The 57,671-nt window shown below is 70.6% G+C and carries 50 protein-coding genes (2 of these 50 cut by a window edge); 24 read left to right on the plus strand and 26 right to left on the minus strand.

All coding sequences use genetic code 11. From position 1 onward, the window contains the following. A protein-coding gene (locus CHC09_RS35935) for an NACHT domain-containing protein (RefSeq protein WP_143232782.1) crosses the window boundary here: on the minus strand, positions 1–3,281 show its 5' portion. It extends 16 nt beyond the left edge of the window; only the first 3,281 of its 3,297 coding nucleotides appear in the window; it begins with the start codon at positions 3,279–3,281; its stop codon lies off the left edge, out of view. A gap of 124 nt (positions 3,282–3,405) precedes the next feature. Between CHC09_RS35935 and CHC09_RS35940 the strand changes: the two genes are divergently transcribed. The 3 genes from CHC09_RS35940 (at position 3,406) to CHC09_RS35950 (ending at position 7,545) form a co-directional block, all read left to right on the plus strand. Then, the gene (locus CHC09_RS35940; RefSeq protein WP_089297742.1) at positions 3,406–4,077 is read left to right on the plus strand and encodes an enoyl-CoA hydratase-related protein; all 672 of its coding nucleotides are present in this window, start codon (positions 3,406–3,408) and stop codon (positions 4,075–4,077) included. Between the two features lie 481 nt (positions 4,078–4,558). Then, the gene (locus tag CHC09_RS35945; RefSeq protein ID WP_089297803.1) at positions 4,559–6,982 is read left to right on the plus strand and encodes a phosphoketolase family protein; all 2,424 of its coding nucleotides are present in this window, start codon (positions 4,559–4,561) and stop codon (positions 6,980–6,982) included. Between the two features lie 188 nt (positions 6,983–7,170). Next, on the plus strand, positions 7,171–7,545 hold the full coding sequence (locus tag CHC09_RS35950; RefSeq protein WP_239138739.1) for a peptidoglycan-binding domain-containing protein: 375 nt from the start codon (positions 7,171–7,173) through the stop codon (positions 7,543–7,545). 53 nt (positions 7,546–7,598) lie between these two features. Here the strand turns inward: CHC09_RS35950 and CHC09_RS35955 are convergent, their stop codons facing one another. The 6 genes from CHC09_RS35955 to CHC09_RS35980 form a co-directional block, all read right to left on the minus strand. Beyond that, a complete protein-coding gene (locus CHC09_RS35955) occupies positions 7,599–8,381 on the minus strand; it encodes an energy-coupling factor ABC transporter ATP-binding protein (RefSeq protein WP_239138740.1) in 783 nt (260 codons plus the stop codon). Between the two features lie 64 nt (positions 8,382–8,445). Beyond that, complete coding sequence (gene cbiQ / locus CHC09_RS35960) at positions 8,446–9,210, minus strand: cobalt ECF transporter T component CbiQ (protein WP_089297745.1); 765 nt, start codon at positions 9,208–9,210, stop codon at positions 8,446–8,448. Position 9,211: 1 nt separating this feature from the next. After that, positions 9,212–9,556, minus strand: a complete 345-nt coding sequence (locus tag CHC09_RS35965; RefSeq protein WP_089297746.1) for a PDGLE domain-containing protein — start codon at positions 9,554–9,556, stop codon at positions 9,212–9,214. Beyond that, positions 9,553–10,248 carry an energy-coupling factor ABC transporter permease gene (locus CHC09_RS35970; RefSeq protein WP_089297747.1) on the minus strand — a complete coding sequence of 232 codons (696 nt, stop codon included), beginning with the start codon at positions 10,246–10,248 and terminating at the stop codon, positions 9,553–9,555. Before CHC09_RS35970 ends, CHC09_RS35965 begins: the two co-directional genes overlap by 4 nt. Positions 10,249–10,390: 142 nt before the next feature. Beyond that, the gene (locus CHC09_RS35975; protein WP_089297748.1) at positions 10,391–11,344 is read right to left on the minus strand and encodes an Acg family FMN-binding oxidoreductase; all 954 of its coding nucleotides are present in this window, start codon (positions 11,342–11,344) and stop codon (positions 10,391–10,393) included. Between the two features lie 51 nt (positions 11,345–11,395). Continuing rightward, positions 11,396–13,012 carry a sensor histidine kinase gene (locus CHC09_RS35980; protein WP_089297804.1) on the minus strand — a complete coding sequence of 539 codons (1,617 nt, stop codon included), beginning with the start codon at positions 13,010–13,012 and terminating at the stop codon, positions 11,396–11,398. 159 nt (positions 13,013–13,171) lie between these two features. Between CHC09_RS35980 and CHC09_RS35985 the strand changes: the two genes are divergently transcribed. Beyond that, the gene (locus CHC09_RS35985) at positions 13,172–13,807 is read left to right on the plus strand and encodes a response regulator (RefSeq protein ID WP_089297749.1); all 636 of its coding nucleotides are present in this window, start codon (positions 13,172–13,174) and stop codon (positions 13,805–13,807) included. A 322-nt stretch (positions 13,808–14,129) separates the two neighbouring features. Then, positions 14,130–14,564: an ATP-binding protein gene (locus CHC09_RS35990; RefSeq protein WP_089297750.1), complete on the plus strand. Its 435-nt coding sequence runs from the start codon at positions 14,130–14,132 to the stop codon at positions 14,562–14,564. 151 nt (positions 14,565–14,715) lie between these two features. Here the strand turns inward: CHC09_RS35990 and CHC09_RS48590 are convergent, their stop codons facing one another. From CHC09_RS48590 to CHC09_RS36020, 6 genes are all read right to left on the minus strand, one after another. Continuing rightward, a complete protein-coding gene (locus CHC09_RS48590; RefSeq protein ID WP_089297751.1) occupies positions 14,716–15,093 on the minus strand; it encodes an Hpt domain-containing protein in 378 nt (125 codons plus the stop codon). A gap of 84 nt (positions 15,094–15,177) precedes the next feature. Further along, positions 15,178–16,329 (minus strand): L-rhamnose isomerase, encoded by a 1,152-nt coding sequence (gene rhaI / locus CHC09_RS36000; protein ID WP_089297752.1) that lies wholly within the window; start codon positions 16,327–16,329, stop codon positions 15,178–15,180. Next, positions 16,326–17,399 carry an ABC transporter permease gene (locus tag CHC09_RS36005; RefSeq protein ID WP_089297753.1) on the minus strand — a complete coding sequence of 358 codons (1,074 nt, stop codon included), beginning with the start codon at positions 17,397–17,399 and terminating at the stop codon, positions 16,326–16,328. The genes rhaI and CHC09_RS36005 overlap by 4 nt, the downstream gene beginning before the upstream one ends. After that, on the minus strand, positions 17,396–18,391 hold the full coding sequence (locus CHC09_RS36010; protein ID WP_089297754.1) for an ABC transporter permease: 996 nt from the start codon (positions 18,389–18,391) through the stop codon (positions 17,396–17,398). Before CHC09_RS36010 ends, CHC09_RS36005 begins: the two co-directional genes overlap by 4 nt. A gap of 73 nt (positions 18,392–18,464) precedes the next feature. After that, positions 18,465–19,970 carry a sugar ABC transporter ATP-binding protein gene (locus CHC09_RS36015; protein ID WP_089297755.1) on the minus strand — a complete coding sequence of 502 codons (1,506 nt, stop codon included), beginning with the start codon at positions 19,968–19,970 and terminating at the stop codon, positions 18,465–18,467. After that, the gene (locus CHC09_RS36020) at positions 19,970–20,992 is read right to left on the minus strand and encodes an autoinducer 2 ABC transporter substrate-binding protein (protein WP_089297756.1); all 1,023 of its coding nucleotides are present in this window, start codon (positions 20,990–20,992) and stop codon (positions 19,970–19,972) included. The genes CHC09_RS36015 and CHC09_RS36020 overlap by 1 nt, the downstream gene beginning before the upstream one ends. Before the next feature lie 214 nt (positions 20,993–21,206). On the opposite strand from CHC09_RS36020, the gene CHC09_RS36025 reads away from it, so the two are divergent. From CHC09_RS36025 to CHC09_RS36035, 3 genes are all read left to right on the plus strand, one after another. After that, positions 21,207–21,623 carry a phage holin family protein gene (locus tag CHC09_RS36025; protein ID WP_089297757.1) on the plus strand — a complete coding sequence of 139 codons (417 nt, stop codon included), beginning with the start codon at positions 21,207–21,209 and terminating at the stop codon, positions 21,621–21,623. Continuing rightward, a complete protein-coding gene (locus CHC09_RS36030) occupies positions 21,620–22,015 on the plus strand; it encodes a hypothetical protein (protein ID WP_089297758.1) in 396 nt (131 codons plus the stop codon). The genes CHC09_RS36025 and CHC09_RS36030 overlap by 4 nt, the downstream gene beginning before the upstream one ends. A 227-nt stretch (positions 22,016–22,242) precedes the next feature. Next, positions 22,243–23,814, plus strand: a complete 1,572-nt coding sequence (locus CHC09_RS36035) for a serine/threonine-protein kinase (RefSeq protein ID WP_089297759.1) — start codon at positions 22,243–22,245, stop codon at positions 23,812–23,814. Here CHC09_RS36035 and CHC09_RS36040 read toward each other — a convergent pair whose 3' ends face one another. Beyond that, positions 23,815–24,378: a Uma2 family endonuclease gene (locus CHC09_RS36040; RefSeq protein ID WP_239138741.1), complete on the minus strand. Its 564-nt coding sequence runs from the start codon at positions 24,376–24,378 to the stop codon at positions 23,815–23,817. A gap of 225 nt (positions 24,379–24,603) precedes the next feature. Between CHC09_RS36040 and CHC09_RS36045 the strand changes: the two genes are divergently transcribed. Continuing rightward, the gene (locus CHC09_RS36045) at positions 24,604–27,117 is read left to right on the plus strand and encodes a sensor histidine kinase (RefSeq protein ID WP_143232783.1); all 2,514 of its coding nucleotides are present in this window, start codon (positions 24,604–24,606) and stop codon (positions 27,115–27,117) included. 51 nt (positions 27,118–27,168) lie between these two features. On the opposite strand, the gene CHC09_RS36050 is transcribed toward CHC09_RS36045, so the two are convergent. Continuing rightward, positions 27,169–28,497: an aminotransferase class I/II-fold pyridoxal phosphate-dependent enzyme gene (locus CHC09_RS36050; protein ID WP_089297762.1), complete on the minus strand. Its 1,329-nt coding sequence runs from the start codon at positions 28,495–28,497 to the stop codon at positions 27,169–27,171. Positions 28,498–28,557: 60 nt separating this feature from the next. On the opposite strand from CHC09_RS36050, the gene CHC09_RS36055 reads away from it, so the two are divergent. From CHC09_RS36055 to CHC09_RS36090, 8 genes are all read left to right on the plus strand, one after another. Beyond that, positions 28,558–30,048 carry a CoA-acylating methylmalonate-semialdehyde dehydrogenase gene (locus tag CHC09_RS36055; protein ID WP_089297763.1) on the plus strand — a complete coding sequence of 497 codons (1,491 nt, stop codon included), beginning with the start codon at positions 28,558–28,560 and terminating at the stop codon, positions 30,046–30,048. Positions 30,049–30,059: 11 nt separating this feature from the next. Next, positions 30,060–31,397 (plus strand): aspartate aminotransferase family protein, encoded by a 1,338-nt coding sequence (locus CHC09_RS36060; RefSeq protein ID WP_089297805.1) that lies wholly within the window; start codon positions 30,060–30,062, stop codon positions 31,395–31,397. Between the two features lie 155 nt (positions 31,398–31,552). Next, positions 31,553–32,989 carry an aminobutyraldehyde dehydrogenase gene (locus CHC09_RS36065; protein ID WP_089297764.1) on the plus strand — a complete coding sequence of 479 codons (1,437 nt, stop codon included), beginning with the start codon at positions 31,553–31,555 and terminating at the stop codon, positions 32,987–32,989. A gap of 45 nt (positions 32,990–33,034) precedes the next feature. Beyond that, on the plus strand, positions 33,035–34,189 hold the full coding sequence (locus tag CHC09_RS36070; protein WP_089297765.1) for an ABC transporter ATP-binding protein: 1,155 nt from the start codon (positions 33,035–33,037) through the stop codon (positions 34,187–34,189). Positions 34,190–34,230: 41 nt separating this feature from the next. After that, complete coding sequence (locus tag CHC09_RS36075; protein WP_239138742.1) at positions 34,231–35,442, plus strand: polyamine ABC transporter substrate-binding protein; 1,212 nt, start codon at positions 34,231–34,233, stop codon at positions 35,440–35,442. Positions 35,443–35,446: 4 nt separating this feature from the next. Continuing rightward, positions 35,447–36,310, plus strand: coding sequence for an ABC transporter permease (locus CHC09_RS36080; RefSeq protein ID WP_089297767.1), 864 nt, complete (start codon positions 35,447–35,449; stop codon positions 36,308–36,310). Continuing rightward, complete coding sequence (locus CHC09_RS36085) at positions 36,307–37,161, plus strand: ABC transporter permease (protein ID WP_089297768.1); 855 nt, start codon at positions 36,307–36,309, stop codon at positions 37,159–37,161. The genes CHC09_RS36080 and CHC09_RS36085 overlap by 4 nt, the downstream gene beginning before the upstream one ends. A gap of 171 nt (positions 37,162–37,332) precedes the next feature. Continuing rightward, on the plus strand, positions 37,333–38,715 hold the full coding sequence (locus CHC09_RS36090) for an aspartate aminotransferase family protein (protein WP_089297769.1): 1,383 nt from the start codon (positions 37,333–37,335) through the stop codon (positions 38,713–38,715). A gap of 573 nt (positions 38,716–39,288) precedes the next feature. Here CHC09_RS36090 and CHC09_RS36095 read toward each other — a convergent pair. After that, positions 39,289–40,020, minus strand: coding sequence for an alpha/beta fold hydrolase (locus tag CHC09_RS36095; RefSeq protein WP_239138743.1), 732 nt, complete (start codon positions 40,018–40,020; stop codon positions 39,289–39,291). A 245-nt stretch (positions 40,021–40,265) separates the two neighbouring features. Between CHC09_RS36095 and CHC09_RS36100 the strand changes: the two genes are divergently transcribed. Further along, entirely contained in the window at positions 40,266–40,664 is a 399-nt protein-coding gene (locus CHC09_RS36100) for a response regulator (RefSeq protein WP_089297771.1), read from the plus strand. Between the two features lie 64 nt (positions 40,665–40,728). Beyond that, positions 40,729–42,342: a sensor histidine kinase gene (locus CHC09_RS36105; protein WP_089297772.1), complete on the plus strand. Its 1,614-nt coding sequence runs from the start codon at positions 40,729–40,731 to the stop codon at positions 42,340–42,342. 317 nt (positions 42,343–42,659) lie between these two features. Here the strand turns inward: CHC09_RS36105 and CHC09_RS36110 are convergent, their stop codons facing one another. From CHC09_RS36110 to CHC09_RS36135, 6 genes are all read right to left on the minus strand, one after another. Next, positions 42,660–43,910 (minus strand): NAD(P)/FAD-dependent oxidoreductase, encoded by a 1,251-nt coding sequence (locus CHC09_RS36110; protein ID WP_089297773.1) that lies wholly within the window; start codon positions 43,908–43,910, stop codon positions 42,660–42,662. Continuing rightward, complete coding sequence (locus CHC09_RS36115) at positions 43,911–44,402, minus strand: Lrp/AsnC family transcriptional regulator (RefSeq protein ID WP_089297774.1); 492 nt, start codon at positions 44,400–44,402, stop codon at positions 43,911–43,913. Between the two features lie 8 nt (positions 44,403–44,410). Beyond that, on the minus strand, positions 44,411–45,682 hold the full coding sequence (gene gabT / locus CHC09_RS36120) for a 4-aminobutyrate--2-oxoglutarate transaminase (protein WP_089297775.1): 1,272 nt from the start codon (positions 45,680–45,682) through the stop codon (positions 44,411–44,413). 3 nt (positions 45,683–45,685) lie between these two features. Next, positions 45,686–47,122, minus strand: a complete 1,437-nt coding sequence (locus tag CHC09_RS36125; RefSeq protein WP_089297776.1) for a gamma-aminobutyraldehyde dehydrogenase — start codon at positions 47,120–47,122, stop codon at positions 45,686–45,688. Positions 47,123–47,201: 79 nt separating this feature from the next. Next, positions 47,202–48,419 (minus strand): PP2C family protein-serine/threonine phosphatase, encoded by a 1,218-nt coding sequence (locus CHC09_RS36130; RefSeq protein ID WP_089297777.1) that lies wholly within the window; start codon positions 48,417–48,419, stop codon positions 47,202–47,204. Between the two features lie 49 nt (positions 48,420–48,468). Further along, positions 48,469–50,853, minus strand: coding sequence for a glycoside hydrolase family 3 N-terminal domain-containing protein (locus CHC09_RS36135; protein WP_089297778.1), 2,385 nt, complete (start codon positions 50,851–50,853; stop codon positions 48,469–48,471). Between the two features lie 269 nt (positions 50,854–51,122). On the opposite strand from CHC09_RS36135, the gene CHC09_RS36140 reads away from it, so the two are divergent. From CHC09_RS36140 to CHC09_RS36150, 3 genes are read left to right on the plus strand one after another with little or no spacing between them, the layout of a single operon-like run. Further along, a complete protein-coding gene (locus tag CHC09_RS36140; RefSeq protein WP_179277423.1) occupies positions 51,123–52,445 on the plus strand; it encodes an extracellular solute-binding protein in 1,323 nt (440 codons plus the stop codon). Further along, positions 52,442–53,368 carry a carbohydrate ABC transporter permease gene (locus CHC09_RS36145; RefSeq protein ID WP_089297779.1) on the plus strand — a complete coding sequence of 309 codons (927 nt, stop codon included), beginning with the start codon at positions 52,442–52,444 and terminating at the stop codon, positions 53,366–53,368. The genes CHC09_RS36140 and CHC09_RS36145 overlap by 4 nt, the downstream gene beginning before the upstream one ends. A gap of 1 nt (position 53,369) precedes the next feature. Continuing rightward, a complete protein-coding gene (locus CHC09_RS36150) occupies positions 53,370–54,266 on the plus strand; it encodes a carbohydrate ABC transporter permease (protein WP_089297780.1) in 897 nt (298 codons plus the stop codon). A 13-nt stretch (positions 54,267–54,279) separates the two neighbouring features. Here the strand turns inward: CHC09_RS36150 and CHC09_RS36155 are convergent, their stop codons facing one another. Continuing rightward, positions 54,280–55,332, minus strand: coding sequence for a LacI family DNA-binding transcriptional regulator (locus tag CHC09_RS36155; RefSeq protein WP_089297781.1), 1,053 nt, complete (start codon positions 55,330–55,332; stop codon positions 54,280–54,282). A gap of 651 nt (positions 55,333–55,983) precedes the next feature. Between CHC09_RS36155 and CHC09_RS36160 the strand changes: the two genes are divergently transcribed. After that, positions 55,984–56,370 (plus strand): contact-dependent growth inhibition system immunity protein, encoded by a 387-nt coding sequence (locus CHC09_RS36160; RefSeq protein WP_089297782.1) that lies wholly within the window; start codon positions 55,984–55,986, stop codon positions 56,368–56,370. Positions 56,371–56,402: 32 nt separating this feature from the next. Here the strand turns inward: CHC09_RS36160 and CHC09_RS46780 are convergent, their stop codons facing one another. From CHC09_RS46780 to CHC09_RS36170, 3 genes are all read right to left on the minus strand, one after another. Next, positions 56,403–56,552 carry a hypothetical protein gene (locus CHC09_RS46780; protein ID WP_179277424.1) on the minus strand — a complete coding sequence of 50 codons (150 nt, stop codon included), beginning with the start codon at positions 56,550–56,552 and terminating at the stop codon, positions 56,403–56,405. Between the two features lie 68 nt (positions 56,553–56,620). After that, positions 56,621–56,911: a hypothetical protein gene (locus tag CHC09_RS36165; RefSeq protein ID WP_089297783.1), complete on the minus strand. Its 291-nt coding sequence runs from the start codon at positions 56,909–56,911 to the stop codon at positions 56,621–56,623. A gap of 41 nt (positions 56,912–56,952) precedes the next feature. Further along, positions 56,953–57,195, minus strand: coding sequence for a hypothetical protein (locus tag CHC09_RS36170; RefSeq protein ID WP_239138745.1), 243 nt, complete (start codon positions 57,193–57,195; stop codon positions 56,953–56,955). 167 nt (positions 57,196–57,362) lie between these two features. Here CHC09_RS36170 and CHC09_RS36175 point away from each other — a divergent pair, with 167 nt between their 5' ends. Then, a protein-coding gene (locus tag CHC09_RS36175; protein WP_089297785.1) for an LLM class F420-dependent oxidoreductase crosses the window boundary here: on the plus strand, positions 57,363–57,671 show its beginning. The gene runs 573 nt beyond the window's last position; the window shows 309 of its 882 coding nt (coding positions 1–309); it begins with the start codon at positions 57,363–57,365; its stop codon lies off the right edge, out of view.

The raw sequence follows: 57,671 nt of genomic DNA on the forward strand, positions 1-57,671 counted from the left end.
GCGAGTTCTGCCAGACGCTTTGCCAGCCGGGGACGGTCGGACACGCGGTTCAGGAGGGCTGCGAACGCGTCAGGCTCCGAAAGCTCGGGAATCTCGGGCAGGGTCAGGTTCAGCTCGGCGAGCCGGACCAGAGCCTCCGCGGTAACGACCGCATCCAGCCCCGTAAGGCGTGGGAACAGAAAATACGCCAGCGTCGTGGCGAGATGCGGATCGGCTTCGTCATCGTGGCCGAGATGGTTCAGTGCGCACTTCACCACCGCATCCATGGTGGTCGTGGCGAGGCCGGCGCGCGCCTCGTATTCGCAGAATTGGTCCAGGATCTCCGCCACCAGGGCGGGGGTGGCGGCCCGCCCGGCGGCGAGCTGGTTCAGCACGAGAGCCTGGTACCGGTCCTGTTCCTCGTCGCGCCAGGGTGGGAAGTCGTGGGTCGCGATGTCGGCGGCCAGGCGGTAGGCGTCGGGCGAGGGGTTCATCATCAGCTCGAGCAGGGCGCGGGCGGCGGACGTCGAATGCTCCGGCCACCAGGCGACGATGGTGTTCACGCTGGAGCTGAGCGAGGTGACGACCGGCTCCAGAGCGAGTTGGCTGACGTCGTCGAGCAGGCCGCACTGCAGGTAGGCCTTGCGCCGGAGTTTGTCGCCGTGCAGGTTGCTGTACGCGAAGCCGGTGCTGCCTCGCGTGCTGGAACCCGGCGCGATGTCGAAGGTCCAGTAGGGGTCGATCTCCGGCGATGCGAAGGTGCCGTCGTCCAGCCAGACCCGGACGTCCCGGCGGCGGTCGACCCAGATGCGCTCCAGCGCCAGCGCATCGGTCAGGCTGTCCCAGCCGTCCATCGTCAGCTGGGATCTCCAGAGCAGGACCTGACGGTGCCAGGCACCGGCGACGCCGTCCGTGAGCCCGAACAGCTTGCCGGCCGTGGTCTCGGGCACCGCACAGAGAACCAGGAGCAGCAGGTTCGCGCTGTAGGCGGCGTAGCGTGGCGGCTCGCCGGGGGACTGTGGCCGGTAGTCGAGGTAGCGCACCGCCGGTGGAGCGTGGTTGACCCGGCGGAACAGCCGGGTCAGTAGGTCCTCCAGCACTGGACGGTGCGCCGGGTCGATCATGTCGGTGAGGAAGGCGATGATCGGGCCGCGCAGGGTCAGCGGCTCGAAGGACAGCAGGGCTCGCAGCAGGTCGTCCTCGACCGGCTCGGCGCCGAAGGAGAGCGTCGACGCGGCCTCGCGGGCCGCCATGTCACGCAGGATGTGCCAGGTCAGCCGTGCGACCAGGAACTCGCCGAACGTCGCGTGCAGGAACTCGTAGGTCTCCAGGCGGGTCTCGTCCTGGGCGGCGGCGCGAGCCCGGTGGATGAAGAAGAAGCGGCCGAGGGTCAGCTCGGCCGTCCGCAGCGGCGTGCGCAGGTCGGCCCCGGCCGGCGGGCGCGCGGGCCCGAGCAGGGCGACGAGGTCCTGCTCCAGATCGTTCTCGGTCACCCAGAGGGCGGCCCGGTTGAACATCGCGAACGCGACCACCGAGAGCCGGCGCAGCTCGTTCTCAATCGCCGTGTGCAGCTCGTGCTCGGGCAGGCCGGGCCGGTGGCGGGTGATCTCGCGGACCGCGAAGCTGCGGAGCAGTCGCTCGTAGAGCTCGTGCGCCCGCAGGTCGGCGCCGACGCGTTGCAGCGCGTTCCCGTCCGCGTCGTAGAGCGCCAGCATCAGCAGCAGCAGGGGCTGCTCGGCGAGGCTGCGGTGGGCGAGCACGATCTCCGCGTCGAGCGGCTGCAGTCCGTGCGCCGCGAAGTCCTGCGCGTTGGTGCTGTTCCAGATGTCCAGCCAGGCGGTGACGCGCTCGTCGTCGAACGGCTCGAGCCGCAGGGCGACGGTCTGCTCCGGCGCGCGGGCCCGGTCCGCCACGGCTGTCCGGCTCGTGACGATCACGGCGACCGGCCGGCCCTGCTCGGCCTCGCGGCGCTGGAACCGGGCGACCTTGACGAGGTAGTCGGTCTGGCTCACCCCGACCGCCTGGAGCAGCTCGTCGAAGCCGTCCAGCATGATGACGGGCATCGCGTCGCCGGCGGCACGGGCCAGCGCCGGCCACTCGACGCGCTCGCCGGTGGCCTGGCGGATCGCGTGTTCGATCTGGTCCTGCACGTCGTCGGCGGCTGGAGCATCCCGGAGGATGACCCGGATCGGCAGGAAGTCGGCGGCCGGCAGGCGGGCGGCGAGCACCCGGGTCAGCACCGACTTGCCGGAGCCGGGCTGGCCGAGCACCAGCAGCGGGGCGCGCGTCGCCTGCGGTGAGGTCAGGTGCCCGATCAGGAACTCGGGCAGATCGTTGCGGACGGGAACGTCGTGCCACCAGGACTCCTCGCTCACCTTCGCGGCCGAGGGCACGTCGGCGGCCCGGAAACGCGGCGGGAGGTAGGCCTCGCCCAGCTTCGGCACCCGGATTCCGTCCGGCACGTCACCGGACTCCACGATGAGCCGGTCCAGCTCGGCGCGGTAGGCCCGGGCCAGGCTCGCGCGGCGGTCGTCGGGCGCCCGGCCGGTGGAGATGTCGCGCAGGAGCTCCTCGAGCCCGGCCAGCGCGGCCCGGGTGGCCCGGTGCTCCCGCTGCGCTGCCCAGCAGGCCATCTCGGGGAAGTCCGCCGCGAGCCGCCGGAAGTCGTCCTCATACCGGATGCGGGCCAGCGCCGGCAGTTTGCGCAGCTCGGTGTCGAACTCCCGGCGCGCGGTCTCCGGGAGCGCCTCCCACACGGCCAGGCCCGCGAGGAAGCCGCTGAAGGCGCCGGCGAGGTCGGCGTAGTAGGTCTGCAGCGTGGTGAGGAACAGTTCGGGGGACTGCTGTGGGTGTGGCAGGGCCTGTCCGGCCGACATGATCAGGGCCAGGAGGCTGTTGGTCCCCGCTTCGGCGACGGAGTGCCGCGCGTCGCTGCCGGCGCGTGCGGCGACAGCGAGCTGTTCCGCCGCCGCCAGCTCGTTCGCGTCGAGGCCCTTCGGCAGGTCGACCCTGGTCAGGCTGTCGAAGAAGGCCGCGATCACCAGCACGGCGTGCGCGGCCTCGAGGCGCTCGGTGCGGGTGTGCCGGGAGAGGCCGCTGCGCCGTTCGCTGAAGCCGCGGACCAGTTCGTGACTGAGCCGGACGAACTCGGCCTTGGCGTCGAACCAGCCGAGCAGCGTCGGCACGGCCGGGGTGCCGAGGAGCAGCAGCCCGCCGGTGATCTTCTCGAGAGCGGCGACGACTTTGCTGTCCTGACCGCCGAGCAGGCGGACCGCGTCCGAATAACCGAGGGGGCGAGGCATGCCGTCCATCTTGGCCCGGCGACGCGAGGTTGTCGGTAACGCCAGGGCTACCTTGACCGGTCGTGTCCGGGTGAGTGAGGATGACTAAGTTACCTGCGGGTAACTTTCGCGACAAGGAGGCCGCATGCCAACGCTCGAACGGCACGACGACGTGTTCGTCCTGGACCTCGGGGACACCGAGAACCGGTTTCATCCCGACTGGCTGATCGCCGTCAACACCGCCCTCGACGAGGTCGAGAAGGCCGGCGGGGCGAGGGCCCTGGTCACCACGGCCGGCGGGAAGTTCTTCTCGAACGGCCTGGACCTCGACTGGCTCGGCGCCAACGGCGGCGCGTTCCAGGAGTACGCGGTGTCCGTGCACGAGTTGTTCGCCCGTTTCCTCGCCCTCCCGCTGCCGACCGTCGCCGCCCTGCAGGGGCACGCCTTCGCGGCCGGGGCGATGCTGTCCCTCGCGCACGATTTCCGGGTGATGCGCTCCGACCGCGGGTACTGGTGCCTGCCCGAGGTCAACATCAACATTCCGTTCACGCCGGCGATGTCCGCGCTGATCCAGAGCCGGCTGACGCCGAAGGCCGCGCACGAGGCGATGACCACCGGCCGCCGCTACGGGGGCGAGGAGGCGCTGGCCGCGCAGATCGTCGACCAGGCGGTCGCCGAGGCCGCGGTGCGGCCGACCGCCGTCAAGATCGCTGAGACGCTCGCGGCGAACGCCGGGGAGACGCTGGGCACGATCAAGGCGCGGATGTACGGTCCAGCCCTCGAGCTTCTTCGCGACCGCTCGAACCCGCTGGGCTGAGCACGCGAACCCCGCCTGGCCGGCCGTGCGAATCCGCTCGGCCGGTCGCGGAGATCTGATCCGCGCGGCGGTGCCCGGGAGCCGGGATGCCGGGCCGCGACGCGCGGCACGGCCCCGGCCGGGCGGGGGCATCGCGCGAGACCGGCACGGGGCTCGGCTCGTAGCCCGCGCACGGGGCTCCACAGCTCGTACCGTCGCAAGGGTTGAACGTCGGAGAAGGCGGCCCGGCGCCCGGCGTGGGTTTTTCGGGTGCCGGTTGACCAGGGCGTTCGTGGGTCCGGAGCGTGCTTTGATCGTCCACTGTGTCCATTGAGAGGAGGGGAGGACCGGCAGGGAGACGTGGGAAAACAATTGCACGCTGTTCACGCGAATGGCTGGGCATGAGCACCCTCCGTGAGGGTAACGTCCCCGATCGGGAGGGCCCGTGGGCTCTGCCCGCGCGGGCCCCCGGTGGAGAAACGTGAAGATCGACGAAGCCTTCATGGAAGGAAAGATCGTGACCGCTGTGCTCGACCACGAGGACCTGGTTCGTACCCTCGCCCATCCCGACGAGTCCGAGGTGGCGGGCCTCGACGCGTGGTGGCGGGCGAACAACTACCTGACCGTGGGACAGATCTACCTGCAGGCCAACCCGCTGCTGCGCGAGCCGCTGGCGCCCGATCACGTCAAGCCGCGGCTGCTCGGGCACTGGGGCACCAGCCCGGGTCTGTCGCTGATCTACGCGCACGTCTCGCGGCTCATCAAGACTACCGGCCAGCAGGCCATCTACCTGGCCGGACCGGGGCACGGCGGGCCGGCCCTGGTCGCCGCGGGCTACCTGGAGGGCACCTACTCCGAGGTCTACCCGAGGATCAGCCAGGACGAGGGCGGCATGCTGCGGCTCTTCCGGCAGTTCTCCAGCCCGGGCGGCATCCCCAGCCACGTCTCGGTGACCACCCCCGGCTCGATCCACGAGGGCGGCGAGCTGGGCTATGTGCTGGTCCACGCGTTCGGCGCGGTGATGGACAATCCGGACCTGCTCTCCATCGCGGTGGTCGGCGACGGCGAGGCGGAGACCGGCCCGCTGGAGGGCTCCTGGAAGGGGATCTCGTTCATCAACCCGGAGCACGACGGGGCGGTCCTGCCGATCCTGCACCTCAACGGCGCCAAGATCGCCGGCCCGACGGTGCTCGCCCGCAAGGACCCGGCCGAGGTCCGCAAGATCTTCGAAGGCCACGGGTACGACGTCATCGAGGTGAGCGGGGACGACCTGCCCGGCATGCACCACCGGTTCGCGGCGGCGCTGGCCGAGTCCTGGGGCAAGATCCGAAGGATCCAGATCGAGGCCCGTCGCGGCGGCTGGGACGGCCGGCGTCCGGAGTGGCCGCTGATCATCCTGCGTTCGCCGAAGGGCTGGACGGGCCCGCAGGTCGTGGACGGGGTCACCGTCGGCGGCACCTGGCGGTCGCACCAGGTCCCGCTCTCCGGGGTCAAGGACAACCCCGACCACCTGCGAATGCTCGAGGAGTGGATGCGGTCGTACCGGCCGCAGGAGCTGTTCGACGCGACCGGCGCCCCGACCGACCTGGTCAGCGGGCTGGCGCCGGCCGGAGACCTGCGGATGAGCGCCAGTCCGCACGCCAACGGCGGGCTGCTCACCCGCGACCTCGACCTGCCCGACTTCCGGGACTACGCGATCGACGTGAAGAGGCCCGCGATCGGGCGCGCCGAGTCGACCCGCAAACTGGGCGAACTGATGCGTGACATCTACACGCGCAACCCCGACCGGTTCCGGCTGTTCTGCCCGGACGAGACGAACTCCAACCGGCTCGGCGCGGTCTTCGAGGTCTCCGACCGCGGTTTCATGGAGTCGGTCACATCGGAGGACGTCAAGATCAGCCGTAACGGCCGGGTGATGGAGGTGCTCTCCGAGCACAGCTGTCACGGCTGGCTGGAGGGGTACAACCTGACCGGGCGGCACGGCATGTTCGCCACCTACGAGGCGTTCGCCATGGTCAGCGCGTCGCAGACGATCCAGCACGGCAAGTGGCTGCAGGAGGCGTCACACCTGCCCTGGCGGGCCAAGGTCCCGAGCCTGAACATCCTGCTCACCTCGACCGCCTGGCGCAACGACCACAACGGCTTCTCGCACCAGGGCCCCGGTCTGATCCAGAACGTGCTGACCCAGCGCGGCGACGTGGCCCGGGTCTACCTGCCGCCGGACGCGAACACCCTGCTCTCGGTCGCAAACCACTGCTTCCGGTCCCGGTCGTACATCAACCTGATCGTCATCGACAAGCAGCCGCAGCTGCAGTGGCTCAACATGGACCAGGCGATCGAGCACTGCACCAGGGGCGCCGGCATCTGGGAATGGGCCGGCACCGACGACGGCACCAGCGACCCGGACATCGTGCTGGCCTGCGCCGGTGACGTGGTGACCATGGAGACGGTGGCCGCGGCTCGCATCCTGAAGGAGAAGTTGCCCCGGCTCAAGGTGCGCGTGGTCAACGTGGTCGACCTGATGATCCTGCCGCGGCCCAAGGACCACCCGCACGGCACCAGCGAGACGATGTTCCGCGAGCTGTTCACCGACCATGTGGACGTGGTGTTCGCCTTCCACGGCTACCCGGGCGCCATCCACCAGCTGGTGCACGGCCGGCCGGACGCCGACCGGTTCCGGGTGCGCGGCTTCATCGAACAGGGCACCACCACCACGCCGTTCGACATGACGGTGCTGAACAAGGCGTCGCGGTACGACCTGGTGATCGACGCGATCAACAACGCCCACCGCCTGCCGAGCGGCGCCAGCGCCGTCAAAGCCTGGTGCGAGGCCCAGCTCGAGAAGCATGCGGCGTACGTCGTGGAGCACCTCGAGGACATGCCTGAGGTGCGGGATTGGTCACTCCAGGACTGGGCCGAGAGTTGATCTATCCAGGTTTCGGTGTCTCTCCGCCTAACAAAGTGTGGGCGGAGAGATACTTCACCCTTTCTTTCAACGCCGAGTGAAGAGAAAGTGAAGGGCATACGCCTACTCGACGTTGAGGAAGGGGACCCCGGATGGCCGGTACGCACATACTTTGGCCGACGACCCGGCAGGGTTCGACGCAACATCCCGTGCCCACGCTGCAATACCTGCTGCGGGCCCACGGTCACACGGTCACGGTGGACGGCGTCTTCGGCGCCCAGACCGGCGACGCGGTCCGCGCTTACCAGCGCACCCGCGGCATCCCCGACAACGGCGTGGTCTGCGCGGAAACCTGGCAGGCCCTGATCGTGAAGGTCGGCCCCGGTGCCCAGGGGAACGCGGTCCGGGGCGTGCAGCACCGGTCCGGTGTGGCCCTGGACGGGGTCTACGGGCCGGCGACCGAGTCGGTGGTGCGGGCCTTCCAGTCCTCGGCGGGTCTGCTCGCGGACGGGGTGGTCGGCGAGCGGACCTGGCAGGCGCTGATCAGCTCCTCTGAGGCTGGAGAGCTTCGGCTGGCCGCCTGAGGTGTGCATGCGAGAAAGGCGCCGGGTTCATCGACGAACCGGCGCCTTTCTGGTCAGGGGTGGCGGGATGCGGCGGCGGCGATCGGGTCGAAGCCGAACGGGAGTTCCAGGCGGTGGCCGCGCATCAGGTCGCGGTCGGCCAGCAGCGATGTGGTCTCGCCGTCGGCGGCGATGCGGCCCGCGTCCAGGATCACCGAGCGGGGGCAGAGCTCCAGGGCGTACGGCAGATCGTGGGTGACCATCAGGAGCGTCACCGGCAGGGTCTCGAGGATCTCGGCCAGTTCCCTCCGGCTCGCCGGGTCCAGGTTGGAGGACGGCTCGTCGAGGACCAGGATCTCCGGGCGCATCGCCAGGACGGTCGCCACCGCGACCCGTCGCCGCTGCCCGAACGACAGGTGGTGCGGCACCTGATCACGGTGTTCGGACATGCCGACCGCCGCCAGGGCCTCGTCGACCCGGGCGTCCAACTCGGCGCCGCGAAGGCCGAGGTTGGCCGGGCCGAACGCGACGTCCTCGGCGACCGTCGGCATGAAGAGTTGATCGTCCGGGTCCTGGAAGACGATTCCGACGCGGCGGCGGATCTCGGCGATCGCGGCCCGGTCGCGGGGGATGACCGGGAGGCCGGAGATCTCGACCCGGCCACCGCCGCCGTGCAGGATGCCGTTGAGGTGCAGGACCAGGGTGGTCTTGCCGGCGCCGTTCGGGCCGAGCAGGGCGACCCGCTCGCCGGGGGCGAGGGTGAGGTCGACGCCGCGCAGAGCCTCCCGGCCGTCCGGGTACGCGAACCGCAGGCCCGCGACGTGCAGGGCGGGCGGCTGCCCAGCGGAGTCAGTCACGTTGATCATGGTAGGTCGCACCAGGCAGACGGGTCGGCGGCGGGCAGAGTGCGGACTGGGCTGGTCATGCCAGCACCGCCGCGGCCACGGCGATCCCCGCGGACGCGACCGGCAGCATCGCCGACACCGCCCACTGGCGGGCGGGCGCCCGGCCCTCCGCCGACCGGGGGAGACGCCCGGTGTAGCCACGCGACACCATCGCCAGGTAAACGCGCTCGCCCCGTTCGTACGATCGCAGGAAGAGCGACCCGACCCCCACCGCGAACGCCTTCACCTGCCAGAGGAACCGTGGGTCGTACCCCCGGGACAGTCGCGCGATCCGCATCCGCCGCGCGTCGCCGGCGAGGACGTCGATGTAGCGCAGCATGAACGTGGCGATCTGGGTGAACACCGTCGGGACGCGCAGCCGGTCCAGCCCGAGGATCAGGTCGCGCATCGTCGTGGTCGCCGCGAGCAGCAGTGAGGCGAGCACGCCGAGGGTGCCCTTGGCGAAGATGTTCCACGCGCCGTGCAGCCCGTCGACCGAGAGCGACAGGCCCAGCCACTCGATCCGCGTACCGTGGCCGAGGAACGGCAGGGCGACCGCGAGCAGGACGAACGGCAGCTCGATGGTGGCCCGCTTGAGCAGCCAGAGCAGCGGCACCCGCGCGGCGATCCCGACCGGGACGAGCAGCAGGGCGTAGCCACCGAACGCGGCGAACTCGGTGGGCGGCGTCAGCACCACCACGATGGTGAAGAGCAGCACCGCCACGATCTTGACCTCGGCCGCCAGCCGGTGCACGGGGCTGAGGCGGTCCAGGTGGAGCGGGTGAGCGTGTCCCGCCCCCATCTCAGGCGGCTCCCTGCTCGCGCCGGCGGACCAGCCAGAAGCCGCCCGCGCCGAGGCCGAAGGTGATCAGCACGCCGGCGACGCCGGCCAGACCCGTCGAGAGGTACGTGTTGTGGATGCCCTTGATGCCGTAGTCGGCCAAGGGACTGTCCTTGAGCTGGTGTTCCCGCTCCTGCTGGAGCATGCAGGTGCCGCCGGTGATCTCGTCGTCGGCGTTGAACACGCAGCCCTCGCGGGCGGTCGCGTCGAGGCCGTCGGGGCTGCTGGAGGCGAAGTTGCTGACCACCCCGGCCAGCAGCAGGGCGACGAGCAGCCCACCGGCCAGGAACCAACCGAGCTTCCTCATGCCGGAACCTCCTCGAGCGCCACCGGCTTGCGGAACCGGCGGAGGGCGTAGACCAGGTCGGGCCGGACCCGGGCGACGGTCATGACCGTGGTCGCGGCGATCACGCCCTCACCGATGCCGATCAGCGCGTGGGTGCCGGCCAGGGTGCCGGAGACCCAGGGCAGGGACAGCGCGGTGGTGCCGCCGAGCGCGTACTCCAGGACGAAGCCCTGCGAGGCGACGACGACCGAGACGACCGAGGCGATGAAGGCGGTCGCGCCGAGCCCGCCCGGGTTCTTCGGCAGCACCCGCAGCAGGCCCGCGACCAGCAGATAGCCGGCGGCGGTGCCGAGCAGCGCCATGTTGGTGATGTTCAGGCCGATCGCGGTCAGGCCGCCGTCGGCGAAGAGCAGGCACTGGACGATCAAGACGGTGGAGACGCAGAGCGCGCCGACCCACGGGCCGACCAGGATGACCGCGAGGGTGCCGCCGAGCAGGTGGCCGGAGACGCCCGGCAGCACCTGGAAATTGAGCATCTGCACGGCGAAGATGAACGCCGCGACCAGGCCGGCCATCGGGGCCAGCCGGTCGTCGAGATCGGCTCGCGCCCGCGAGACGCAGACGGCCAGCACGCCCACCGCGAAGACCACGAAGATCGCGGAGACCGGACCGTCGACGATTCCGTTCGCGATGTGCATCGCTTGCGCGTCCATGGCGCCTCCCCTCGCGGGGCCGGATTCCCCACGGGCGCCAGCCTATAAGCCGGACCCAGCTATTGCACATCCTTGGCAACTAGACGAGTGACGATCTTCACCGTGCAGCGGCCCGAGCGCCCGTGGAACGCCGGGCGGGACCTCAGCCGAGCACCTCCTCGACCGGCCGCCGCGGCGCCCGCAGACCCGGGTGTCCGTACCCGATCCGGAGCGCGATCTGCGGGAACCCGGTCCGCCCCAGCGCCCGCCGCAACTGATCCCGCGCGGCCGGCACCTCGATCGGCTGGGAGATCATCGAACAGGCCAGCCCGGCGTCGGTGACGGTCAGCAGCACCCGCTGGAGCGCCTGCCCGGCCTGCACCTGATCGAGCCGCCGGTCGCCGACCGTGCCCAGGATGCCGACCAGCGGCTCCGGTTCGTAGTCCCGGCCCCGTGGGCGGGGGTGGTCGGTGAACGCGCGCTGCGGGAGCAGGTCCTGGTGCGCGGCGGCGCCGGCGCCGGCGTAGGCCGGAATCCCGTCCGGCGCCTCCTCGGTGTCGCTCCAGGTGATCATCTCGGCCTGGTACCGCTCGTCGCGGCGAAGCACCCGGTCGGCGCTGTGCGCGATCTCCGAGAATCCGGTCAGCGCGGTCATCCCGACCAGCAGTTCCAGCCAGGCGTGCTCGGCGCCCGCCGCCTCGATCAGCCGGATCCGGGCGTCGGCCGGCACCGGGTCGGGCAGGAACGGCTGCCGGTTGCTGTGCCGGCGCTCGATCGCGGCGTACAGGTCACGCTCCGTGTACGTCGGTGGTCGCGTGTGCCCGGGAGTGAGGCGGGCGATCAGGTCGGGCTCGGCCGGGTCGGGCAGCAGCACCACCTCGGCGGGGGTGCCGGTCCAGGCGAGCGCCAGCCGGGCGTTGAAGGTGGCCGCCCCGACGGCCAGACGCTGCGCCCACCCGCCGCCGTCCGCGACGGTGAGCCGGCGGCCCGGATCGGCCAGCACTTCGATGGCTCCGTCGCGGAGCCGGAACAGCCAGGGCTGGGTGTTGTGCATCGAGGGCGCTTGGAGACCGGCTGACGCTGCGCGCCGCAGGTCTGACTCGTCGTAGCCGTTCACAACATCCACGATTCACCGCTTCGGCTCACGTCGGCAGGGCCGAAAGTCCCCTTACGAGGTAAGCGGGACCCGCCACGTGAGCAGGGTGCCGGAGCCCTCCGGAGCGGGGCCGATCTCGAACGCGCCGCCCAGGTCGGCGGCCCGCTCGCTCATGTTCACCACCCCGCCCCGGGCCAGCGCCGGATCGATGCCGATGCCGTCGTCGCGTACCTGAAGGAACAGCTCACCGTCGCTGACCCGGACCGACACGCGGGCACTGCTCGCCCGCGCGTGACGCGCGACGTTGGCGAGCGCCTCGCGGAGAACGGCCATCAGCTCCGGTACGACGTCGTCCGGCACCGCGCTGTCCACCGGCCCGGACGTCGAGAGGTCCGGGCGGAAGCCGAGCGCCTCCTCGGCCGCCGCGACCGCGTCGCGAAGGTCGTTCCGGAGCGACGGCCCGACCGGCGCGCGCAGTTCGAAGATCGACCGCCGGATGTCCCGGATGGTGGCGTCCAGGTCGTCGACCGCGTCGTTGATCCGCTTCGCCGCCTCCGGGCGCATCCCCGGGCCGACGGCGCCCTGCAGGTGCATCCCGGTGGCGAAGAGCCGCTGGATCACCACGTCGTGCAGGTCCCGGGCGATCCGCTCGCGGTCCTCCAGCACCACGAGCAGCTCGCGCTCCTGCTGGGCGCGGGTCCGCTCCAGGGCCAGGGCGGCCTGGCCGGCGAAGGTGGAGAGCGGCACCGCGTGGTCGGCGGCGCTCGACTGGGCGACGATCAGCACGCCGTGCTGGCTGTCCGACCCGGTCAGCGGCGCGGCGAGGGCCGGGCCGGGCGGGACCGGGCCGGGCCACTCGGCGGCGGAGCCCAGGTCGTCCAGCAGCCGGTACCGGTCGGTGCCGAAGTCCCGCACCACCGGGCTGTCCGCCGGCAGCACCTGCCCGGTCAGGGCGGCGCACGCCGGGTCGGCGCCGTCGGCCACCTCGATCCGGTACCGGGCGTTCTCCTCCTCGTGCAGCAGCACCAGCACCAGCTCGGCGTCGGCCACCTCGCGCGCCCGCCGGGCGATCAGCCGCAGCGCCTCGGTGTGGTGCACGCTGCCGAGCAGCGCGGCGGTGATCTCGGCGGCCGCGGCCAGCCAGCGTTCCCGCCGCTGGGCCAGCTCGTAGAGGCGGGCGTTGTCGATCGCCACGCCGGCCGCGGCGGCCAGCGCCACCACGATCTCCTCGTCGTCCTCGCTGAACTCCGTGGCGCCCTGCTTCTCGGCCAGGTAGAGGTTGCCGAAGACCTGGTCACGGGTGCGGACCGGGACGCCGAGGAAGCTGTGCATCGGCGGGTGGTGGGGCGGAAAACCGTACGAATCGGGATGTTTGCGAATGTTCGGCAGTCGCACCGGCTTGGGCTCGGTGATCAGCACGCCGAGCACGCCGCGCCCGTGCGGCAGGTCGCCGATCCGCGCGTGCGCCGCCGGGTCGATGCCGTGCGTGACGAAGTCGGAGAGACTCTGGTGGTCGGGGGCGAGCACGCCGAGCGCGCCGTACCTCGCGCCGACCAGGGCGCAGGCCGCCTCGACGATGCGCTGCAGGGTGCTGCGCAGGTCGAGGTCGGTGCTGATGCCGACGACCGCGTCGAGCAGCGCGCGCAGGCGCTCGCGGCTGGTCACCACGTCGCCGACCCGGTCGAGCATCTCGTGCAGCAACTCGTCGAGCCGGACCCGGGAGAGCGGGCTGAGCCCCAGCGAGGGCGTCGTTCCTTCGGCCACGGCCTGAGGCTAACCGGTGTGGTCCCGCTTGACCCGGGACTTATGGCCCTGTCTGTCCGGGCCGGACGGGGTTAGATAGAAGACATGATCCGAGTGTTTCTCCTCGACGACCACGAGGTCGTCCGCCGTGGGCTGGTCGACCTGCTTCAGACGGCCGGGGACATCGAGGTGGTGGGCGAGTCAGGCTCCGCCCGCGAGGCGGCGGCGCGCATCCCGGCGCTGCGGCCGGACGTCGCGGTGCTGGACGCGCGGCTGCCCGACGGCAACGGCATCGACGTGTGCCGGGACGTGCGGGCGATGGACTCGACGATCAAGGGGCTGATCCTGACGTCGTACGAGGACGACGAGGCGCTTTTCGCGGCAATCATGGCCGGTGCCTCGGGCTATGTGCTGAAGCAGATCCGCGGCACCGACCTGGTCGACGCGGTCCGGCGGGTCGCCGCCGGCCAGTCCCTGCTCGACCCGGCGGTCACCCAGCGGGTCCTGGAGCGCATCCGCAACGGCGTCGAGCAGCCCCGCGAGCTGGCCGGCCTCACCGACCAGGAGCGTCGCATCCTGGAGTTCGTCGCCGAGGGCCTGACCAACCGGGAGATCGCCAGCCGGATGTTCCTGGCCGAGAAGACGGTGAAGAACTACGTCTCCAGCCTGCTGGCCAAGCTCGGCCTCGAGCGCCGCACCCAGGCCGCCGTTCTCGCCACCAAACTCCTCGGCCACGGCTGACCCCGCCGGTCCTGACCGCTTCGCAAAACCAGAAAAACCTCAACCCCCTTCCGGGTACGACCGATGGGGCCCCGTAGCCAGCCCTCTCGGGCCAAGTCCCGCGAGGCGGCACAACGCGACACAACTGCATGAAACAGCCATAATTGACAATCGGGTCTTTCAGGTTTCGCGGTTGGTTCACCGCGGGTACTGTTCCGCCCGAATTCAGCGACTCCCCGGGATACGGCATGACGGACTGCACCGAGCGGCACCACGCCGCACCGGCCCGCGAACGCGCGGACCGGTGCCAGGACCAGGAGCGCGAACCGCTGGCAGGCGCCGCGTGAGCGCGTTGACCGCCCATCTCGACGTACCACTGCACTTCGGCGCGCCCGGCGCGGCCCGCCGCGCGGTCGTCGCGGTCCTGGGCGGCTGGGGTTTCCGTGACCAGGACTGGCTGGACGGCGCCGCCGTGGTGGTCAGCGAACTGGTCACCAACGCGGTCCGGCACGGCGGTGGCTGCGTCGCCCTGAACGTCGAAGCGGACGACGGCCGGGTGGTGGTCTCGGTCGCCGACGGCTCCTCGGTGGTGCCGCGGCGCCGTGACCCGGACGAGGTGGGCGGCCGCGGCCTGGTGCTGATCGAGGCGCTCGCCGAGAACTGGACGGTGCACGACCACCACGGCGGCAAGCAGGTGCGGGTGGCGTTGCCGCCGTGCCCCGAAGGCGAGGCGTCGCAGCCCCGCCTGGCGCACCTGAGCAGCGCCGCGGCACACTGACGCCAGATCACCGCCGTCTCACAGGGCCCAGAACCAGCCGGGTCACCGCCGTCTCGCAGGGCCCAGAACCAGCCGGGTCACCGCCGTCTCGCACGGCGCACCGGACCAGCCGGGTCACCGCCGTCTCGCACGGCGCACCGGATCGGCCGGGTCACCTCCGAGCGAGCTCGTCGGCGAGCGCCAGCACCGCGCGCAGCGCCTCGTCCGCCTCGGCCCGGATCCGGCCGGCCGAGCCCGCCGGGTCGGCGATCGTGCCGGCCCGGGCCTGCTCCTCCAGGGCCGCGCAGGCCGCGGCCAGCTCACCGGCGCCGATGTTGTCGGCCGACCCCCGCAGCGTGTGGGCCCGTTCCCGGAGCTCACCGGGGTCGTCGAGACTGTCCAGCAGCGCGTCGACAGCCGCCGGGGTGTTCGTCGCGAACGACCGCAGCAGCCGCATCACCAGGGCCGACTGCGCCGGCGTCGGCACCGGGTCGATGATCGACTCGATTCTGGCCCGCACGCCGGCGAGCCGTTTCTCGTCCTCCGGCATGCGCCTATCGTGCTCGGTTCCACCGAACGGGGACGCCCGCTTCGGCAAGAATGCCGCCCGGAGGTGGCCTGCGGGCCGTCGCGATCAGGCGCCCCAGCCGGCCTGGGTGCCGCCGACCCGATCGGTGGCCACGGCCGCCGCGTACCCGGAGGCCTTGAAAGCGGCGACCGGGTCACGCGGCAGCCCTCGCGCCTCCCGCCGGTCCGCGAGCGCCCCGCGCACGTCCGTCTCGTAGGCCGCCATCAGGATCTCGTTCGCCCCGAGCACGTCACCGTCGCGCTGCGCCGTCGCGAGCGCCGACTGGTCGATCAGCAGTGCCTTCGCCAGCGCCTGCTCGACGTTGAGCACCGACCGGATCTGCCCGGGGAGCTTCTCCTCGATGTTGTGGCACTGGTCCAGCATGAAGTTGACCCGTGACTCGGGGCGGTGCGCGCCGCCCGCCACGATCTCCGACATGATCCGGAACAGCTGGAACGGGTCGGCCGCCCCGACGATCAGGTCGTCGTCGGCGTAGAAGCGCGAGTTGAAGTCGAACGCGCCGAGCCGCCCCTGCCGCAGCAACTGCATCACGATGAACTCGATGTTGGTGCCCGGCGCGTGGTGCCCGGTGTCCAGCACGACGGTGGCCCGCTCGCCCAGGGCCAGGCAGTGCAGCAGCGAGGTGCCCCAGTCCGGGATGTCCATGGTGTAGAAGTACGGCTCGAAGAACTTGTACTCCAGCAGGATCCGCTGGTCCGCGCCGAGCTCGTCGTAGACGCGCCGCAGTGACTCGCCGAGCCGGTCCTGCCGCCCACGCAGCGAGTCCTGTCCGGGATAGTTCAGCCCGTCCGGCAGCCAGATCTTGAGATCGGTCGATCCGGTCTCGCGCATGATCTCCAGGCAGCGCAGGTGATGCCGGACCGCCTTGTCGCGGACCACCGGGTCGGGGTGGCAGAGCGAGCCGAGCCGGTAGTCGTCGTCCTGGAACAGGTTCGAGTTGATCGCACCGATCCGGACGCCCAGCTTCTCGGCGTGCGCCCGCAGGTCGGCCCAGTCGTCGACGGCGTCCCACGGGATGTGCAGGGAGACGCGCGGCGCGAGGCCGGTGAGCCGGTGGACCTGCGCGGCGTCGGCGATCTTCTCGTACGGGTTCCGCGGCACCCCCGGGCTGGTGAACACCTTGAACCGGGTGCCCGAGTTCCCGTACGCCCAGCTGGGCACCTCGACGGTGAAGCCGTCCAGTCCGTCCAGGTTCATGCAGTGCCTCCGTATCGGCGGTTGGTGAGTCCGTTGAGCAGCGCGGCGAAGACCAGCACGGCGCCGAGGGCGAGCAACTGGTACTGCGAGCCCTCGTTGCCGACGAAGGCGAGCAGGATGCCGGCGTTCAGCCAGACGATGAGCAGCGTGGCGAGGACGACTCCGGAGACCCGGCCGATGCCACCGGTGATCGCCACGCCGCCGAGGACGGCGATGGTGATCGCGGGCAGCGCCATGCCGTTGCCCGAGACACCGGCGTCCGGGCGGGCGGAGGCGAACTGACCGACCGTGACCACGGCGACGAGCCCGGAGAGCACGCCCGCGTAGACGTACGCCTTGAACCGGGTGTCCCGTACCGGCAGCCCCGACCAGCGGGCCGCCACGTCGTTGGTGCCGATGGCGTAGAGCCGGCGGCCGTACGTGGTGCGTGCCAGCAGCAACCAGACCGCGACGACCGTGGGCAGCAGGAACGTGAAGATCCCGAGCGGTACGTCCGGGACGTACTGCCCGAACAGCGGCAGCTCCACCGACTCGCTGATCGAGAAGAGCTTCTGGATCGGCGGCGTGCTGATCGGCTCCTGATTGTTGATCACGATGGCGAGCGACTTGTACGCGTAGTACGTCGCCAGCGTGGCGATCAGCGCCGGGAAGCCGATGTAGGACACCAGAAAGCCGTTGACCGCGCCGAGCAGCGCCCCGAAGAGCGCGGTCAGGACGATCGCCGCCCAGAGCGGCCAGCCCCATTCGCCGTACGCGAATCCGAAGATCATGCCGGCGAGCGAGACGATCGCGCCCACCGAGAGGTCGATGCCGCCCCGCCCGGAGAGGATCACCAGCAGCTCCGCGAGGCCGAGCATGGCCAGCGGGACCGCGTTGATCAGCGATGCCGACATGTAGTCGAAGTCGTAGGGGGCGGTGAGATAGCCACCCGCGTCCTGTACGAAGAACGTGATCACGACGGCGACGATCAGCACCGCGAGCAGCGCGATCCGCTGGGTGAGCAGCACGCGCAGCACCCGGGCGCCGGCGTTCCCGGTGCTCGCGGCGGTGACGGCGGTGGCCGTGGTCATCGGTTCCTCCTGGCCCGGGCACGCAGCAGGTCGGCACCGACCGCCACGATGATGAAGAGACCGACGAACAGGTCGGACAGCTGGGAGCGCCAGCCGAGCTGGGTGACGCCCGAGGCGACGGACTGCACCAGCAACGCGCCGAGCAGGGTGCCGAGGACCGAGCCGCGGCCGCCCATGATCGACGTGCCGCCGATGACCACGGCCGCGATCACCGCCAGCTCCTTGCCGGAGCCGACCGACTGGTCGAGCGTGGACGTGCCCTGCGCGATGACGAAGCACGAGGCGAGCCCGACGAGCAACCCGGTGATCAGGTAGGCGAGCAGGACGCGGCGCTGCACCCGGACGCCGGCCAGCCGGGCCGCCTGCGCGTCGCCGCCGATCGCGAAGAAGTGCCGGCCGCCCGCCGTGTGCCGCAGGTACCACCAGGCCGCCGCGGTGATCAGCACGGTGATCCCGAACGCGTGCGGGACGCCGAGGGTACGGCCGTCGGGGCCGCGCCCGAAGAAGGCCAGCGTGCCCGGGATCCCGTTGACCGTGCCGGAACCGAAGATCCGCAGGCCGAGGAACATGAACAGGTTCGCGGTGCCGAACGTGATGATGATCGCGTGCACCCGGCCGTAGGCGATCAGCACGCCGTTGACCAGCCCCAGCACGCCCCCGACGGCGACCGACAGCAGCACCGCGACACCGAGGTTCACTTCCGCCTCGACCAGCGCCTTCGCGGTCAGCACCGAGCACACCATGATGGCGCCACCGACCGACACGTCGATGCCGCCCGTGACGATCACGATGGTCATGCCCACGCCGACCAGCGCGACCGGCGCCGTCGCCACCAGCAGCGGCTGGATCGACCCCGCGGTCAGGAACGCCGGCGTGCTCACCGCCAGCGCCACCCAGAGCAGCGCGATCACGCCGACCAGTACGAACTCCTGACCGGTCACCGGCGCCGGTAACACTCGCCGCCGGCCGAGAGCGCCCGTCCCCACGCTCATGCCGCCACCTCCGCTGCGCTCCGGCGTCGGCATGAGCCCAAAACTGAGCCAGCTGATTCGCTCGCAAGCTCGCTCATGCCGTCCCTCCCGCAGCGGCCGCCAGCAGGTCGACCTGGGTGGCGTCCGGTCCGAACTCCTCGGTCGTGGTGCCGCCCCGGACCACCTGGATGCGGTCCGCGATCCGCAGCGCCTCCGGCAGATCCGACGTCACCACCAGCACCGCCGTGCCCTCCTCGGCCAGCTCCGTGATCAATCGGTGGATCTCCTCCTTGGCACCCACGTCGACACCCTGCGTCGGTTCGGCCAGGATCAGCACTTTCGGCCGCTCCACGAGCTGCCGGGCCAGCACCACCTTCTGCGCGTTGCCACCGGACATCGCGTTGATCGGCTGCCGCTCACTGGGCGTCTTCACCGCCAGCCGGCGGATCAGGTCGACCGCGACCGCCTTCTCCCGGGCGCGGTCCAGGAACGTGCCGAACCGGGACAGCAGCCGCAGCTGCCCGGCGGAGATGTTGAACGCGATCGACTGGAAGCCGAACATCCCCTCGACCTTGCGGTTCGCCGGCAGCAGGGCGATGCCCAGGTGCCGCGCGTGCGCGGGGGAGCGCGGCGTGACCCGCTTCCCGTCAATGTGCACCTCGCCGCCGGTGATCCGATCGATGCCGTAGACCGCGGCGGCGATCTCCGAGACGCCGGAGCCGACCAGGCCGTACAGCGCGACGATCTCGCCCTTCCCGACCCGGACGTCGACGTCGTGGAAGCGGCCCTCGCGGGCCAGGCCGCACAGCTCCAGCACGGTCGGCCCGTCCGGGACCCGCCGGTGTGGCCGGGCGTCGGAGAGCTCCTCGCCGACCATCAGGTGGGCGATCTGGCGCACGGTCAGCTCACTGATCGGGTACGTCCCGATCGTGCGCCCGTCCCGCATCACGGTCACCTCGTCCGCGATCCGGAACAGCTCGTCGAGCCGGTGCGAGATGTAGACGACCGCCACGCCGTCCGCGGTGAGCCGCCGGACCACGTCGAAGAGCACCTCGATCTCGGCGTCGGTGAGGATCGCCGAGGGCTCGTCGAGGATCAGCACGCTCGCCTCCGCGGCCAGCGCCTTCGCGATCGAGACCTGCTGCTGCTCGGCGACCGAGAGGGTGCCGACGGTGACGGTGGCGTAGCGGGCCGGGAGGCCGAGCCGCTCCAGCAGCTCGACCACCCGTCTGTTCTGCTCCGCCCAGTCGACCCGGCCGGTCTTCTTGAGCTCCCGGCCGAGGAAGATGTTCTCCGCGACCGTGAGCTCGGCGAAGAGCTGCGGCTCCTGGTAGACCGTGGCGATCCCGAGCGCGATCGCGTCGGTCGTGCCGCCGATCCGGGCCGGCACGCCGTCGAACTCGATCGTGCCCGTGTCGGCGGTCTCCGCCCCCGACACGATCTTGATCATCGTCGACTTGCCGGCGCCGTTCTCCCCGACGAGGGCGTGCACCCGGCCCGCCCGTACCGTCAGATCGGCTTCTTGGATCGCCCGCACCGCGCCGAACCGCTTGGCGATCCCGGCCAGGCGCAGCCTGGGCGTCTGGGTCTGCTCGGTCATCAGTAGTTGAACTGGTCGACGTTCTGGTCGGTGATCTGCAGCGCCGGTCCGAGCAGCAGCATCTTGCTCGACGCGTCGTAGGTGATCCCGTTCAGCTTGTCGCTGACCTTGTTGGTCGCCTGGAACTGCTTGCCCTCGGCGATCTGCGCGCCGGCCCAGGCGGTCAGGTAGCCCAGGTTCTCCACGTCCCAGAGGATCGCCGCGCTCGACGACTTGTCGGTCAGGTACGGCTTCATCGCCTGCGGAGTGCCCAGGCCGACGGTGAAGACCTTGCCGATCTTCCCGGCGTCCTTGACCGCCTGCGCCACACCCGGCGCGGACGAGGTGCACTCGCCGACCAGGCCGGTCAGGTCCGGATGGGCGTTCATCAGGTCGGTCGCCATCTGGGTGGCCTTCGCCTGGTCCTCACCGGCGTAGACGACGTCCACGATGGTGGTGTCCGGGTACTTCTCCTTGGTGTACGCCTGCTGGACCTTGATCCACGAGTTCAGGTTCTCCGCGGTCTGGCCGCAGGAGACGATCGCGTACTTGCCCTTGCCGCCCATCGCCTTGAGCAGCGAGTCGGTCAGGCCCTGGCCGATCCCCTCGGCGGTGGCCTGGTTGACGAAGACCTCGCGGACACTGGTCGGCGCGTCCGTGTCGGCGGTGGCGACGTGGATGCCGGCGTCCTTGGCCTGCTGCAGCAGTGGCGCCATGGAGTCGGGATCGTTCGGGGCGACGATCAGGGCGTCGACCTTCTGCTGGATGTAGGAGCGGACGATGTCGGCCTGCGCGGCGGCGTCGGCCTGGGTCGGCCCCTGGTAGAGCCACTCGACGTTGCCGAGCGCCGCGGCGGCGGCCTTGCCGCCGGCGTTCATCGCCTCGAAGTAGGGGACACCCTGCAGCTTCGGGACGAAGGCGACCTTGTAGGTCTTCTTGTCGCCGCTGCCGCTCGCGGAGTCGTCGTTCTTCTTGGTACAACCGGAGACCGCCAGGGCGGCGGTGGTGGCGACTGCTATGACAAGGGCCAGCCGGGAACGCATCAGTGCCTCCAGCGACTTGAAACGTTTTTGTCTTTGGTGTGACTCAGGTTACGGGCGCGTTAGGAAGTGGTCAAGAGTCGCGTCTCGCGACGGATGAGACGTTTCATCTGCACGTTCGATTCACCCGCGTTGCTGGCGGCCGCCGAGGTGATTAGGCCGAGTCGGGGCGGGTACGTCAAGCCTCTGGAACCGGTGCGGACGACAGGGGGCGACGGTGGACACGGACGGACGAGGTGATCAGGCCTCTACCGCGGCACTGGTCAGCCGCCTCAGCGAGCAGGTGACGACCCTGGTGCGGGACGAGCTGACGCTCGCCCGGATGGAGCTGATGGCGAAGGGCAGGAGAGCCGGGAAGGGTGCCGGGATGCTGAGCGCGGCCGGCGTCCTCGGGATGTACGGCCTGGGCGCGCTCCTCGTCACCGCGGGCGCGGCGCTGGCCCTGGTCCTGCCGGTGTGGGCGGCGGCGCTGATCGTGGCGGGCGCGCTGCTCGCCGTCGCCGGAGGGGCCGCGCTGGCCGGGCGGCGACAGGTCAGACAGGCCGTGCCGCCGATGCCCGAGCAGGCCCTGGCCAGTGGGCGCCAGGACGTCGACGCGTTCGTCGCGGCGGCCCGCAACGGGAGGAACCGGTGAGCGCCAGCGGCGAGTCGCCGGCCCGGCCCGGCACGCCGACGCCCGGACCCGGCGGGAAGGCCCCCGGCGGCGGCCCGGCGGGCAAGGCACCGAGCGGCACCGCCCGGGGCAGCACCGCTCCGGGCGGCCGGAGCGGCACCGGCCCGAAGGGCGCCGCCGCACCGCCGCGAACCGGGCGTTCGGAGACCCACAGCACCGGCCACATCGCCGAAGCGACGGCGCAGACCAGCACGAGGATGGCCTGCGGAGCGGCGGACGCCGCGGAACGCGCCACCCGGGCGATCGGTTCGGCGCGGCGCCGGGTCGCCGCCCACCCCGAGGAGTACGCTCTGCTCGGCGTCGCCCTGATCATGGCCGCCGCCGGCGTCGCCCTACTCCGCCGCTCCCGCTGATCGGCTCCCAGGAGGCCCGAGCCGGCAGGTCAGGAGAGCCGAGCCGGAGGGGCACCAGAGGCGTGTCGGTCCCGTCGGCACCTCGGTGCGAGGATGGGCCGGCGCCATTCCCGACGGCGTAGGACGGCAGGCTCGCGCACATGAACTCCCAGGCAGATCCGCCGGCTCCGCATAGCTCGGAGACGGCCGACGTTGCGGGAGCCGTCGAGGTGGGTACATCGAACGGCATGCCTGACGCGCCGTCCCCGCTCGCCGGCCGCTACCGGCTCGGTGAGCACCTCGGTCGCGGCGGGATGGGCCAGGTCTGGCGGGCCGACGACGACACCCTGGAGCGCGAGGTCGCGGTCAAGCGGATCGACCTGCCGGAGGAGTTGGCCGAGGGCGACGCGGCGGTGCGGCGCTCGCTGCGGGAGGCGCGGGCGGCGGCGCGGTTGAGTCATCCCAACGTCGTTCAGGTGTACGACGTGCTCTCCCTCGAGGACCGCACCTGGATCGTCATGGAGTACGTCCCGTCCCGCTCGCTGCGTCAGGTGATCGCCGAGGACGGCCCGCTCGACGCGTACCGGGTGGCCCGGATCGGCCTGGACCTGCTCGCCGCCCTGCGGGCCGCGCACCGTGCCGGCGTCCAGCATCGTGATGTCAAACCGGCGAACGTGCTGCTCGCCCACGACGGCCGGGTGCTGCTCACCGACTTCGGCATCGCCGCGCTCGACGACGACATCCTGACCAGCAAGTCCGACGCGCTGGTCGGCTCGCCGCCGTACATGGCGCCGGAGCGGGCCCGGTTCGGCACCAGCGGCACGCCCGCCGACCTGTGGGGGCTGGGCGCGACCCTGTATGCCGCCGTCGAGGGCCAGTCGCCGTTCCAGCGGACGTCGACGATGGCGACCCTGGCCGCGCTGGCCACCGAGGAGCCGGATCCGCCGCGGCACGCCGGGCCGCTCCGTCCGGTGCTGGATGGGCTGCTGCGCAAGGATCCGGCGCAGCGGATGGAGGCGGAGGAGGCCGAACGGCTGCTGCGGCAGACCGTCGCCGCGCTCGACGGCTCCGCCGCACGCCCGGTGACGGTTCCGAAGCCGCGGATCCCGGCCGACGACGCGATCCGGCCGCGGTTCCCGGGCGTACCGGAGGCGCGGCGGACCCGGCTGATCGCCCTCGCCGCGGCCGTCGTGGCGCTCCTCGGCGGCCTGGCGGCCTTCGTGGTGAACCGCTCGCCGTCGGGGAGCGCGGCGGACGTCGCCGCGACGACGGCCCCGGCCGCGACGGCCGGCGGCTCGAAGCCGACGAGCGTTTCGGTCCCGCCGTCGCCGGCCTCGAATCCGAGCCGGAGCACGGCGAGCAAGCGACCGCCGCTGCCGGCCGGGTGGTCCGTGTGGACGGACGACACCGGCTTCTCGGTGTACCTGCCCGACGGCTGGAGCCCGCAGAAGAAGCGGGGGACGATGCAGTACTTCCGGGACGGCAAGGGCCACGTTCTGGGCATCGATCAGACCACGAAACCGAAGTCGAACCCGGTCGCGGACTGGGAGTCCCAGTCGAAGTCGCGGGTGCGGGGCGGCGATTTCCCGGGCTACCGCAGAATCAAGATCGAGTCGGTCGACTACTTCAAGAAGGCCGCCGACTGGGAGTTCACCTTCAACGGCGGCGGCACCCGCCAGCACGTGAACAATCGCGGCGTCGTCACGTCAGCGCATCACGCCTACGGTCTCTGGTTCCAGACCCCCGACTCGGACTGGGAGAAGTACCGCAAGGACGTCCTGGAGACGGTCTTCCTCAGCTTCGTCCCGGCCAAGGCCTGATCAGTAGTCGACCAGTTCCTCCGTGCCGATCGAAAAGGGGAACGGCATCTCAGAGGTGAGCGTCTCGCCCTGCTTCGCTGCGGAGTGCTCGGCGTAAGCGTCGCCGCGCAGGCGGAACAGGCGTAGCGTCACCGACTCGTATCCGGGGAAGTCCGGCTCGACGAGCAGGTACCAGGGGATGTTTGCCTCGGCGTAGGCCAACATCTTTTTGACCCGATCATTCGCGGCGTTGCTCGGCGAGGTGATCTCGCAGACGAGAACCACCTCATCGGCGGTGCTGATGGTCGTCGAGATCGGGCTTCTCTTGACGGCGAGGTCGGGAATGAGGGTCCGCTCGCTGTTGAGCCGAACGTTGGGTACCAGGGGTGCCCGCAGCCCCGCCGCCCGTGCTGCGGGGCGCAGGGAATCCCGCAGGTTGCCCATGATCTCGTTGTGGTCGTCGTTGGCTGAGGTCGCCAAGAGCCTTCCGTCGAACAGCTCGACGCGTTCGTGCGTCTCGCCGAGCGCAAGCCAGTCCGCCTCGGTCCAGGGCCCCTCGTGGTCGTCAAGCGTCCCCATGCTCATAGGCAAAGTCTCGCACGTGGTCATGCCGAAATCGTCTCACGACAAGTTGTCATAGAGCAAGATGTCACACGACGGGGTGATCGCAGGCTCGGCAACCCGTCCGACACGGCCTGCGCCGGCCCTCAGGAAACTGTCTGAACACCGCACCTGAGCCAGTTGACTCGTGTTTAGTGGACAGGTAGACCCCGGCGTAAAAGTCTGCGGAACGGGTAAGGGCTGAGGGTCGTGCCGACACTCGACATGGGGACGCTGCAGCAGCCGGAACGACTGGCGGCGGCCGAGCGCGCTGAGCGGACGCTCGCCGGGCTCGTCCTGCCCTGCGACCGGCTGGCCCGGCTGGCGAGCCGGTTGCTCGATGTCCCGATGGGCGCGATCTGCCTGGTGTCCGGGGACGAGATCCTGGTCGGCCGGCACGGCTTGGCGGCACCGCTCGACGACGCACGGCGCGTTCCGATGGACTACTCGTTCGGCAAGTACATCGTCAGCGCCGACGCGCCGGTGGCCGTGCCGGACCTCCTCGCCCACCCGGAACTGCGCCACCACCGATTGACCACCGAACACGGCATCCGGTCGTTTCTCGGCGTGCCGTTGCACGACACCACCGGGGCGGCGGTCGGCTCGATCGTGGTCGCCGGCACGCTGGCCCGTGACTGGACGGACCGGGACGTCGCTGTGCTGACCGAGATCGCGGGCGTGCTCGACCCGATACCCGATGTTCGTACCCCGATCGCCACGATGCCGGACCTGGACAGCGCGATGGTGCTGGACCAGATCAACGAGGCGTTCATCGGCTCGGATGCCGACGGGCGGATCATCAGCTGGAACAGGGCAGCCGAACGGATGTTCGGCTGGTCCGCCGCAGAGGTCCACGGTCTGCGCTGGGACGAGCGGATCCTCGCCGAACCCGTCGGCAAGGAATTTGACGCCCTGGTGGCCGAGGTCCTGGCCACCCCTTCCGGCCAGCCGAGGGTCGAGCAGGGCATCGCCCGCCGCCGGGACGGCACCGAGTTCCCCGTCGAAGGGCTCGTGCACACCATGGGATCGCCGAACGGACCCATCGTGTGCACGTTCCTCCTCGACGTGTCCGATCGGGTGGAGACGGCCCGTGCCGTCGGTGACCAGCAGAGCCTCCTCGCCGAGATCTTGGAGGGCCTGCACACGATGCTTGTCGTGTGCGACGTCGACGGCAGCGTGGTGCTGCTCAGCCGCACTCTGCGCGAGTTTCTGGAGATGCCGGAGGACTGGACCCCGACCGACGTATCGGGGATCTCGAACACCGTCTCCCGGTGGGACCCGGACGGCCGGCCGATGTCGAAGGAACAGTATCCGCTGACGCGTGCCCTTGCCGGAGAGGTGCTGAGCGGCGCCGTCCTGACGTTCGGAGTCGAGGGCAAGGACAGACGGGATTTCCTGGTCAACGCGCGGCCCGTGGTCTCGGCGGACGGACGGCGGCTGGGGGCGGTCGAGGTACTCAAGGACATCACCGAGCAGCGTCTGATCGAGCGCCTGCGCGCCTGCGAACCGGAGATCGTCAAGGCCCTGGCGTACGCGCGGGGGGTGCGGGAGGCGGGTCTGGCCACGATCGCGGCGATCGCCACCACGCTGCGCTGGCCGTTCGCCCAGGTCTGGCTGGGCGAGGACGCGAACCAGCCGATCTATCAGATGGCGTTCTGGGCCGCGCCGGGACGCGGTAACGGGTATGGGATCGAACGCGAAGTGCTCAAGCGCGGTGAAGGGGTGTCCGGCCGGGCGTGGAGCGCCGGTGAGGTCTACTGGCTGGGTGACCTGGAGGCGGTCGGCGACCCGTTGCTGACCGAACTCGCCACTCGCGTGGGCGTGCGGGCCGGGCTCGGAGTGCCCGTGCGCGGCGCCGACGGCCCGGTCGGGGTGCTGGCCCTGTTCACCGAGGACCAGAACGAGCCGGGCGAGGCGACCAAGGCGATGCTCGCCGGGCTCGCCGCCCACTTCGGTGCTTACCTGGCGCGGCGGCAGGCGGCCGGGTTCGCCGCCGAACTGGGCCGGAGCCGGAACGACTTCGTCTCGCTGGTCGGGCATGAGATACGCACTCCGCTGACCTCCATCAGCTCCTGCGCCGATCTGCTGCTGGCCGACGCCGACGAGGGGATCCCGGTGGAGCGGGAAATGCTCGTGATGATGAAGCGGCAATCGCAGCACCTGCGGTTCATCGTCGAGGACCTGCTGGACCTGGCCGGCCTGGAGTCGGGCCACATTCCCCTGCGGCGGTCGGAGGTCGAACTGGTCGAGGTGGTGCGCGCCGCGGTGTCCGCCGAACGGGACCTGGCCGAGGCGAACCACGTCGAGCTCCTGACCGACCTGCCGGACAGCCTGCGGTTGACGGCGGATCCGGCCCGGTTGCGCCAGCTTGTCGACAACCTGCTGTCCAACGCCGTGAAATACAGCCCGGACGGCGGGCAGGTGCGGTTGCGTGTCCACGAGGTCGACGACCTGGCCGAGATGATCGTCGAGGATCAGGGCGTCGGTGTGCCGGCAGACGAACGCGACCGGCTCTTCACCCGTTTCTTCCGGGCGTCCAACACCGTCAACAGCGGGATCCAGGGCGTCGGTCTCGGGCTTGCCATCGCCCGGGCGATCGTCGAGGCGCACGGCGGAACCATCGGCATCGGCGAGCTGGCCGAGGCGCAACGCGGAACGCTGCTCACCGTCCGGCTGCCGCTGCGGCCGCCGACCGTCGACGACCCGCCCGCGGTCCGTCCCTGACCCGGCCCGCACTCGCCGAGATCCGCACGGAGGCGGTGGTGCGGCCGGAGGTCAGCGCGGGATCGCCGGTGCGAGGGTCCGGGCGGCGTGGGCGAGCTGGGCGGCGACCCCGGCGTGGTCGGAGCTGACCAGACCGACCGTCACCCGCACGTGCGGGCTTCCCGGACCGACCGTGAACGCCGTCCCCGCCGCCGCACCGATACCGGCGCTGGCCAGGCTCAACAGCGCCGCCTGCTCGTCCGCCACCGGCAGCCAGATGTTGATGCCCTCGCCCGGCGGCAGGTCGATCCCGGCCGTCCGCAGGCCGTCGTGAATCAACCGGCGCCGCCGTGCGTACTCGTCGCGCGCCGTCCGCACGGCCGCCACCGACGCCGGGTCGGTCAGCAGCGAGAACAGCAGGTGCTGCAGGAGGCGGCTGGTCCAGCCCTGCCCGAGCAAGCGCCGCTCCAGGATCGGGTCGAGCACGGTCGCCGGCCCGGTGACCGCCGCCAGCCGCAGGTCGGGGCCGTGCGACTTCGAGAAGCTCCGCACGTGGACGGTCTGCCGGGGGAGGAACGTGCCGAGCGAGCAGAGCGGCCCGGCCGCGAGGTCGCCGGCGGAGTCGTCCTCCACGACGTACACCTGGGGATGCCCGGTGAGCACCGCGGCCAGCGCCGCGGCCCGCGACGGTGACCACGACGCGCCGGTCGGGTTCAGGGCGCGCGGCTGGACGAAGACCGCGGCGGGACGCCGGGTCAGCGCGGCGGCGAGCTGCTCCGGCAGCATCCCCTCGGCGTCGGTCCCGACCCCGAGGACCGTCACCCCGAGCACCTCGAGCAGGTCCAGCAGCGGGGGGAAGCACGGGTTCTCCACGACCGCGAGGTCCCCGAGGCGCAACAGCGCGGAGGCCACCTGGTCGATCGCGTCCATCGCCCCGTCGAAGACCGCGAGCCGCTCCGCCGGGTAGGGCCAGCGCTCCCGCAGCAGCGCCGCCAGCTCGGGCAGCACCGGTTCGTCGAGATAGCTGGTTGGGGTGGGGGAGAGCCCGTACAGCGCGGGGATCGGCGGCAGCAGCGCGGGGTCGGGCACCCCGGTGGAGAGGTCGAGCCCGAATCCGCCGGTCCGGCGCAGCGCCGCCCGGTAGCGGCCGGGGCCGCCCGAGCCGGGCACGGCGACGACCGTGCCGCGGCGCCCGTCGGTCCGGATGGTGCCGGCCCGGCGCAGCAGCTGCCAGGCCGCGTTGACCGTGCTGGGGGAGAGGTGCAGCTCGGCGGCGACCCGGCGGACCGGTGGCAGTTTCGCGCCGGCCTCGATCGCGCCGTCGCCGACCGCCCGGCTGACCGCCTCGGCCAGGCCGCGAGCGCTGGGATTGGTCAGCCGTTCCCCGAGAGCGTCGAACATTTTCGTGACAGTACATTCAAAGCATTGTTCGGTCTATGGTCGTCACATAACGTCGGCCTCATGAATCACATTTCGCACTGGATCGGCGGCGCGGAACGTGCCGGCACCTCCGGCCGGGTCGGCCCGGTCTTCAACCCCGCCACCGGCGAGCAGTCCGCCCGGGTGGACCTGGCGAGCGCCGCCGAGGTGGCCGAGGCCGTCGCGGTCGCCCGGGCCGCCGCCGGGCAGTGGCGGTCGGCGTCGCTGTCCCAGCGCTCCGCCGTGGTCTTCAAGTTCCGTGAACTGCTGGCCCAGCGCGCCGGCGAGCTCGCCGCGATCATCACCGCGGAGCACGGCAAGGTGCTCGCCGACGCGGCCGGCGAGGTCGCCCGCGGCCTGGAGAACGTGGAGTTCGCCACCGGCGTCCCGCACCTGATGAAGGGCGGGTTCTCCGAGCAGGCCGCAACGGGTGTGGACGTCTACTCGATCCGCCAGCCGCTCGGCGTGGTCGCCGGCATCACCCCGTTCAACTTCCCGGCGATGGTGCCGCTCTGGATGTGCGCCACCGCGATCGCCACGGGCAACGCCTTCGTGCTCAAGCCGAGCGAGAAGGATCCGTCCGCCGCGCTCTGGCTGGCCCGGCTCTGGGCCGAGGCCGGCCTGCCGGCGGGCGTGTTCACCGTCGTCAACGGCGACAAGGAGGCGGTCGACGCCCTGCTGGCCCACCCGGACATCGCCGCGGTCAGCTTCGTCGGCTCCACCCCGATCGCCCGGTACATCTACGAGACCGGCACCGCGCACGGCAAGCGGGTCCAGGCGCTCGGCGGCGCCAAGAACCACATGATCGTCCTGCCGGACGCGGAGCTGGACGCGGCCGCCGACGCGGCGATCAGCGCGGGCTACGGTGCGGCCGGCGAGCGCTGCATGGCGATCTCGGTGGTGGTGGCGGTCGGTGAGATCGCCGACCCGCTGGTCGAGGCGATCGCGGCGCGGCTGCCCCGGATCAGGGTCGGCGCCGGCACCGAGGCGGGCGTGGACATGGGCCCGCTGATCAGCGCCGAGCACCGGGACCGGGTGGCCGGTTACATCGAGGCCGGGGCCTCGGCGGGCGCGGCCGTGATCGCCGACGGGCGCAAAGCCGACGACCTGCCGGAGGAGGGCTTCTTCCTGGGCGCGACGCTGCTCGACAACGTGACCCCGGAGATGACGGTCTACACCGACGAGATCTTCGGCCCGGTGCTGTCGGTGGTCCGGGTGCGGACCTACGCCGAGGCCGTCGCGCTGGTCAACGACAACGAGTACGGAAACGGCGTCGCCATCTTCACCCGCGACGGCGGCGCGGCCCGGCGCTTCCAGTTCGAGGTCGACGCCGGCATGGTCGGCGTGAACGTGCCGATCCCGGTCCCGGTCGCCTACTACTCGTTCGGCGGCTGGAAGGCGTCCCTCTTCGGCGACAGCCACATGTACGGCCCGGACGGCATCCGGTTCTACACCCGGGGCAAGGTCGTCACCTCCCGGTGGCCGGATCCGGGAACCTCGGCGATCGACCTCGGCTTCCCGCAGACCCGGTGAGGATGAAGAGCATGAGCAACGAAGCGCAGGTCCGGGCGGATGACCGCGCCCACGTCTTCCACTCCTGGGCCGCTCAGGGCCGGATCGATCCGCTGCCCATCGAGCGGGCGCAGGGCAGTTACTTCTGGGACTACACGGGCCGGAGATACCTGGACTTCTCGTCCCAGCTCGTCAACATCAACATCGGCCACCAGCATCCGCGCCTGGTCAAGGCGATCCAGGAGCAGGCCGCGAAGCTCTGCACCATCCAGCCGGCCTTCGCCAACGACAAACGCGGCGAGGCGGCCCGGATGATCGCCGAGGTCGCGCCCGGCCCGCTGAACAAGGTGTTCTTCACCAACGGCGGCGCCGAGGCGAACGAGAACGCGATCCGGATGGCCCGCCTGCACACCGGCCGGCACAAGGTGCTCTCCACCTACCGCAGCTACCACGGCGCGACCGCCACCGCGATCACCGCGACCGGCGACCCGCGGCGCTGGCCGAACGAGCCGGTCGCGATCGGCGTGGTGCATTTCTGGGGGCCGTACCCCTACCGGTCGCCCTTCTACGCGACCACGCCCGAGCAGGAGACCGAGCGGGCCCTGGCCCACCTGCGCGACACGATCGTCTTCGAGGGTCCCGCCACGGTCGCCGCGGTGCTGCTCGAGACCGTGGTCGGCACCAACGGCATCCTGGTCCCGCCGCCCGGTTACCTGGCCGGCGTGCGGGCGCTCTGCGACGAGTTCGGCATCGTGTTCATCGCCGACGAGGTGATGGCGGGCTTCGGCCGGTGCGGTGAGTGGTTCGCCGTCGACCACTGGGGCGTCGTCCCGGATCTGATCACCTTCGCCAAGGGCGTCAACTCCGGTTACCTGCCGCTGGGCGGGGTGGTGATCTCCGACGAGATCGCCGAGACGTTCCGGGAGCGGCCGTTCCCCGGTGGTCTGACCTACTCGGGTCATCCGCTCGCCTGTGCCTCCGCGGTCGCCTCGATGCAGATCTTCAAGGAGGAGGGGATCATCGAGCACGCCCGCTCGCTGGGCGAGGACGTGATCGGCCCCGGCCTCGCCGAGCTGGCCGAGCGGCATCCGAGCGTGGGCGAGGTCCGTGGCCTGGGCGTCTTCTGGGCGATCGAGCTCGTGCGCGACTCCGCCGGGACGCCGCTCGTGCCGTTCAACGCGGCCGGTGCGGCGTCCGGGCCGATGAACGACGTGGCCGCGGCCTGCAAGGAACGTGGACTCTGGCCGTTCATCCACTTCAACCGGGTCCATGTTGTCCCGCCCTGCACGACGACCGCGGCGGAGGTCCGGGAAGGTCTCGCGATTCTGGACGGGGCCCTTACAGTCGCCGATGGTTTTTACGCCTCTTGACGCCGGATTACGTTGTCTGTAAGCCACCCGGGATTTGGATTGGCGTTTCAAGCTTGGAAACTACTTCGGATTCCCTTGATTAGCACCTATGCCGTGTGACAGGGTTCCACCACTTCGGGTGATCACCCACACACCGATCGGAAGGCACTTCCCCCGTGAGCACCGAATTCCCCGTGCTTCGCAACTTCGTCAACGGGTCCTTCATGGGCACCGCCGAGGGGCGGACGTCTCCGATCATCGACCCCAGCACCGGGGAGACCTACGCCTACGCGCCGGTCTCCTCGGCGCCGGATGTCGAGGCCGCGATCGAGGCCGCGAGCGCCGGTTTCGAGGTCTGGCGGGACACCACGCCGGCCGAGCGGCAGCGGGCGCTGCTGCGCATCGCCGACGCCGTGGAGGCGCGGGCGGAGGAGCTGATCGCGGCCGAGTGCCGCAACACCGGCAAACCGGTCGAGGCGACCCGGGCCGAGGAGCTCGGCCCGGTCCTCGACGAGCTGCGGTTCTTCGCCGGCGCGGCGCGGATGCTGGAGGGCAAGGCCGCCGGCGAATACCTGAAGGACCACACTTCTTATGTACGCCGTGAGCCGATCGGCGTCTGCGCCCAGGTCACACCGTGGAACTATCCACTGGTGATGGCGATCTGGAAGCTCGCCCCGGCGATCGCGGCGGGCAATTCGGTGGTCCTCAAACCGTCCGACACCACGCCGGTCAGCACGCTGCTGCTCGCCGAGATCGCCGCCGAGTTCCTGCCGCCCGGCGTGCTCAACGTCGTCTGCGGTGACCGGGACACCGGCCGCGCGCTGGTCGCCCACCCGGTGCCGCAGCTGGTGTCGATCACCGGCTCCACCCGGGCCGGGATGGAGGTCGCCGCGGCGGCCGCCCCCGATCTGAAGAAGGTGCACCTGGAGCTGGGCGGCAAGGCCCCGGTGGTGGTCTTCGACGACGTCGACGTCGTGGAGACCGCCGAGCGGATCGCCGGCGCGGGCTTCTTCAACGCCGGCCAGGACTGCACCGCGGCGACCCGGGTGCTGGTGCACGAGCGGATCGCCGCCGAGTTCACCGCCGCCCTGGCCGCGGCCGCGAAGAACACGCGCGTCGGCCCGCCCTCCGACCCCGGGGCGTTCTTCGGGCCGGTCAACAACGCCGGGCAGCTCGAACGGATCACCGGCTTCCTGGACCGGGCGCCCGAGCACGCCGAGGTGGTGACCGGTGGCAGCCGGATCGGCGAGCGCGGCTTCTTCTTCGAGCCGACCGTGGTCGCCGGCCTGCGGCAGCGCGACGAGATGATCCAGGACGAGGTGTTCGGCCCGGTCATCACGGTGCAGCCGTTCGCCGACGAGCAGGCGGCGATCCGGTCCGCCAACGACGTCCGCTACGGCCTGAGCGCCAGTGTCTGGACGCAGAACCACGGCCGGGCCATGCGGGTCTCGCGCCGTCTCGACTTCGGCGCGGTCTGGATCAACACGCACCTGCCGTTCGTCTCCGAGATGCCGCACGGCGGCTACGGCCACTCGGGATACGGCAAGGACCTTTCCATGTACGGCTTCGAGGAGTACACCCGGATCAAGCACGTGATGAGTTTTCACGGCTGATCCGCTGCCCCACCGAATCACCACCCCCGCCCAGAGGTGAACATAATGACCACGTCTGCCCCGCATCACGCCGTGCCGGCCTCCTCGGCCGCCGGTCGGCGGACCGACCACCCCGCGATCGAGTTCGTCGGCGTGTGTAAGGACTACCTGACGCACGGCGAGGCGGTTCCGGCCGTCAAGAGCCTCGACCTGGCGATCGCTCAGGGGGAGTTCTTCTCGCTGCTCGGGCCGTCCGGCTGCGGCAAGACCACCACGATGCGGATGATCGCCGGCTTCGAGGCGCCGACCGCGGGCAAGGTCTTCCTGGACGGCCAGGACGTCACCGGTGTCGCGGCCAACAAGCGCGACGTCAACATGGTGTTCCAGTCGTACGCGCTGTTTCCGCACCTCAACGTGCTGCAGAACGTCTCGTTCGGGCTGGAGCGCAAGAAGGTCGGCAAGGCCGAGATCGCGCGCCGGGTCGGCGAGATCCTCGAGATCGTCTCGCTGACCGGCATGGAGAAGCGGTACCAGAAGGAGATGTCCGGCGGGCAGCAGCAGCGCGTCGCGCTGGCCCGGGCGCTGGTCAACCACCCACGGGCCCTGCTGCTCGACGAGCCGCTCGGCGCGCTCGACCTGAAACTGCGCCAGCAGATGCAGATCGAGCTCAAGCGGATCCAGCGCGAGGTCGGGATCACCTTCGTCTACGTCACCCACGACCAGGGTGAGGCGCTGACCATGTCGGACCGGATCGCGGTGATGAACGCCGGCCTGATCGAGCAGCTCGGCACGCCGCGGGAGATCTACGAGCGGCCCGCGACCCGGTTCGTGGCCGGCTTCATCGGCACCTCGAACATCGTCGCGGCTCCGGTCAGCCGGGTGGAGGGCGGGCTCGCCGTGCTCGACCTGGGCCCGGAGGAGCGGATCGTGGTGCCGGTGCCCGCCTCGGTGCCGGCCGGGCGGGAGATCGAGGTGTCGGTGCGCCCGGAGAAGATCGACCTGCACCGGACCGCGCCGCAGGCCGCCGGCAGTGTGCTCGCCGGGACGGTGACCGAGGTCGTTTACCACGGGACTTCGACCAACTACACAGTGTCGACCTCCACTGGATCAGATTTCGTGGTGTTCGATCAGAATGCTCACGACGCCGAGGACGTCGCGTCGCGTGGCGAGCGCGTCTTCCTCACCTGGGCCCCGCAGCACTCGTACCCGATCGGAGTTTGATGTTCCCGACCGATAAGCCGGACCCCTCCCTCCTGCGTGGCATGACGCAGCGGCGGCTCGGCCGCCGTGACGCGTTCCGCCTCGGCGGTGTGTCGGCTCTTGGTGCCTTCCTCGCCGCGTGTGGCGTCGAGGGCAAGGGAGGAAAGCCGCAGGCCAGCGTCGCCCCCGACGCGGTGGAGAAGTTCTGGGCCGGCAAGGCCAAGAACGGCAAGCTCGACTTCGCCAACTGGCCGCTCTACATGGACCCGAAGAAGCCGGAGCTTAAGAAGTTCACCGCGCAGACCGGCATCCAGGTGAACTACCAGGAGGTCATCCAGGAGATGGGGCCCTGGTTCGCCAAGGTGCAGCCCCAGCTCTCGGCCGCTCAGCCGATCGGCTACGACCTCATGGTGATCACCAATTCGATCCAGTTCGGACAGTTCCGCTCCGGCGGCTTCCTGGCCCCGCTGGACCACTCGAAGCTGCCGAACTACGCGGCCAACGCGGCCAAGTCGTACGCGAACGAGTCGTTCGACCCGGGCAACGTCTTCAGCATCCCGTGGGCGTCCGGCATCACCGGGATCGCCTACGACGCGAAGAAGACCGGCCGGGAGATCACCTCACTGGCCGACCTCTGGGACCCGGCGTTCAAGGGCAAGGTCGGCATGTTCTCCGACACCCAGGAACTGGCCAACTTCGGCCTGCTCGCGCTCGGCCTGAAGCCGGGCGAGTCGGACGAGGCGGCGTGGAAGAAGGCGGCGGCCAAGCTCAGGGAGCAGAAGGACGCCGGTATGGTCCGCAACTACTACGACCAGAGCTACGTCGACGCGCTGGGCAAGGGCGAGGTCTGGCTCACCCAGGCCTGGTCCGGTGACATCTTCCAGAAGAACGTCTCGGACGGCACGGACTTCAAGTTCATCATCCCGTCCGAGGGCGGCACGATCTGGACCGACAACATGACGATCCCGATCACCGCGGCCAACCCGGTCGACGCGATCACGCTGATGGACTTCTTCTACGAGGTCGAGAACGCGGCGACGCTGGCCGAGTACATCAACTACGTCTGCCCGGTGCCGGCGGCGCAGGCGCAGATCAAGGAGCACGCCGCGGCGGCCACCGGTGAGGACAAGGCGTCGCTGAACGGCATCGCCGCCAGCCCGCTGGTCTTCCCGGGCGAGGCCGACTACGCCAAGCTGCACTACTACGTGGACTTCAACACCGCGGAGCAGCAGCAGGCCTTCCAGAACATCTTCCAGCCGATCACCTTGAGCTGAGCCGATGAACCGGGTCAAACGTACACTCGCGCCCTACCTGCTCGTGCTGCCCGGCGGGCTGTGGCTGCTGCTGTTCTTCGTGGTGCCGATGGTCACCATGCTGTCGCTGTCCCTGCAGCAGGGCGACATCATCAACGGATACCGGTTCACCGGTCACTGGCAGAACTACGTCGACGCCATCACCGACTACCGGGTCCAGATGATTCGCTCGCTCGTGTACGGGCTCGTCACGACGGTGGCACTGATCGTGATGAGCTTCCCGATCGCCTACTGGATCGCCTTCCACGGCGGCAAGCGGAAGTCGACCTACCTGTTCCTGCTCCTGCTGCCGTTCTTCGTGTCGTTCGTGCTGCGGACGATCTCGTGGCGGCAGATCCTCACCGACGACGGGATGCTGCTGCATCCGCTGAAGGAGGCCGGGCTCGTCTCGTCCGGCTTCCACATCCTCGGCACGTCGTACGCGGTGATCTTCGGCCTGATCTACAACTTCCTGCCGTTCATGGTGCTGCCGATCTACGTGGCCCTGGAGCGCATCGACCCGCGCGTGGTCGAGGCGGCCCGGGACCTGTACGCCGCACCGATGACGGCGTTCCGCCGGGTGGTCTTCCCACTCGCGCTGCCCGGCGTCTTCGCCGGCGTGCTGATGACGTTCGTGCCGGCCAGCTCGGACTACGTCAACTCCGCGGTGCTGGGCAGCTCGGAGACCACCATGATCGGTCAGGTGGTCCAGGCGCAGGCCCTGGCCAACTCCAACTACCCGATGGCCTCGGCGCTCTCCTTCTTCCTGATGGCGGTGCTGCTGAGCGGGATCCTCCTGTACGCGAGGGCGCTCGGCACCGAGGACGTCATGAATGCGGCGGCGCGATGACGATCCAGACCCCCACCACCGAACCCGCGACCGCCCCGGCCCCGGTGGCGTCCCGCCGCCGGTTCCGGCTCAGCGGTGAGCGGGCGATGTTCGCCTACACCTGGCTGGTCATCGCCTGGCTGGTGCTGCCGATCCTGCTGATGATCGTGTTCGGGTTCAACAACCCGCACGGCCGGTACAACCAGACCTGGCAGGGCTTCACGCTGAAGTGGTACCGCGAGATCTTCTCGATCAGCGATCTCACCTCGGCGCTGGTCATGTCGCTGGTCATCGCGGTGGTCAGCGCGCTGCTCGCCGGCGCGCTGGGCACCGGTATCGGGTACGCGCTGGGCCGCTACCGGTTCCGCGGCGCGAGCGCGATGAACCTCGTCATGTTCACCACGATCTCCTCGCCCGAGCTGATCATGGGCATCTCCCTGCTGACCCTCTTCGTGTCGGCCGGTGCCGGGCTCGGCGCGGTCACCATCACGATCGCGCACGTGATGTTCTCCATCTCGTTCGTCTCCACCGTGGTCCGGGCCCGGGTCATCACCCTGGACCGGTCGATCGAGGAGGCGGCCGCGGACCTGGGCGCCAACGCGTGGACGACGTTCTGGAAGATCACGTTCCCGATGATCCTGCCGGCCGTCTTCGCCGGCGTGCTGCTCGCCTTCGCGCTGTCGATCGACGACTTCGTCGTCACCAACTTCACCGCGGGGACCACCGTGACGTTCCCGCTGTGGATCTGGGGCGCCACCCGGGTCGGCCTGCCCCCGCAGGTCAACGTGATGGGAACGCTGATCTTCGCGGCCGGCATCCTGATCGCGGTGATCACCAATCTGCGGTCGAGGGCCAAGACCAGGCGGGACTGATCACGCGTCGCCGTGCCGGCCCCTCTTTGTCAGAGTGGCCGGCGCTGCTGTATGCGCTGCGTTTCATTAGAAACAGTGTGGAAATAGTTGCTCTACGACTTGTGCGCGACGGAATCCGTGGGCAGGATCAGGGGTAACAACAGGAAGGCCAGGGAACTGAGCGTGGGAGACATGACCGACCGACAGCCCGATGACGTGGACGCCCTCTCCGCGACCGCTCGTGACCACCTGTGGATGCACTTCACCCGCCTCTCGGCGTACCGGGACGCCCCGGTGCCGGTGATCACCCGCGGTGACGGCTGCTACGTGTGGGACTCCACCGGCCGTCGCTACCTGGACGGGCTCTCCGCCCTCTTCGTGGTGCAGGCCGGGCACGGCCGGCAGGAGCTCGCCGAGGCCGCCGCCAAGCAGGCGAGCGAGCTGGCGTACTTCCCGATCTGGTCGTACGCGCACCCCAAGGCCATCGAGCTGGCCGGCCGCCTGGCGAGCATGGCCCCCGGCGACCTGAACCGGGTCTTCTTCACCACCGGCGGCTCCGAGGCCGTCGAGTCGGCGTGGAAGCTGGCCCGGTCGTACTTCAAGCGGGTCGGCAAGCCGCTGAAGACCAAGGTGATCTCCCGCGCCGTCGCCTACCACGGCAGCTCGATGGGCGCCCTGTCGATCACCGGCATCCCCCCGTTCAAGCAGGACTTCGAGCCCCTGGTCCCGAGCACCGCCCGGGTGCCGAACACGAACTACTACCGCCGTCCCGACGAGTCGATGACCCCGGAGCAGTTCGGTGTCTGGGCCGCCGACCGGATCGCCGAGATGATCGAGTTCGAGGGCCCGGACACCGTCGCCGCCGTCTACCTCGAGCCGGTGCAGAACGCCGGCGGCTGCTTCCCGCCGCCGCCCGGATACTTCCAGCGCGTCCGCGAGATCTGCGACCGCTACGACGTGCTGCTCGTCTCCGACGAGGTGATCTGCGCGTTCGGCCGCCTCGGGGAGTACTTCGGCGCCGACCGGTACGGTTACCAGCCCGACATCATCACCGTTGCCAAGGGCCTGACCTCGGGCTACGTCCCGCTGGGCGCGATGATCGCCAGCGAACGCCTGGCCGAGCCGTTCCTCACCGGCACCAACTGGTTCGCGCACGGCATCACCTACGGCGGCCACCCGGTCGGCTCCGCGGTCGCGCTCGCCAACCTGGACATCCTGGAGCGCGAGCAGCTCAACAAGCACGTCCGGGACAACAGCCCGGTCTTCCGGTCCTACCTGGAGCGCCTGCTCGACCTGCCGATCGTCGGCGACGTCCGCGGCGACGGCTACTTCTTCGGCATCGAGATGGTCAAGGACAAGGCCACCAAGGCGACCTTCGACGCCGAGGAGTCGGAGCGGCTGCTGCGCGGCTTCCTCTCCAGCGCGCTCTTCGAGGCCGGCCTCTACTGCCGCGCCGACGACCGTGGCGACCCGGTGATCCAGCTGGCTCCGCCGCTGACCGCGACGGAGACCCAGTTCGCCGAGATCGAGCAGATCCTCCGCGGCGTCCTGACCGAGGCCTGGAACCGCCTCTGACCCGACCCTGCCTCTGCTCCGGGCTCGCCGACGACCGTCGGATCGGACGGCCTCTCCGGAGGCTGTCTGATCCGACCAGCAAACGGCCTTTCAGGCTTATCCGGCCCGCATGCGGCCTCTTGTCCGGCCGCTGACGGCCCGCTGCGGCGGGCCGTCACTGTTCCCCCGAAGATCAAACCCCTGCTCCGGTACGACCGGTGGAGTCCCGTGGCCAGCCCTCGCGGGCCACGCCCCGTGCCGCACCCGCGCAAGGCGCCCCGGCTCCAGGCCCGGCCGCGCCGCGAACCCTCGGCTGGTCCCGGTGGTGCTGTCCGGGCCGCCGACATCACGATGACGGCCAGCCGGCGGGACCCGGCTGGCCGTCATCGCGGCCATCCGAAGGTCTCGCGCCACGGCCGAAACCGGTCCGGACCACACGAGCCAGCCGGCGACCCGGGTCGTGGTCGGGACCGGGCTGGTTGTCAGTGCTGTGATGCGCAGGGGCTGGCCGGGGGTTTCGGGTTGTGGCTGGGGCCGGGCTGGTTGTCGTTGTTGTGATCGAGGGCGTGATGCGGGCGCGGGAGCCGGTTGGGATCAGTGTTTGTCGAGGTGGGCGCCGGTGCGACTGAGCGTGTCGGGGTCCAGGTGGACCGGCGTGCCGGTGAGCGCGGCGGTGTGCACCGCGCGGATCGCGTAGGCGACCAGATCGGGCTGATCGACCGGGATCCGGTGCCCGGAGTGCTCGGCGACGATCAGCGGTGAGCCGGTCTCCCGGGCCAGGATCCGCTGGCTGACCAGCCACAGTTCCTCGGCACCGGAAGGGGCCGGCCGGTCGCCGCCCCAGCGGCCCGGGGTCCGGGTGAGCACCAGGGTGGGCACCCTGGGCGGGGCCGAGTCGAGCACCTCGGCCTGGCCTTGCACCACGTCGATGACGGTGGCGTCCGGATCGCCGTCGGCGCCGTCCTCCGCGGTCTCCAGCCCCGGGCAGACGTGGAACTGCGGGAGCGAGCCGTCCACGTGCACCACGCCGGCGACCCGGTGCGGATGCCGGGCGGCGTAGACCCGGGCGATCAGGCTGCCGATCGAGTGCCCGGCCAGCACCGCGGGGCCGGCGAGGTCCCGCTCGTCGAGCAGGGCGGCCAACTCGTCGGCGAACGCGCTGTAGGGCAGCGGGGGATTGGGTGCCGGCCGGTGCGGGGTGCCGCCGATGCCGGGCCGGTCGTAGGTGACGGTGGCCAGGTCCGGAAGCCGGTCCAGCACGGGCTGCCAGTACCGTCCCGGCTCGCCGAGGGCGGCGATGAACACGACGGGTAGTTGAAGCGTCACCCGATCGAGAGTATCGACGGTTGCCGTGATCCGCCCGGGCCGAACGGCCGGTGAGAGGTGCCGGCCGTCCAGCGCGCGGCGCGTAGACCGTATCCGTACGGATAAAGGGGTTTATAGGTTTTGTCACCGATGTTGATCGGTGCCGGATCGGCCGGACCTAGCCGTATCGCGGTGTTTGATGTATTTATGGCGGTAATTGCGGCAAAACCTCACGGCGTTCCGGTCGGTGGGGGCATGCTGACGGAATGGCCGTGCTGCTGATCGCCGAGGACGACGAGGACATCGCGACCGTCCTGGCCCGGGTGTGCACGCGAGCCGGCCTGACCGTGCTGCGGGCGAGTGATGGTCAGGAGGCCTACGAGATGGTCCTCGAGAACCATCCCGACGTCCTGCTCACCGACCTGGGGATGCCACGGATGGACGGCTGGGAGCTGCTGCGCGCGGTCCGCGCCCATCCGGAGGTCGGCCACATCCCGGTGGCCATCCTGACCGGGCAGCTCACGCCCGGCGATCCGCGCGCGGCGAACGCCGAGGCCTGCGCGATCCTGCTCAAGCCCTGCCCGAACGATCAGCTGCTCGCCACCATCCAGGACCTCCTCGCGCAGGGGCCGCACGCGCAGCACGACTCCCGCTGCGCGGTCTAGAACTTCATCAGGGTTCAGACGACGGTGATCCCGCGGCGCGGGCGGCACCAGAAACGGGCGGATCATGGAGGCTCCGGGAGGTCTGGACAGCGACGCCTTCTTCGACGCCCTCCTGGAAGCCCTCCCGGTCGGCGTGGTCGCCTGTGACTCCGACGGCCGGGTGGTCTACATCAACCGGGCGATGCGGGAGGTCCGCGGCCTCTCCCTGGACGGGCCGGTGCCGGTCGACTACGCCGAGGAGTCCGAGCGGATCCTGGCCGATCCGGACATGCACCCGCTGACCTGGTCGCAGACTCCGCTGATCCGCGCGCTCCGCGGCGAGCACATCGTCGACGCGGACGTCGTCGTCCGGCGCCCGGGCGAGCCGGTACGGATCTTCACCAACGCCGCCCAGCAGATCCACGGCGCTGAGAACGCGGTGCTCGGCGCGGTCGTGGTCGCCCAGGAGGTGACCACGCTGCGCCGGGCGGAACGCTTCCGGTCCTGTCACCTCGCCGTCGAGCGGGTGCTGAAGCGGGCCGACACGGTGCAGAGCGCGGCCCCCGACGTGCTGCGAGCGATCTCGGTCAGCCTGGGCTGGCCGGGTGTCGAGCTGTTCCTGCTCGACGAGACGCCCGGCGGCGGGCTGCGGCCGGTCGGGCACTGGGATGCCACCGGCGCCGCGCCCGACGGGTTCTTCGGCCACATCCCGCACCGCGGCGAGGGCCTCACCGGTCAGGTGTGGGACAGCGGCCGGCCACGCTGGGTGGCGGACCTCGAAGCCGATCTGAGCGGGCTCACCCCGTACGAGCAGGAGCGGGTTGAGATCTGCCTGCGGTGGGGGCTCCGGACCGGGTTGGCCGTGCCGGTGCACGACGGCAACACCCTGCTCGGCGTGCTGACGTGCTACGTCGCGCATCAGGAGCGGTACGACGACCTGCTCGCCGTGCTGATGGACGGGGTGGCCGCGCAGATCGGGGTGTTCGTGGCGCTGCGCCGCACCGAGGAGCTGGCCCGGCAACTGACCCGGGCGCAGAGCGACTTCGTCGACCTGATCGGGCACGAGATGCGCACCCCGCTCACCGCGATCACCGCGAACGCCACCCTCCTGGTCGAGGACGCGGCCTCGCTGGATCACGAGGCGCGGCAGATGGCCCAGACCATCGCCCGCAACGTGGCCACCCTGCAACGGATCGCCGACGCGCTGCTCGACCTGGCCGGCCTGGACAGCGGGCACCTCACCCTGGACCGGCGCCCCGTCGATCTGGTCGCCCTGGTCAAAGACGTGGTCTCGGTCGCCGAACGGCCGGGCCGGCGGATCCGGATCAACACCGACCTGCCCGGCGAGCTGCGGCTGCTGGGCGACCCGGATCGGCTCCGGCAGGTGCTCGACGACCTGCTGGCCAACGCGATCAAGTACAGCCCGCCGGGCGCGCCGATCTGGATCAGCCTGCGGGCCGACGACCAGTTCGCCGAGCTGTGCATCGCGGACACCGGCATCGGCACCCCGGAAGCCGAGCGGGACCGGGTCTTCGAACGGTTCTTCCGCGGCAGCAACGTCCGGCACCAGGGCACCTACGGCAGTGGGCTGGGACTGAGCCTGGCCCGGGCGATCGTGCACCTGCACGGCGGCTCGATCCGCCTCTCCGGCAACCGCCCCTCCGGCACGATCGTCCGCGTCTGCCTACCCCTGGCCTGACCGCGCGCCGCGTCGGCCCTGACACCCGACCGGAGCGGCGCGGCCGGTCATCAGGGTTGTCAAGAGTTCGCTGTCGCAACCCTGACGTTCAGCCGCGCGGGTCGGGCTGGTTCGCAGGGGTCGTGTGGAGACCGCTGATACCGCCATCGTGACCAGCCGGGCCGAAGCGGGCCGGGACGCGCGGCAGCGGTTCGGGGTGGCGCGGGCCTCGCGCGGGAGAGTCACGGGACTCGGCTCGAGCCTGGCCACGGAGCTCCACAGGTCGTACCGAGGAATGGATTTTTGTTCTTGAATTCGGACCGATCGCGTCGGAGGTGTCAGCGGTCGAGGGCGTCCAGGAGGGCGGTGCCGCGGAGGCCGCCGTTGATGCCGAGCCAGCGGACCGGCTCCGGCTCCCAGCGGCGCGACCGGTGATCGACCCACGGCAGGCCGGTCAGTTCGCTCTCCCGGCCCAGGATCAGGTCGGCGAGCGTGCGCCCGGCCAGGTTGGACGCCGCCACGCCGTCGCCGACGTAACCGCCGGCCCAGGCGAGCCCGTCGCGCAGTCCCACGCTCGGCATCCAGTCGCGGGGGATGCCCAGCGGGCCGCCCCAGCGGTACGCGACCGGAACCTCGATGCCGAACAGCTCCCCGAGGGTGTGCCGGAGCTTGCCGAAGACCGCCGGAACCCGATCGAAGTCCGGGCGGACCCGGGAGCCGAAGTGGTACGGCGCGCCGCGCCCGCCGAACGCCAGCCGGTCGTCGGCGGTCCGCTGGCCGTAAATGATCATCCGGCGCTCGTCGGTGAACGTCTCCCTCCGCCGCAGGCCGATGCGCTCCCAGACCTCGGGCGGCAGCGGCTCGGTGGCGATCATGAGCGAGTAGATCGGGGCCAGGTCCCGGTGGTGGCCGGGCAGCCGCGCGGTGTACGCCTCCAGGGCTCGCACGACCGTGCCGGCCCGGATCGTGCCATGGTCGGTGACGACCTCTCCGGAGGCGATCCGCAACGCCCGGGTGCCCTCGTGGACCGTCACGCCCAGCCGCTCCACGGTCTCCGCGAGGCCACGGACCAGTTTGGCCGGATGCAGCGCCGCGCAGTGCGCACTGTAGAGGCCGCCGAGCACACCGGTGGCGTCGCAGACGGCGCGGGCCGCGTCGGCGTCCAGGAATCCCGCCTGCCCGCGACCCCGGCGCAGCTGGCCGGGGGTACGGATCAGCGAGATGACCCCGCCCTTGGCGTAGTCGCAGTCGATGCCCTCCGCGGCGGCGGTCCGGCCCACCTCGTCGACCGCGCCCTCCAGGGCGGCGCGCATGGCGGCCGCCGCCGGAGCGCCGTACTTCCTGGTCAGCTTCTGCTCGGAGACCGGGAACAGGCCGGAGGCCCAGCCGCCGTTACGGCCCGACGCGCCGAACCCGCAGTACTCCGCCTCCAGCACCACGACCCGCAGCCCGGGCCGGGCCTTGGCCAGGTGGTACGCGGTCCAGAGCCCGGTGTAACCACCACCGACGATCGCCACGTCGGCGTCCCGGTCGCCGGGCAGCGCGGGCCGTTTCCCGATCGGGCCCAGCGAGTCGAGCCAGAAACTCATCTACCGCGTTCCCCAGGCATAGGTCTGTTTGGCGAGCTTCAGGTACATGAACGTGTCGACGGAGGCGACCCCCTCGATCGCCCGGACCTTCTCGTTGAGCAGCTCGAGCAGGTGCGCGTCGTCGGTGCAGACGAGCTCGACCAGCAGGTCGTACCGGCCGGCGCAGATCACCACGTAGTCGACCTCGGGGATGTCGGCGAGCTTGTCGGCGATCTCCCGCAGGTCCCCGTTCACCCGCAGGCCGACCATCGCCTGCCGGGCGAAGCCCAGGGTGAGTGGGTCGGTGACCGCGACTATCTGCATCAGCCCGTTGTCCAGGAGCCGCTGCACGCGCTGGCGCACAGCGGCCTCCGACAGGCCGATCGTCTTGGCGAGCGTGGCGTACGACATCCGCCCGTCCCGCTGCAGGTGATCGATGATCTGCTTGTTGATCTCGTCCAGGCCCGTGTCGCTCACGGCGCGATTCTTCCCTGTGAGGACATGTTCGGGCAAAGATTGTCCTAGTTGTTCCGCAGGGAGGAGGACAGGATGTCGATGCCGCGCCGCAGGTCCCCGTCCGGGATGACCAGCGGCGGCAGGAACCGCAGCACGTTGCCGTAGGTGCCGCAGGTCAGCGTGAGCAGGCCGGCCTCGTGGCAGGACTTCGACACGGCGGCGGTCCGGGCGGCGTCCGGCTCCAGGGTGCCCGGCCGCACCAGCTCGACGGCGAGCATCGCGCCCCGGCCGCGGACCTCGGCGACGCCCTCGTCCCGCAGCGCGGCGAGCGCCGGTGCCAGGATCGACTCGATCCGCCGGGCCTCGGCCGCCAGGTCCAACTCACGCATGGTCTCGATGGCGGCGAGGGCGGCGGCGCAGGCCACCGGGTTCCCGCCGTACGTCCCGCCGAGGCCACCCGCGTGCACCGCGTCCATCAGGTCGGCCCGGCCCACCACACCGGCGATCGGCAGGCCACCGCCCATCCCCTTGGCCGTGGTGATCAGATCGGGGGTGAGGCCCTCGTGCTCGGACGCGAACCACTGCCCGGTCCGGCAGAAACCGGTCTGGATCTCGTCGGCGATGAAGACCGCGCCGGCCTCCGCCGCCCAGGCCGCGAGCGCCGGCAGGAAGCCCTGCGCCGGAACCACGAAACCTCCCTCGCCCTGGATCGGCTCGATCAGCACGGCCGCCACGTTGCCCGCGCCGACCTGCTTCTCGATCACGTCGATCGCCCGCCGGGCCGCCTCGGCGCCGTCCAGGCCGCCGTCACGCAGCGGGTACGACATCGGCGCCCGGTAGACCTCCGGCGCGAACGGCCCGAACCGGTGCTTGTACGGCATGTTCTTCGCGGTCAGCGCCATGGTCAGGTTGGTCCGGCCGTGGTACGCGTGGTCGAACACCACGACCGCCTGCCGTCCGGTGGCGTGCCGGGCGATCTTGACAGCGTTCTCCACCGCCTCGGCGCCGGAGTTGAACAGGGCGGCCCGCTTCTCGAACGAACCCGGCGTCAACCCGATCAGCTGCTCGCAGACCGCGACGTACGACTCGTAGGGCGCGACCATGAAGCAGGTGTGGGTGAAGCGCTCCACCTGCTGACGGACCGCCTCCACCACCCGGGGCGCGGCGTTGCCGACGTTGGTGACCGCGATGCCGGAGGCGAAGTCGATCCACTCCCGCCCGTCGACGTCGGTCAGCGTGCCGCCCCCGGCACTCTCGATGTAGGACGAGATGGTCGACCCGACCCCGCGCGCGACGGCCGCGAGGCGCCGCTTGTGCAGGTCTTCCGATAGCGACACGGTTCAGGCTCCTACGTTGTGCATGACGTGCTTGATCCGGGTGTAGTCCTCCAGGCCGTACACGGAGAGGTCCTTGCCGTGCCCGGAGTGCTTGAAGCCGCCGTGCGGCATCTCGGCGACCAGCGGGATGTGGCAGTTGACCCAGACACAGCCGAAGTCGAGCCGCTGGGTCATCCGCATCGCGCGGCCGTGGTCCTTCGTCCAGACGCTGGAGGCCAGCGCGTAGTCGACGCCGTTGGCGAAGCGGACCGCCTCGTCCTCGTCGGTGAACCGCTGCACGGTGATCACCGGGCCGAACACCTCGTTCTGGATGATCTCGTCGTCCTGGCGCAGGCCGGCCACGACGGTCGGCGACCAGAAGAAGCCGCGGTCACCGACCCGGGCCCCGCCCGCCTCGATCGAGGCGTGGTCGGGCAGCCGGTCGATGAAGCCGGCGACCCGGGCCAGCTGGTTCGCGTTGTTGACCGGACCGTAGAGCACGTCCTCGTCGTCGGGCGCACCCGTCCTGATGTCGCGGGCCTGGGCGGTCAGGGCGGCGACGAAGTCCTGGTACGCCGCCGGGGCGACGAGCACCCGGGTGGCGGCGGTGCAGTCCTGGCCGGCGTTGAAGTAACCCGCCTCGGCGATCGACGCGGCGGCCGCCTCGATGTCGGCGTCCTCGAAGACCACGACCGGCGCCTTGCCGCCCAGCTCCAGGTGGGTGCGCTTGAGGTCGGCGGCGGCGCTCCCGGCGACCTCCATGCCGGCCCGGACCGAGCCGGTGATCGACACCATCCGCGGGGTCCGGTGCTCGACCAGGGCCCGGCCGGTGTCCCGGTCGCCGAGCAGCACGTTGAAGACACCGGCCGGGAAGAACTCGGCGGCGATCTCGGCCAGCAGCACGCTGGTGACCGGGGTGGTGTCGGAGGGCTTGAGCACCACGGTGTTGCCCGCGGCGAGCGCCGGCGCGATCTTCCAGACCGCCATCATCAGCGGGTAGTTCCACGGGGTGACCTGGGCGCAGACGCCGACCGGCTCGCGGCGCACGTAGCTCTCGAACCCGTTCAGGTACTGCCCGGCGGAGCGGCCCTCGAGCAGCCGGGCGGCGCCGGCGAAGAACCGGATCTGGTCGATCGCGGGCGGCAGCTCCTCGCTCGCGGTCAGGCCGAGCGGCTTGCCGGTGTTCTGCGACTCGGCGGCGACCAGTTCGTCGGCCCGCGCCTCGATCGCGTCGGCGAACCTCAGCAGCGCCTTCTGCCGGTCGCTCGGAGTGGTTTCGCGCCACTGCTCGAACGCGGTGGCGGCGGCCGACACGGCCCGATCGACGTCCTGCGCGCCGGAGATCGGGGCGGAGGCGAAGACCTCACCGGTGGACGGATCCACGAGATCCGCATATCGGCCCTCGGCGGGCGCGACCGCGGCGCCGGCGACAAAATTGTGCAGAACCCTCTTGGCGGTCACTGGGCCTCCAGCCGTGGTATCAGTGAATGCCGCCCCATCTTTTCCGCTGAATCCGTGGCGAACAAGGGGGTGCAGGCATTTATCCGTGTTCGATCGGGCGCCGGCGCACGGCCAGCACGGCAACGTCGTCGGTGGGCCGCTCGGTGTCCGTCTCCGCCATCACCGTGCCGCAGACGGTCTCCGCGTCGTCCGCCCGGACCAGCCGGGTCAACCGTTCGATACCGAGATCGATCAACTGCTTGCGCCGCTCCACCAGACCGTCGGTGTAACAGAAGAACAGGGCGCCGGGCGGGAACGCGACGGCGTGACTGCGCCGGGGCCGGGGCGTCCGGCCGAGGCCGAGCGGTGGGTCGATCGGGACGTCGACCAGATCGGCCGAGCCGTCCGGGCGGGCCAGCACCGGGCGCAGGTGGCCGGCCGAGGAGAGCACGATCCGGTCCCGCTCGGGGGAGATCATCGCGTAGAGGGCGGTGGTCAGGCTGCCCGCCTCGAAGTGCTGCACCTTCCGGTTCAGCAGGGTGAGCGCCTCGGCCGGGTCGTCGCAGATCAGCGCGTAGGCCCGGAGCGCGCTGCGGACCCGGCCCATCACCACGGCCGAGGCCAGGCCGTGCCCGGAGACGTCGCCGATCACCACGCCCAGCCAGCCGGAGGGGAGCTGGAAGACGTCGTACCAGTCGCCACCGACCCCGAAGGCGTGACCGGGGACGTACCGCGCGGCCATCTCGACGCCGGCGATCTCGGGCAGCCGGGCCGGCAGCAGGCTGCGTTGCAGGGCGAGGGCGGCGGCCTGCTCCAGCTTGTCGGATCGGATCCGGCCGGCGATCGCGGCACGGTCCGCCACCAGCTCCAGCAGCCGTACGTCGTCCGCCCCGAACCGCCGCGGCGTCAGTGTCCCCACGTGCAGCACACCGAGCAGGTCGGTCCCGGCCATGATCGGCACGCCGAGCAGCGACCGGATCCCCATCTCCAGGAGAACCGGGTTGACCACGTTGAGCGGGGTGACCTCGGCCAGGTAGACCGGCTGCCGGGTGGCCGCCACCCGGCCGGCGAAACCGCGCCCGACGGCGACCCGGAACCCGGCCCGCAGCTCCGCCTCCAGCCCCTTGGCCGCGGTGGCGACCAGCTGCTGGGCGTGCTGGTCCAGCAGCAGGATCGCCGCGGTGTCGACGTCGAGCAGGTCCCGCACCCGGTCCAGCAGCTCGTCGAGCAGGTCGGAGACGTCGAGGCGGGACAGCGCGGCATCGGTGACGGCCTCGAGCCGCCGAAGCCGCTCGTCATCATTGAGCCGTCCGCGCACGCTGTCAGCCTAGAGTCCGCTCAGCGGGGGCACCGGAGACCCGCGATCATCATTCGATCGGCCGGACCTCCGCGGGGGTGGTCAGCCGCCGGTCGGCGCCGGCCGGGCGGGTCGGCCCGGTCAGCCGGACGGTCGCCTGGCAGGGCAGGTCACCGGCCGAGGTGCCGACGAGGACCCGGAGCTCCCCGGGCTCCACCACCCGCCGCAGGTCACGGCCGGTGAACGCGGCCCGGTCGGTATGCACCCGGAAGGTGACCTCCGCGCCCGCGCCGGCGGCCAGCTCGACCCGGTGGAAGCCGGCCAGCTGACGTACCGGCCGGGTGACCTGGGCGACCGGGTCGGCGAGGTAGAGCTGCACCACCTCGACGCCGTCGCGCTCGCCGGTGTTGCGCACCCGCGCGGTCACCGTGAACTCGCCGTCGGTCGGCACGGTGCCCGCGCTGACCCGCAACTCGTCCACCTCGAACGTGGTGTACGCCCGGCCGTGGCCGAAGGGGTAGAGCGGCGTCGGATCCAGGTTGCTCACCCCGCTGTGCGTGGCCCCCAGGATCGGCTGCAGATAGGTGCCCGGCTGCCCACCCGGGTGCCGGGGAACCTGCACCGGCAGCTTGCCGCTGGGCTGCACGCGGCCGCTGAGCACGCCGGCGATCGCGGCGCCGCCGGCCTGGCCGGGCATGAACGCCTGGACCAGCCCGGCCGCCCGGCCGTCCAGGTCGCCGAGCGCGTACGGCCGGCCGGAGACCACCACCACGACCAGCGGGGTGCCGGTCGCCAGCAGCTCCTCCAGCAGCTCCGGCTGCACACCGGGCAGCCGCAGGTCCTCGGCGTCGCAACCCTCGCCGGAGGTGCCCTTGCCGAACAGGCCGGCCAGGTCGCCGACGAAGGCCACCGCCAGGTCGGCGCCGCGCGCCGCCTCGACCGCCTCGGTGAACCCGGTGCGGTCGGCACCGTCCACCTCGCACCCGTAGGCGTAGGTGATCTCGTTGGCCGGGAACTCGGCGCGCAGGGCGTCCAGGGCGGTCGGGACGGGAAGGCCCAGACCGAGCTGCGGGTAGCGCGGCAGCACGTGGTTGGGGAAGGCGTAGCAGCCCAGGAAGGTACGGGCGTCGTCGGCGCACGGGCCGATCGCGGCGATCCGGAACGGCTCGGTGACCGGCAGCGCGCTGCCCGGATCGAGCAGCACGATCGAGCGTTCCGCCAGGTCGGCGGCGAGGCCCTGGTTGATTGGCGCGTTCAGGTCGGTGAGCGCCGCCGTGGCCACCGACGCCTCCGGGGTCCAGGCCGGGTCGAGCAGGCCCAACTCGGCCTTCTGGGTGAGCAGGCGGCGGGCGGCGCGGTCGACGTACGCCTCCGGCACCTCGCCGCGGCGCACCCGCTCCACCAGCCCGGCGCCGAACCCGATGGTGTCCGGCAGCTCGACGTCGAGGCCGGCGGCCAGGGCCTGCGCGCCGGCGTCGGCGCTGTCCTCGGCGACACCGTGCATCAGGGCCAGGAACGGGACCGCCCAGTAGTCCGAGACGACCGTGCCGGTGAAGCCCCACTCGTCCCGCAACACCTCGGTGAGCAGCCACGGGTCGGCGCCGGCCGGCACACCGTCGACATCGGAGTACGAGTTCATCACCGAGCGGGCCCCGCCACCGCCCCGCTCCGTCGCGGCGACCGCCGTCTCGAAGGGCGGCAGGATCAGGTCGATCAGCTCGCGCCGGCCCATCGCGACCGGGCCGTGGTTGCGGGCGCCGCGGGACGCGGAGTACCCGGCGAAGTGCTTGAGGGTGGCGATCACGCCGGCGCTCTGCAGGCCCCGTACGTACGCCGAGCCGACCGTCGCGACCAGGTACGGATCCTCGCCGATGGTCTCCTCGACCCGCCCCCACCGGTAGTCGCGGACCACGTCGAGCACCGGCGAGAGGCCCTGGTGCACGCCGAGCGCGGCCATGTCCCGGCCGATCGCGGCGGCCATCCGCTCGATCAGCTCCGGGTCGAAGGTCGCGCCCCAGGCGATCGCGGCCGGGTAGACGGTGGCGCCGAGCGCGGTGAAGCCGGTCAGGCACTCCTCGTGCACCAGGGCCGGGATGCCGAGCCGGGACGCCATCACGACGCGCTGCTGCCGGATCAGCTCGGCGGCGCCCTCGGCGGGGGAGAGCGGGACGCTGCCGTAGACCCGGGTCAGGTGGCCGAGGCCGTGCCGGGCGGCGTCGCGCAGCGGGACCGTGCCGCCGGCCGCGAAGACGTCCTGCATCGGGGCGACGTTGTGCTGCTCCTGCGGGTCGTACCCGTCGTCGTGGCCGGAGTCGCCCATGTCGTTGCCGACCCAGCGGCTGCCCAGCTGCGCGACCTTCTCCTCGAGGGTCATCTCAGCAAGCAGCGCCTCGACGCGCTCGGCGACGGGCAGCGCGGGGTCACGCCACGGCTGGGTCACCTGTTCTGTGGTCAACGTTTCCTCCGAAGGGTTCCCGAAACTTTCGGGTGCCTTGACATGTGGGCGGGTGATCGGAAATGCCCTGCCGACGCTGCCTACTCTCGCGCTCCGAGCACGGTTACGGCAAGGGCCTTGACACCTGTCACAGCGAAACCCTACGTTAACGAAACCTCGCGTTAATTTGCGGCTGTCACTCGAAAGTTCCGGAACTAAGTGACCGCCGTCGCCCATCGCTATATCACCCCCGCGGCTCGCCGCGGCTTGCTTCGAGTACGGAGAAAAGCGTGAAGCGCAGGAACTTTCTGAGTCTCTCCGCGGGTGCCGCCGCGGCTACCGGCCTTGCCGCCTGCGGGAGCTCCGGCCCCGCCGACACCAGCAAGGACAGCGCCGGCGGCGACGCCGCCAGCTACTGGTTCCTCAGCGGCCCGCCCGGTGAGCCGATCCGGCAGGGCGCTGTCGACCGGTTCAACAAGGCGAACGCCGCGAACCAGATCAAGGTCACCACGTTCCAGAACGACACCTACAAGGACAAGCTGAAGACCGCGCTCGGCGCGGGCCAGGCCCCGAGCATGATCTGGGGCTGGGGCGGCGGCGGCCTGAAGAGCTACGTCGACGCCGGCCAGGTCGACGACCTGACCGCCTGGTTCGGCCAGAACGCCGCGGTCAAGGACCGGCTGTTCAAGTCGTCCTTCGGCCCGGCCACGATCGACGGCAAGATCTACGCGATGCCGTGCGAGACCGTGCAGCCGATCATCATGCTGTACAACAAGGAGGCCTTCGAGAAGGCCGGCGTGCAGAACCCGCCGCAGTCCTGGGCGGAGCTCATGTCGCTGGTCCCGAAGTTCAACGAGAAGGGCATCGCGCCGTTCTCGCTGGCCGGCCAGTCCCGGTGGACCAACATGATGTGGCTCGAGTTCCTCTTCGACCGGATCGGCGGCCCCGAGGTCTTCAACGCCGCCTACGCCGGCCAGAAGGACGCCTGGAGCAACCCGGCCGCGATCGACGGTCTCACCAAGATCCAGGAGCTGATCAACGCCAAGGGCTTCGTCAAGGGCTTCTCGTCGGTCACCGCCGACTCGAACGCCGACCAGGCGCTGCTCTACCGCGGCAAGGCCGCGATGATGCTGCACGGCAGCTGGTCGTACGGCATCATCAAGGCCGACGGCGGCAACTTCATCAAGGACGGGAAGCTCGGCTTCTTCAACTTCCCGGCGGTCGACGGCGGCAAGGGCGACCCGACCAACACCGTCGGCAACGCCGGCCAGTACCTGTCGATCTACTCCAAGGCCTCCGAGCACCAGAAGGAGACCGCGAAGAAGTTCTTCGCCAGCCTGCTCGACGACACCGAGCAGCAGGGCTGGATCGAGTCCGGCGGTGTGCCGATCATCCAGGGCTCGAACTCCAAGCTCGCGGCCTCGCCGGACAAGGACTTCCTCAACGCCATCTACGACATCGCCAGCAAGGCGGGCAACTTCGCCCAGTCCTGGGACCAGGCGCTGAGCCCGACCGCGGCCGAGGCCCTGCTGGACAACATCTCCAAGCTGTTCCAGCTGCAGATCTCGCCGAAGCAGTTCGCCGACAACATGAACCAGGTCATCGGCAAATGACGATTGCACCGCCTGTGGTGCGGACCGCTCCGCCCGCCGCTTCCCGCGGCGCGCGGAGCGTCTCCGTCTCCTGGATGGCGTGGCCGGCGCTGTTCGCGTTCACCGTCTTCGGGATCGTGCCGCTCTTCGGCGTACTGGTGCTCAGCTTCAGCTCGTGGAACGGCCTGAGCCCGAACATCCCGTTCACCGGCCTGGACAGCTGGCGGTCCGTGTTGAACGACCCCGACCTGCCGCACGCCCTCTGGGTCACCTTCCTGATCATGGCGCTCTCCTGGCTGGCGCAGACTCCGATCTCGATCCTGCTCGGCGTCTTCATCGCGTCGCACCAGCGGTACCGCAACTGGCTCGCGGTGCTCTACTTCGTCCCGTTGCTGCTGAGCCAGGCCGCCATCGCGATCACCTACAAGGCGCTGCTGGACCCGAACTTCGGGCTCGGCGCCGGTCTCGGCTGGGGCTTCCTCCAGCAGGACTGGCTGGGCGAGAGCAAGCTCGCCGTCGGCGTGGTGATCTTCGTGGTCTCCTGGCAGTGGATCCCCTTCCACTCGCTGATCTACCAGGGCGGCATCCGGCAGATCCCGGCCTCGATGTACGAGGCGGCGGAGATCGACGGGGCGGGCCGGGTCCGCAAGTTCTTCAGCATCACGCTGCCGCAGCTGAAGTACACGATCATCACGTCCTCGACGCTGATGGTGGTCGGCTCGCTGACCTTCTTCGACCTGATCTACGTGCTCACCGCCGGGGGCCCCGGCGACGCCACCCGAGCGCTGGCCGTGGACATGTACCAGCGCGGGTTCAAGGCCAACCTGATGGGCCCGGCCAGCGTGATCGCGGTGATCCTGGTCCTGGTCGGCCTGGGCCTGGCGTTGCTGCTGCGCAGGCTCGGCGGCCGGGACGCGGCCGAGAGCCAGCTGGAAGGAGCCTGAGATGACCACCGCGCTCGACACCCGGAGGCCCGGCCAGACGGCCGAGGTGCCACCGCCGCCGGCCAGCCGGCGACCCAGGATCCTGCAGTACAACTTCCTCGGCGGCCTGACCGGCTGGATCTGGCTGGTGGTGGTGCTGGTACCGATCTACTGGATCGTGATCACCAGCTTCAAGCTGCAGGCCGACTACTACGCCACCAACCCGCTCGTCCCGTCCAGCCCCACGCTGGAGAACTACCGGTTCGTCCTGGAGAACCACTTCGTCCGGTACTTCTTCAACAGCGTGATCGTCACGCTCGGCGCGGTCGTCCCGGCGATCGTGGTGTCCTTCATGGCCGCCTACGCGATCGTGCGTGGCAGCGCCGGGAGCCGGTTCCTGCGCTCGGTGAACGCGATCTTCCTGATGGGCCTGGCGATCCCGCTGCAGGCGGTGATCATCCCGGTCTATCTGATCATCATCAAGCTCCAGATGTACGACACGCTGGGCGCGATCATCCTGCCGTCGATCGCGTTCGCCATCCCGCTGTCGGTGCTCGTGCTCTCCAACTTCGTCCGGGACATCCCGAAGGAGCTCTTCGAGTCGATGCGGATGGACGGCGCCACCGAGTGGGGCACGCTGTGGCGCCTGGCGCTGCCGCTGACCCGTCCCGCCCTGGTGACCGTCACGATCTACCAGGGACTTCAGATCTGGAACGGGTTCCTGCTGCCGCTGATCCTGACCCAGAGCCCGGAGCAGCGCACCCTGCCGCTGGCCCTGAGCGCCTTCCAGGGCCAGTACAACATCAACATCCCGGCCGTGCTGGCCTCGGTGGTGCTGACGACCCTGCCGATCCTCACCCTCTACGTGATCGGCCGGCGGCAGCTGCTGAGCGGTCTGACCGCGGGTTTCGGCAAGTGACGTGGTCTCCTGGTCAGGCCGCCGGCAGCTGTCCGGCGGCCTGACCACGGGTCTCGGCGAGTGACGTCGTGCTCTCCCGCACGATCAGCTTGGTGACCAGTTCCACCCGGGGGGTCTCGATGGACTCGCCGCGCGACAGTCGCAGGACCGTCCGTGCGGCGAGCGCCCCCATCTCCGCCAGCGGCTGACGAATCGTGGTCAGCGGCGGCGACGACCAGCGCGCATCCGGCAGGTCGTCGAAACCGATCACACTCAGATCGTCCGGCACGCGCAGGCCCCGCCGGCGCGCCGCCTCGTAGACCCCGAGCGCCATCTGGTCGCTGGACGCGAAGATCGCGGTCGGCCGGTCCACCCGGTCGAGCAGCCGGCCACCGGCCAGGTAACCCGACTCGTTGTGGAAGTCGCCCTGCTCCAGCAGGTCCGGGTCGACGGGCACGCCGGCCGCCTCCATCGCCGCCCGAAAACCGTCCAGCCGGGCCCGGCTGCACAGCAGATCCTTTGGCCCAGCGATGAATCCGATGCGCCGGTGACCGAGACTGATCAGGTGGTCGGTGGCCGTGCGCCCGCCGGACCAGTTGGTCGCCCCGATGGTCGGCACGTCGGTCGCCGCCCCACCCGCCGGGTCGATGATCACCACCGGCACGCGCAGCCGGTGCAACTCGCTGTGCACCGGCTCGGCCACGTCCGAGGTCACGAAGACAACGCCGTCGGAGGCCCGGGCCCGCAGGTTCTGCAGCCACTGCCGGGTCGCCGTGGTCCGCCGGTGCACCTGGGACACCACGGTCCCGACGCCGGCCGCGTGGGTCACGTCCTCCACGCCGCGGATCAGTTCGAGCGCCCACGGGCTGTCCAGGTCGTTGAAGACCAGGTCGATCAGTCGGGCACGCCCGGAATGCCGAGAGTTGCGGGGCCGGTAGTCGTGCTCGCGGAGCAGCCGCTCGATCAGCTCCCGGGTGTGCGGGGAGACGTCGGTGCGACCGTTGAGCACACGGGAGACGGTCGGGACGGAGACGCCGGCGGCGTCCGCGATCGACGCGATGGTGACCCGCTGCTTGCCGACTGCCATGGATAGCACTCCTTACGGCCGGGGTGCAATGTTCGCAACTTCCGGGCCCGGTAACGGAATCATGCCATGGCTACCAGTGAGTTCAACACGCTGCAAAGGGCCGTTTTGTGTTAACCGGTTAAGCGCTTCCAGCGGTTTTGCCGTGGGAGCGCTTCCGGTTTCAGAGCCGAAACTTACGGAGAGCGCTCCCTGGATCGCGCCGGTCGTGAGACACCGCAGGTCAGCGACGGCACTGCCGATTGCGGCGCCGTCGCGAAGTAGGTGAAAAGCCGCCATGTCCGTTAAGTGAAGCCGCGGTGCCGGACCTCAGGATCGGCAGGCCGCCCGTCGCCCGGCCGTGGCCGTCCGTCAGCCGTGAGTTCGTTGCCTACGCTGTCCGCGTGGCGTTTCGTGTCCGGCTGGGACGACTGCTGGCGCACCGGCGGGCTGATCCGGCGACCGTGGCGCGGGCCGCGAGCCTGCCGGCACCTGAAGTCGAGGCGGTGCTGGCCGGCGACTCCGTCAGTGCCGCGCCGTTACGTCGACCGGCACCCGTCGGCTCGCGACGTTGGCGTAGTACGCCAGACGACTGAACAGCGAGCAATTGTCGCAGGTCCAGCAGTTGGCGGCCTATCTGGCGCGAGTCGGCACAGATGCGAAAAAGGAGTGGCCATGACCGACGTACGAGAGCAGTCCCTGGAAGAGGTCGAGGGCGTCGCCTGGGGCGATGCGCCGGCCGGTGCCACCAGGCTCGTCGCCACGGTTCACGAGCTGCGACGCAAACCGATCGGCATGCTCGAGGTCGAAGATCTGCGGGTGCTGCTCGGCCAGCGAGAAGGTGTGCCGGTTCTGGTGCCACGAGCGCTCGAGATCCTCGAGCACGACCCGCTCGCCGAAGGCGACTACTACCCGGGCGACCTGCTGGCGGCCGTACTGCGCGGGGTCCCGGCGGAATACTGGACGGCTCATCCGGACGAGTCGGCTCGCCTGCGTGCCCTCACCCCCGGACCGGTCACGGGCGGCCGTCGGTACTGCCGATGCTGTTGTTGTCCCCGGTGATCACCGGCCCGCTGGCGGAACCCACCGACCGGTCACCGGGTCACCACATTGCTGCCGGTGATCGTGCCCGCCACGGACCGATCGCCGGACGCGGTGGCCTGGCCCGCCTGCCCGAGCAGGTCCACGATCTCGGTGAGCAGCTCCGGCGACCCGTTCAACGCCTTGCCGACCTTCACCCGCAACGCCGCGTGCGTATCCGGATTCTCGGGATCAGCGACCGCCTCCGCGACCGCGGACTCACCGCGAAGCCTCAGGGCCAGCTGAGAACCTCGCCGGGCAACCTCGTCGACCGCGGCATCCTCGGCCTTCGACCACAGCCGTCCACCCATACGGCGAGATGGAGGCCGGCTCGCCGCTGATCGAGCAGCAGCCAGGCCGCCAACGGATCCAGCACGGTCAGCGAGGTGAAGTACGCCGCGAGCCAGGCGGGCGCCCACGGGTACGGCGGCCACTCTCCGGCGATCTGGGTCATGTGGACGAGCCCGCCGTAGGCGAGAACGAGGGCCTGAGCGGTCACCGCGACGACGACGCCCCGCGGCACGCCCTGCCATCGCGGTCGCCCGGCCGGCCCCATGGCTGCCGTTACAGCAGGGTCGTCAGCAACGTGTCCGGCCCGGCGGTCTCGATGCCGATCTCGAGCTCCTCCCGGACGTCCTCGATCGTGTCGTCGTGGCCCAGCACCTCGGGCACATCGTTGCTGAACTCCAACTGTTCGAGCATGTCGTACGCCTCGCCCAGCGTCGACGCCCCCATCGCGCGGGCCCACCGCAGGGTGTTCTCGGCGGCGGTCGACGGGGCGAACTCCTCATCCCACGGGTTGCTCACCGGTTGAATCTAACGCGCGTGGGGAGGCCGCGATCCACGGCTCAGCAGGATCGCAAGGCATGGCCCCCGAAGAGGATCGCGGCCGGCTGGTTGACACCTGTCACGGAAATGCTACGACCCGGCAGTGGATCGGCGTGATTCGGATCTTCAGCACATAGATTGCTCGTATGAGCATCGAGTTCGGGGTTTTCGTGCCGCAGGGCTGGCGGATGGACCTGGTCGAGATCGAAGATCCGGTGGAGCAGTACGAGGCGATGACCGCGGTCGCCAAGCTCGCGGACGCGGGCCCGTGGGATTCGGTCTGGGTCTACGACCACTTCCACACCACGCCGGAGCCGACGATCAACACCACCTTCGAAGCCTGGACGGTGAGCTCGACGCTGGCGCGGGACACCAGCCGGGTGAAGATCGGGCAGATGGTCGGGTGCAACGGGTACCGGCAACCCTCGCTGTACGCCAAGATCGCGTCCACGGTG

The organism is Actinoplanes regularis, from assembly GCF_900188005.1.
GTDB lineage: Bacteria > Actinomycetota > Actinomycetes > Mycobacteriales > Micromonosporaceae > Actinoplanes > Actinoplanes regularis.

Coding starts and splice junctions, on each gene's coding strand:
- CHC09_RS36105 (WP_089297772.1), top strand. CDS start 40,729: ATGGAGGCTCCGGGAGGTCTGGACAGCGACGCCTTCTTCGACGCCCTC.
- CHC09_RS36035 (WP_089297759.1), top strand. CDS start 22,243: ATGCCTGACGCGCCGTCCCCGCTCGCCGGCCGCTACCGGCTCGGTGAG.
- CHC09_RS35985 (WP_089297749.1), top strand. CDS start 13,172: ATGATCCGAGTGTTTCTCCTCGACGACCACGAGGTCGTCCGCCGTGGG.
- CHC09_RS35965 (WP_089297746.1), bottom strand. CDS start 9,556: ATGAGGAAGCTCGGTTGGTTCCTGGCCGGTGGGCTGCTCGTCGCCCTG.
- CHC09_RS36005 (WP_089297753.1), bottom strand. CDS start 17,399: ATGACCACGGCCACCGCCGTCACCGCCGCGAGCACCGGGAACGCCGGC.
- cbiQ (WP_089297745.1), bottom strand. CDS start 9,210: ATGGGGGCGGGACACGCTCACCCGCTCCACCTGGACCGCCTCAGCCCC.
- CHC09_RS36040 (WP_239138741.1), bottom strand. CDS start 24,378: ATGAGCATGGGGACGCTTGACGACCACGAGGGGCCCTGGACCGAGGCG.
- CHC09_RS36160 (WP_089297782.1), top strand. CDS start 55,984: ATGACCGACGTACGAGAGCAGTCCCTGGAAGAGGTCGAGGGCGTCGCC.
- CHC09_RS35970 (WP_089297747.1), bottom strand. CDS start 10,248: ATGGACGCGCAAGCGATGCACATCGCGAACGGAATCGTCGACGGTCCG.
- CHC09_RS48590 (WP_089297751.1), bottom strand. CDS start 15,093: ATGCCGGAGGACGAGAAACGGCTCGCCGGCGTGCGGGCCAGAATCGAG.
- CHC09_RS36075 (WP_239138742.1), top strand. CDS start 34,231: ATGACGCAGCGGCGGCTCGGCCGCCGTGACGCGTTCCGCCTCGGCGGT.
- CHC09_RS36150 (WP_089297780.1), top strand. CDS start 53,370: ATGACCACCGCGCTCGACACCCGGAGGCCCGGCCAGACGGCCGAGGTG.
- CHC09_RS36010 (WP_089297754.1), bottom strand. CDS start 18,391: ATGAGCGTGGGGACGGGCGCTCTCGGCCGGCGGCGAGTGTTACCGGCG.
- rhaI (WP_089297752.1), bottom strand. CDS start 16,329: ATGAACCTGGACGGACTGGACGGCTTCACCGTCGAGGTGCCCAGCTGG.
- CHC09_RS36015 (WP_089297755.1), bottom strand. CDS start 19,970: ATGACCGAGCAGACCCAGACGCCCAGGCTGCGCCTGGCCGGGATCGCC.
- CHC09_RS36100 (WP_089297771.1), top strand. CDS start 40,266: ATGGCCGTGCTGCTGATCGCCGAGGACGACGAGGACATCGCGACCGTC.
- CHC09_RS36020 (WP_089297756.1), bottom strand. CDS start 20,992: ATGCGTTCCCGGCTGGCCCTTGTCATAGCAGTCGCCACCACCGCCGCC.
- CHC09_RS36145 (WP_089297779.1), top strand. CDS start 52,442: ATGACGATTGCACCGCCTGTGGTGCGGACCGCTCCGCCCGCCGCTTCC.
- CHC09_RS36050 (WP_089297762.1), bottom strand. CDS start 28,497: ATGTTCGACGCTCTCGGGGAACGGCTGACCAATCCCAGCGCTCGCGGC.
- CHC09_RS35945 (WP_089297803.1), top strand. CDS start 4,559: ATGGAAGGAAAGATCGTGACCGCTGTGCTCGACCACGAGGACCTGGTT.
- CHC09_RS35940 (WP_089297742.1), top strand. CDS start 3,406: ATGCCAACGCTCGAACGGCACGACGACGTGTTCGTCCTGGACCTCGGG.
- CHC09_RS36055 (WP_089297763.1), top strand. CDS start 28,558: ATGAATCACATTTCGCACTGGATCGGCGGCGCGGAACGTGCCGGCACC.
- CHC09_RS36155 (WP_089297781.1), bottom strand. CDS start 55,332: ATGGCAGTCGGCAAGCAGCGGGTCACCATCGCGTCGATCGCGGACGCC.
- CHC09_RS36080 (WP_089297767.1), top strand. CDS start 35,447: ATGAACCGGGTCAAACGTACACTCGCGCCCTACCTGCTCGTGCTGCCC.
- CHC09_RS36090 (WP_089297769.1), top strand. CDS start 37,333: ATGACCGACCGACAGCCCGATGACGTGGACGCCCTCTCCGCGACCGCT.
- CHC09_RS36110 (WP_089297773.1), bottom strand. CDS start 43,910: ATGAGTTTCTGGCTCGACTCGCTGGGCCCGATCGGGAAACGGCCCGCG.
- CHC09_RS36060 (WP_089297805.1), top strand. CDS start 30,060: ATGAGCAACGAAGCGCAGGTCCGGGCGGATGACCGCGCCCACGTCTTC.
- CHC09_RS36070 (WP_089297765.1), top strand. CDS start 33,035: ATGACCACGTCTGCCCCGCATCACGCCGTGCCGGCCTCCTCGGCCGCC.
- CHC09_RS36085 (WP_089297768.1), top strand. CDS start 36,307: ATGACGATCCAGACCCCCACCACCGAACCCGCGACCGCCCCGGCCCCG.
- CHC09_RS35980 (WP_089297804.1), bottom strand. CDS start 13,012: ATGCTCGACCGGGTCGGCGACGTGGTGACCAGCCGCGAGCGCCTGCGC.